The organism is Amycolatopsis sp. TRM77291, from assembly GCF_054166285.1.
Genome location: NZ_JBSZHF010000001.1, coordinates 5,456,770 through 5,514,440 on the forward strand (window position 1 = coordinate 5,456,770; position 57,671 = coordinate 5,514,440).

42 protein-coding genes and 3 pseudogenes (1 of these 45 running past the window's edge) are annotated in these 57,671 nt (G+C 63.1%); 21 read left to right on the forward strand and 24 right to left on the reverse strand.

What is annotated here, in order from left to right; all coding sequences use genetic code 11:
• Together ACXIZN_RS25225 and ACXIZN_RS25230 are read left to right on the forward strand one after the other, a co-directional pair.
• Positions 1-588, forward strand: partial view of a quinone oxidoreductase family protein gene (locus ACXIZN_RS25225; RefSeq protein WP_457957217.1) — the 3' portion only. 357 nt of this gene lie to the left of the window's left edge; 588 of the gene's 945 nt are visible here — the last part of the coding sequence; its start codon lies beyond the left edge, outside the window; the stop codon is at positions 586-588.
• 11 nt (positions 589-599) lie between these two features.
• On the forward strand, positions 600-2,321 hold the full coding sequence (locus ACXIZN_RS25230; protein ID WP_457957218.1) for an amidohydrolase: 1,722 nt from the start codon (positions 600-602) through the stop codon (positions 2,319-2,321).
• A gap of 78 nt (positions 2,322-2,399) precedes the next feature.
• Here the strand turns inward: ACXIZN_RS25230 and ACXIZN_RS25235 are convergent, their stop codons facing one another.
• A complete protein-coding gene (locus ACXIZN_RS25235) occupies positions 2,400-3,635 on the reverse strand; it encodes an NAD(P)/FAD-dependent oxidoreductase (RefSeq protein ID WP_457957219.1) in 1,236 nt (411 codons plus the stop codon).
• Positions 3,636-3,814: 179 nt separating this feature from the next.
• Between ACXIZN_RS25235 and ACXIZN_RS25240 the strand changes: the two genes are divergently transcribed.
• The 3 genes from ACXIZN_RS25240 (at position 3,815) to ACXIZN_RS25250 (ending at position 5,768) form a co-directional block, all read left to right on the forward strand.
• Complete coding sequence (locus ACXIZN_RS25240) at positions 3,815-4,942, forward strand: LLM class flavin-dependent oxidoreductase (RefSeq protein WP_457957220.1); 1,128 nt, start codon at positions 3,815-3,817, stop codon at positions 4,940-4,942.
• Complete coding sequence (locus ACXIZN_RS25245) at positions 4,942-5,253, forward strand: hypothetical protein (protein WP_457957221.1); 312 nt, start codon at positions 4,942-4,944, stop codon at positions 5,251-5,253. Before ACXIZN_RS25240 ends, ACXIZN_RS25245 begins: the two co-directional genes overlap by 1 nt.
• Positions 5,254-5,411: 158 nt before the next feature.
• On the forward strand, positions 5,412-5,768 hold the full coding sequence (locus ACXIZN_RS25250; protein ID WP_457957222.1) for a hypothetical protein: 357 nt from the start codon (positions 5,412-5,414) through the stop codon (positions 5,766-5,768).
• Positions 5,769-6,012: 244 nt separating this feature from the next.
• On the opposite strand, the gene ACXIZN_RS25255 is transcribed toward ACXIZN_RS25250, so the two are convergent.
• Positions 6,013-7,473 (reverse strand): APC family permease, encoded by a 1,461-nt coding sequence (locus ACXIZN_RS25255; protein ID WP_457957223.1) that lies wholly within the window; start codon positions 7,471-7,473, stop codon positions 6,013-6,015.
• Between the two features lie 690 nt (positions 7,474-8,163).
• On the opposite strand from ACXIZN_RS25255, the gene ACXIZN_RS25260 reads away from it, so the two are divergent.
• Complete coding sequence (locus ACXIZN_RS25260; RefSeq protein WP_457957224.1) at positions 8,164-9,240, forward strand: 3,4-dihydroxy-2-butanone-4-phosphate synthase; 1,077 nt, start codon at positions 8,164-8,166, stop codon at positions 9,238-9,240.
• Between the two features lie 71 nt (positions 9,241-9,311).
• On the opposite strand, the gene ACXIZN_RS25265 is transcribed toward ACXIZN_RS25260, so the two are convergent.
• From ACXIZN_RS25265 to ACXIZN_RS25295, 7 genes are all read right to left on the reverse strand, one after another.
• Entirely contained in the window at positions 9,312-10,928 is a 1,617-nt protein-coding gene (locus ACXIZN_RS25265; RefSeq protein ID WP_457957225.1) for an ATP-dependent acyl-CoA ligase, read from the reverse strand.
• Between the two features lie 325 nt (positions 10,929-11,253).
• On the reverse strand, positions 11,254-12,390 hold the full coding sequence (locus tag ACXIZN_RS25270; RefSeq protein WP_457957226.1) for a thiolase family protein: 1,137 nt from the start codon (positions 12,388-12,390) through the stop codon (positions 11,254-11,256).
• A gap of 112 nt (positions 12,391-12,502) precedes the next feature.
• Positions 12,503-12,949, reverse strand: a complete 447-nt coding sequence (locus ACXIZN_RS25275; RefSeq protein WP_457957227.1) for an OsmC family peroxiredoxin — start codon at positions 12,947-12,949, stop codon at positions 12,503-12,505.
• Positions 12,949-13,755: an aspartate/glutamate racemase family protein gene (locus ACXIZN_RS25280; RefSeq protein ID WP_457957228.1), complete on the reverse strand. Its 807-nt coding sequence runs from the start codon at positions 13,753-13,755 to the stop codon at positions 12,949-12,951. The genes ACXIZN_RS25275 and ACXIZN_RS25280 overlap by 1 nt, the downstream gene beginning before the upstream one ends.
• Positions 13,756-14,492: 737 nt before the next feature.
• Entirely contained in the window at positions 14,493-15,677 is a 1,185-nt protein-coding gene (locus ACXIZN_RS25285) for a flavin reductase (RefSeq protein ID WP_457957229.1), read from the reverse strand.
• A 218-nt stretch (positions 15,678-15,895) separates the two neighbouring features.
• Positions 15,896-17,104, reverse strand: coding sequence for a cytochrome P450 (locus ACXIZN_RS25290; protein WP_457957230.1), 1,209 nt, complete (start codon positions 17,102-17,104; stop codon positions 15,896-15,898).
• A gap of 180 nt (positions 17,105-17,284) precedes the next feature.
• Positions 17,285-18,244 carry a PDR/VanB family oxidoreductase gene (locus tag ACXIZN_RS25295; protein WP_457957231.1) on the reverse strand — a complete coding sequence of 320 codons (960 nt, stop codon included), beginning with the start codon at positions 18,242-18,244 and terminating at the stop codon, positions 17,285-17,287.
• 186 nt (positions 18,245-18,430) lie between these two features.
• Here ACXIZN_RS25295 and ACXIZN_RS25300 point away from each other — a divergent pair, with 186 nt between their 5' ends.
• Complete coding sequence (locus ACXIZN_RS25300) at positions 18,431-18,913, forward strand: hypothetical protein (RefSeq protein ID WP_457957232.1); 483 nt, start codon at positions 18,431-18,433, stop codon at positions 18,911-18,913.
• A gap of 395 nt (positions 18,914-19,308) precedes the next feature.
• Positions 19,309-19,872 (forward strand): TetR/AcrR family transcriptional regulator, encoded by a 564-nt coding sequence (locus ACXIZN_RS25305; protein WP_457957233.1) that lies wholly within the window; start codon positions 19,309-19,311, stop codon positions 19,870-19,872.
• Here the strand turns inward: ACXIZN_RS25305 and ACXIZN_RS25310 are convergent.
• Positions 19,772-20,689, reverse strand: coding sequence for an IclR family transcriptional regulator (locus ACXIZN_RS25310; RefSeq protein WP_457957234.1), 918 nt, complete (start codon positions 20,687-20,689; stop codon positions 19,772-19,774). The two genes, ACXIZN_RS25305 and ACXIZN_RS25310, sit on opposite strands and share 101 nt — an antisense overlap.
• Before the next feature lie 260 nt (positions 20,690-20,949).
• On the opposite strand from ACXIZN_RS25310, the gene ACXIZN_RS25315 reads away from it, so the two are divergent.
• Both ACXIZN_RS25315 and ACXIZN_RS25320 read left to right on the forward strand, forming a co-directional pair.
• A complete protein-coding gene (locus ACXIZN_RS25315; RefSeq protein ID WP_457957235.1) occupies positions 20,950-22,038 on the forward strand; it encodes an S-(hydroxymethyl)mycothiol dehydrogenase in 1,089 nt (362 codons plus the stop codon).
• Positions 22,035-22,661 carry an MBL fold metallo-hydrolase gene (locus tag ACXIZN_RS25320; protein ID WP_457957236.1) on the forward strand — a complete coding sequence of 209 codons (627 nt, stop codon included), beginning with the start codon at positions 22,035-22,037 and terminating at the stop codon, positions 22,659-22,661. The genes ACXIZN_RS25315 and ACXIZN_RS25320 overlap by 4 nt, the downstream gene beginning before the upstream one ends.
• A gap of 388 nt (positions 22,662-23,049) precedes the next feature.
• Here the strand turns inward: ACXIZN_RS25320 and ACXIZN_RS25325 are convergent, their stop codons facing one another.
• Positions 23,050-23,313 carry an Lrp/AsnC ligand binding domain-containing protein gene (locus ACXIZN_RS25325; RefSeq protein WP_457957237.1) on the reverse strand — a complete coding sequence of 88 codons (264 nt, stop codon included), beginning with the start codon at positions 23,311-23,313 and terminating at the stop codon, positions 23,050-23,052.
• Between the two features lie 1,698 nt (positions 23,314-25,011).
• On the opposite strand from ACXIZN_RS25325, the gene ACXIZN_RS25330 reads away from it, so the two are divergent.
• The 3 genes from ACXIZN_RS25330 (at position 25,012) to ACXIZN_RS25340 (ending at position 28,188) form a co-directional block, all read left to right on the forward strand.
• On the forward strand, positions 25,012-25,614 hold the full coding sequence (locus ACXIZN_RS25330) for a GPP34 family phosphoprotein (protein ID WP_457957238.1): 603 nt from the start codon (positions 25,012-25,014) through the stop codon (positions 25,612-25,614).
• Positions 25,615-25,676: 62 nt separating this feature from the next.
• Positions 25,677-27,284: an APC family permease gene (locus ACXIZN_RS25335; RefSeq protein ID WP_457957239.1), complete on the forward strand. Its 1,608-nt coding sequence runs from the start codon at positions 25,677-25,679 to the stop codon at positions 27,282-27,284.
• 271 nt (positions 27,285-27,555) lie between these two features.
• Positions 27,556-28,188, forward strand: a complete 633-nt coding sequence (locus ACXIZN_RS25340; protein WP_457957240.1) for a response regulator transcription factor — start codon at positions 27,556-27,558, stop codon at positions 28,186-28,188.
• A gap of 55 nt (positions 28,189-28,243) precedes the next feature.
• On the opposite strand, the gene ACXIZN_RS25345 is transcribed toward ACXIZN_RS25340, so the two are convergent.
• Together ACXIZN_RS25345 and ACXIZN_RS25350 are read right to left on the reverse strand one after the other, a co-directional pair.
• Positions 28,244-28,519, reverse strand: coding sequence for an integrase core domain-containing protein (locus ACXIZN_RS25345; protein ID WP_457960595.1), 276 nt, complete (start codon positions 28,517-28,519; stop codon positions 28,244-28,246).
• Positions 28,509-28,862 (reverse strand): annotated as a pseudogene (locus ACXIZN_RS25350) (DDE-type integrase/transposase/recombinase); the annotation flags it as partial. The pseudogene ACXIZN_RS25350 and the gene ACXIZN_RS25345, both read right to left, overlap by 11 nt.
• A 926-nt stretch (positions 28,863-29,788) precedes the next feature.
• Between ACXIZN_RS25350 and ACXIZN_RS25355 the strand changes: the two are divergent.
• Positions 29,789-30,598: a VOC family protein gene (locus tag ACXIZN_RS25355; RefSeq protein ID WP_457957241.1), complete on the forward strand. Its 810-nt coding sequence runs from the start codon at positions 29,789-29,791 to the stop codon at positions 30,596-30,598.
• 283 nt (positions 30,599-30,881) lie between these two features.
• Here the strand turns inward: ACXIZN_RS25355 and ACXIZN_RS25360 are convergent, their stop codons facing one another.
• Positions 30,882-31,649, reverse strand: coding sequence for a hypothetical protein (locus ACXIZN_RS25360; RefSeq protein ID WP_457957242.1), 768 nt, complete (start codon positions 31,647-31,649; stop codon positions 30,882-30,884).
• Between the two features lie 50 nt (positions 31,650-31,699).
• Here ACXIZN_RS25360 and ACXIZN_RS25365 point away from each other — a divergent pair, with 50 nt between their 5' ends.
• The gene (locus ACXIZN_RS25365; protein WP_457957243.1) at positions 31,700-31,918 is read left to right on the forward strand and encodes a hypothetical protein; all 219 of its coding nucleotides are present in this window, start codon (positions 31,700-31,702) and stop codon (positions 31,916-31,918) included.
• 80 nt (positions 31,919-31,998) lie between these two features.
• Positions 31,999-32,757, forward strand: a pseudogene (locus tag ACXIZN_RS25370) (IS256 family transposase).
• Positions 32,758-32,905: 148 nt separating this feature from the next.
• On the opposite strand, the gene ACXIZN_RS25375 reads toward ACXIZN_RS25370, so the two are convergent.
• The gene (locus tag ACXIZN_RS25375) at positions 32,906-34,369 is read right to left on the reverse strand and encodes an LCP family protein (protein WP_457957244.1); all 1,464 of its coding nucleotides are present in this window, start codon (positions 34,367-34,369) and stop codon (positions 32,906-32,908) included.
• A gap of 438 nt (positions 34,370-34,807) precedes the next feature.
• Between ACXIZN_RS25375 and ACXIZN_RS25380 the strand changes: the two genes are divergently transcribed.
• Positions 34,808-35,080, forward strand: coding sequence for a hypothetical protein (locus ACXIZN_RS25380; protein WP_457957245.1), 273 nt, complete (start codon positions 34,808-34,810; stop codon positions 35,078-35,080).
• 342 nt (positions 35,081-35,422) lie between these two features.
• Here ACXIZN_RS25380 and ACXIZN_RS25385 read toward each other — a convergent pair whose 3' ends face one another.
• Positions 35,423-36,598 (reverse strand): cation:proton antiporter, encoded by a 1,176-nt coding sequence (locus ACXIZN_RS25385; RefSeq protein WP_457957246.1) that lies wholly within the window; start codon positions 36,596-36,598, stop codon positions 35,423-35,425.
• 298 nt (positions 36,599-36,896) lie between these two features.
• On the reverse strand, positions 36,897-38,108 hold the full coding sequence (locus tag ACXIZN_RS25390; protein WP_457957247.1) for a multidrug effflux MFS transporter: 1,212 nt from the start codon (positions 38,106-38,108) through the stop codon (positions 36,897-36,899).
• 1,110 nt (positions 38,109-39,218) lie between these two features.
• Here ACXIZN_RS25390 and ACXIZN_RS25395 point away from each other — a divergent pair.
• Positions 39,219-41,126: a primary-amine oxidase gene (locus ACXIZN_RS25395; protein WP_457957248.1), complete on the forward strand. Its 1,908-nt coding sequence runs from the start codon at positions 39,219-39,221 to the stop codon at positions 41,124-41,126.
• Between the two features lie 1,089 nt (positions 41,127-42,215).
• Entirely contained in the window at positions 42,216-44,999 is a 2,784-nt protein-coding gene (locus ACXIZN_RS25400) for a beta-L-arabinofuranosidase domain-containing protein (RefSeq protein WP_457957249.1), read from the forward strand.
• Between the two features lie 172 nt (positions 45,000-45,171).
• Here ACXIZN_RS25400 and ACXIZN_RS25405 read toward each other — a convergent pair whose 3' ends face one another.
• Positions 45,172-45,702, reverse strand: coding sequence for a TetR/AcrR family transcriptional regulator (locus ACXIZN_RS25405; protein WP_457957250.1), 531 nt, complete (start codon positions 45,700-45,702; stop codon positions 45,172-45,174).
• Positions 45,703-46,344: 642 nt separating this feature from the next.
• Between ACXIZN_RS25405 and uvrA the strand changes: the two genes are divergently transcribed.
• Positions 46,345-49,203, forward strand: coding sequence for an excinuclease ABC subunit UvrA (uvrA, locus tag ACXIZN_RS25410; protein WP_457957251.1), 2,859 nt, complete (start codon positions 46,345-46,347; stop codon positions 49,201-49,203).
• Between the two features lie 299 nt (positions 49,204-49,502).
• Positions 49,503-50,411 (forward strand): GntR family transcriptional regulator, encoded by a 909-nt coding sequence (locus ACXIZN_RS25415; protein WP_457957252.1) that lies wholly within the window; start codon positions 49,503-49,505, stop codon positions 50,409-50,411.
• Here the strand turns inward: ACXIZN_RS25415 and ACXIZN_RS25420 are convergent.
• The 6 genes and pseudogenes from ACXIZN_RS25420 to ACXIZN_RS25445 form a co-directional block, all read right to left on the reverse strand.
• Positions 50,373-51,510, reverse strand: a pseudogene (locus ACXIZN_RS25420) (lactonase family protein). The gene ACXIZN_RS25415 and the pseudogene ACXIZN_RS25420 sit on opposite strands and share 39 nt — an antisense overlap.
• A complete protein-coding gene (locus tag ACXIZN_RS25425) occupies positions 51,453-51,575 on the reverse strand; it encodes a hypothetical protein (protein WP_457960745.1) in 123 nt (40 codons plus the stop codon). Before ACXIZN_RS25425 ends, ACXIZN_RS25420 begins: the two are co-directional and overlap by 58 nt.
• Complete coding sequence (locus ACXIZN_RS25430; protein WP_457957253.1) at positions 51,565-52,761, reverse strand: MFS transporter; 1,197 nt, start codon at positions 52,759-52,761, stop codon at positions 51,565-51,567. Before ACXIZN_RS25430 ends, ACXIZN_RS25425 begins: the two co-directional genes overlap by 11 nt.
• Before the next feature lie 415 nt (positions 52,762-53,176).
• Positions 53,177-53,896: a MerR family transcriptional regulator gene (locus ACXIZN_RS25435; RefSeq protein ID WP_457957254.1), complete on the reverse strand. Its 720-nt coding sequence runs from the start codon at positions 53,894-53,896 to the stop codon at positions 53,177-53,179.
• 245 nt (positions 53,897-54,141) lie between these two features.
• Positions 54,142-54,864 carry a CPBP family intramembrane glutamic endopeptidase gene (locus ACXIZN_RS25440; protein ID WP_457957255.1) on the reverse strand — a complete coding sequence of 241 codons (723 nt, stop codon included), beginning with the start codon at positions 54,862-54,864 and terminating at the stop codon, positions 54,142-54,144.
• A gap of 146 nt (positions 54,865-55,010) precedes the next feature.
• A complete protein-coding gene (locus tag ACXIZN_RS25445) occupies positions 55,011-56,546 on the reverse strand; it encodes an alpha/beta hydrolase (protein ID WP_457957256.1) in 1,536 nt (511 codons plus the stop codon).
• Positions 56,547-57,671: the final 1,125 nt, after the last annotated feature.

Genomic DNA, 57,671 nt, shown 5'->3' on the forward strand with positions numbered 1-57,671 from the left:
TTCTTCATCCCAGTGACGACCGCGTACATCGCGCTCTTCGACATCGGCAGTCTTCAACCGGGGCAGACCGTCCTGATCAGTGGTGCTACCGGTGCCGTGGGTTCGGTCGCTGTTCAGCTGGCGAAGTCGGCCGGCTGCGACGTCATCGCCTTGGTCTCCCGTAAATCCCGTCTGCAGCTGTTGCCAGACGACGTGCACGGGATTGCTCTCGATGACGAATCTGCCCTCGCCGAACTGCGCGAGACCCGACCGGCTGACCTGCATCTCGACACCATCGGTGGCCCAGGACTCGGAGACCGAATCTCGTGGGTCAAATTCGGTGGCCGAGTGGCCTGCGTCGGCTACACGGCCGGTGCGACGTTCACCCTCGACCTTCCCAACTGGTTCTTCTCGGACGTCGCGATCCTCCCCGTCAATCTGCTGAGTAGGGAGGCCCGAGCCCAGGAAGTGGCTCGCGATCTCCTGCCGCAGGTCGCCAGTGGTGCGATCGGGTTCGACATCCAAGAGTTCCCGATCGAGCAAGTGGCCGAGGCATGGGAAAAGCTGAACAGCCGCAAAGTAACCGGCCGCGCAGTCCTTCGATTCTGAGGAGCCATCGCATGAGCATCACCACACGGCGGGCCGACACCGTCCTGCGGGGCGGGCCAGTGCTTGACCTGTCGGACTGGGAACCGGGTGATCGGCTCACGCCCGCCTGGCTCTCCTCACGCCCCCGCGCGATAGCGATCGCAGATGGGAAGATCGTCGCAGTAGGCGATGCGGCCGACGAATGGATCACGCCTGCTACCGAGGTTATCGAACTCAAAGGGCGCCCCGTCCTTCCCGGGATCAACGACGGCCACCTGCACTTCACCGCTTACTCGGTGACCAGCCATGCGTATGTGCGCATGGGTACCGATATCTTCACCGACCTGGCCGACCTCCCGTCATTCCTCACCAAAGGTGCCATCGATGCGACAGGCTGGATTCGCGGGCATGGCTGGGACGGCGCGATCTTCGGCCGGAACCTGACAGCCAAGGACATCGACGACGCCCTGGCGAAGAACGGCATTCCCGGCACACCGGTCGTGCTGTTCGACTGGAGCGGCCACTCCCTGACGGCAAACTCCGCGGCCCTCGGTCTCGCCGGCATCACGCGGGAAACACCGGACCCGGTAGGTGGTGTGATCATCCGCGATGCCGGCGGGAACCCGGAAGGATTCCTGACGGACGCGGCGATCTCACTGTTGATCGAAAAGATTCCACCACTGTCCCGTGAGGACCTGACGGCCGCCTATCTCAAGGGGCAGGCGGACCTGCATGCCCTTGGTATCACCGCCGTAACCGAGCCGGGCCTTGGACCTGGTTACTCCAGCCTGCTCGACGGCTCAGGATCGCCGGCAGCGATCGAGACGCTTGCCGACCTTGCCGAGTCTGGCCAGCTGAGCCTCCGCGTCTCTGTGCTGGCGCTACCTAACGGCACCGGGGGCGGCAACGCAGACGACGTCAAGCGCCATCTCGACGGCGGGCTCGCGCGGACCTACTCCCAGCGTGGTATCGACCCCCGGCGCCTGCGGTTCGCCGGTGTCAAGGTGTTCGCCGACGGCACACCTCAGAACGGCACCACGTGGCACAAGGAGCCCGTGCACGAAGGCCACCACTGCGGGCACATGGTTCTGATCGGCGACGACGACGTCGACAAGGTGGAGGAACTCCGTAAGATCATCCGCGTCGTCGACGAGGCCGACCTGCAGATAGCAATTCACTGCATCGGTGACAAGACCAACGAGGTCGTGATCGACGCACTCGCAGAGCTCACGCCGCACAGCGCCAACCGGCCTTACCTTATCCACGGCACCGAGCTCTACCTAGAAGGGCTCGAGAAGATGGCCCGACATGGTATCGGGTGGACCGCCAACCCGGTCATCGTCAGCACCTTCGCCACAACCCTGCCGAAAGGCCGCCGCCGACGCACCGAGCCACTCGGCTCGGCACTGCGCGCTGGTGTCCGCCCAGGCATCACGTCCGATGCTCCGGTGGTTCCGCCGGACTGGCGCCCAGCCGTCGCCTTCACCGTGACGCGCTCGTGCTATTGGGAGGGCGAGGTACCCGAAGACGACCTGGCGGAGACCATCACGACGCTGGATGCACTCGCCCTGCTCACGCGGGAAGCCGCATACCGAGAACGCGACGAACAGTGGCGGGGCACCCTCACGATCGGCCACCACGCCGACCTGGCCGTTCTCGACGGGCCGTGGCCCGACGACGACCATGTCGGCGAGATTCTCGATCGCTCGGTGGTGTTGACCATGGTCGACGGACACATCGTCCATCGGGTCTGAGGGCCGGCCATACCAGTGGATGCGTAGTAGGGAGCGCTGCCATGTCGCGGTGCTTCCTACTACGCGTGAAGCATATCGCTACAGCCTGTCCTTGACCTTGAAGAATGCTTTCGCGCCGGCCGCCATCAACCGTTCAGGAAAGCCGAACAGGGGCCAACCCACGTGCTTGTTGGCCCGCAGAGCGTCGTAGGCCGCATACGCTGGATCAGTCGCTCTCGCCGCGATGCGACCTGCGTTCCACGATGCCAACACACCGTTGCTGGAGGTGACCACACCTCCCGGAGCGATACGGTCCAGCAGCGGTGTCTCCTCCACCGTCGATGCAATGGCACCTTCCCATGCCTTTTCGAAACCCACATCAGCGAGCTCGGGAAAAGTGTCGCGCAACTCGGTACGGATCCGCTCTTCCAGCCTCGAGCTCCCGATGGAGTCGAAGAGCGTCCCGATACCGAAAAGCAGTCGGCCGCCAGGAAGCCGACGAAAATATCGGGAGAAGGTGGCGATCTCGCTGGTGGCGGTCCAGGACGGCAGGACCGAGTCGAGCACCTGCGGGTCGATCGGTTCTGTCACCGCGATCTGTGAGTACGCCGTGAGTAACAGCTTCCTATGGGAAGGCAGGATGGCGCCAGTACCAGTGCCAGCGGCGACTACCAGCCGCCTGGCCCGGACCTCGCCCTCCGCTGTCCGGACGATCACACCGTCGCCGGCCAGTGTCTCGACTTCCGTGACTACACTGTGTTCAGCAATGACCGCACCACGTGTCTCGGCCACCGACGCGAGCCCCTCGAGCAGCTTGTGCGGGTTGAGCGCGAGATTGTCCGGCTCGTAGAGTCCTCCGGTGTAGCGCTCGGACCGAAGGTGCACGCGGAGGGCCTCGCGGTCGAGGAACTCCCGCCTTGCCCGCGCCCTTGCCGACCGCGCCAGTACCCTTGCTTGCCGTCCGGTTATAGCCAGGCGGATCGTCCCCCGGCGGAGGTCGACGTCCATCTGGTGCACTTCGCTGAGCTCGACCAACTCCCGGGCTGTGGCGTCAAGCACCTCGTCGACCGCATCCGCCCCGCTGTCAGCCAGGTGGGTGCCTTCACTGAGCAGGAGAATGCCTCCGTTCCTGCCCGACGCCCCGGCGGCCACCCGCTCACGTTCGAGAACGATCACACTGATACCGCAGGAGGCAAACTCCAACGCGGCCGAGATACCGGCGAAGCCTGCGCCCACCACGACCGCGCCGAACACGCGCGGACCCACCAATGGCGGACGGTGCGTGGCTTCGATACCAAGCGCGTAGTAAGTGCGAAAACCCGTCTCGTCGGTCACGTCGGCAGTATCCGCGCACCCGCGGGACGGGGGTCTCCGACGGTTCACTCACCGGTCCATCACATGGTGCCATGCACGCTGCAGGCAGAAACTGATACAACCACGCACACCTACTCGGCATCAAGGCTGCATGAGGGTGGCGCTAGACGATGACGTGAACGAGAACAAGGGAGTTCCACGTGAAGTTCGGGGTCATTTCCGAGGCGCAGGTAAACCAAGGCATGTCCTATGGAGTCCGGCTACGCGAGGCGGTCGACGAGCTCACGTTCGCCGAGGAGATGGGCTTCGACTTCATCGGGTTCTCCGAACAGCACTTCATGGCAGGCCAATGGTCGACTCCCGCCCCAGAACTACTCATGGCAGTGCTCGCGGAACGCACTCATTCGATCAAGCTCCGTCAGATGGCAGTGGTGAACCTCGCCCTCAACCACCCGATCCGCATCGCCGAGCGTCTGATGACCCTCGACCTCTTGACCCATGGGCGCAACAGGATCGAGATCGCCAGCGCCCGCTCGAACAACGCAAAGTACATGACCGCCTTCGGCATCGATCCGGCCAAGACCCGTGACGAGTGGCGCGAGAACATCGAGATCATGATCCGCGCCCTCATCGAGGACGAGGTCGAGTTCGATGGCGAGTACTACAAGGTCGGCCGCGTATCCGTCACCCCGAAGCTCGAAAGTAACGAGCAGATCCCCGTCTACGTCACAGCCACCAGTCCGGACAGCCACTATCAGATCGGTAAACTCGGCCTGAACCTGATGACGGCCGACACCTACGTGGGCTGGGAGTACCAGAATCTGCTCATCGAGCAATATAAGAAGGGTCTTGCCGAAGCCGAGCCGATCGGCGGCCTCTACAAGCCAAGTGGCAACATCACCGGATTCACCTTCCCCGCCTACTGCGCCGAGAGCAACGAGAAGGCTTTCGAGGATGCCGGCCCGAACGTGTTCGGCATGCTGGAGAGCGTGCGCGAACTTGCAGAGGGATTGATCGCCACGAAAGCGCCCGGTTACCAGTATTGGGAGGATTTCGCGGAGCGCCTCCGCACCCGCGGTGACGATCTTGAGTACCTCAACGACTCCACCCCCATGCTGATGGTCGGCGACCCTGACTGGTTCATCGAACGTCTCCACAAGCTTGAAGCGATGGGTATCAACGAGGTGGTACTCAAGATCGACGGTTACGGCCACACCAAGACCAAGAACGCCATCAAGATGATCGGGAAGTACGTCATCCCGCATTTCAAGTCCGGCCGCGGGTCGATTCCCGAGAACCTCAATAACGTAGGGAAGTTCGAACTCTGATGATCGTTCTCGCCACCACCGACGGCTTCACTGTCACCGACCAGGCCAACTACGCCGAATTCCATGTCGAAGTCGGCACACTCTCCCATTCCGAATTCATGGAGGCCGTCGCCTCCAGCGACGATGTCATGCCCGGCGACCGTCCACGACACCTCTGGGTGAGCACCGAATTTCTCCACCGGCAACTCGACACCGCCAACAACCCCGGGGCCCTCGCCGGCCTCGAAGGCATGCTGAGGTATGCGGTGACCAAGGGCTGGATCAACGACGTGGGCACGCACGTGTCCGCTCACGTCGTCGTACCCAAGTAAGCAGCCTCTGCGTATCCCGCGCCCGTCCCCACCGTGATCGGCCCGGCCCTAGGAAGTGGGCCGGGCCGTTCGCTTTCACCGACCAGCTCCTGCGAGAACTGCCGATCTAGCCACGACCCCGTGCTGCTATGGCGTGTGCCTGCTAGCATGATCAGGGTATGACCGACGTAACCGAGTTCCTCGCCCGTCACCACAATCATCTCGCGGCATGGCTGAGCGACTGCGATGAACGACGCCTCGACGCCTTCCTCGCGGCCCACCATGAAGACTTCTCGCTCGTCGCAACGTCTGGAGCGATCTTCGATCTTGTCGCACTTCGAGAATCACTGCGCGATGCCGGCGGCAGTCAGCCTGGGCTGACGATCGAGGTTCATGCGACTGCCAGAATCACCGAACAGGTACATCGGTTCAGCGAGCGTCACACTGTCGACGGCTCTGTGCTGGGAATACGGATCGTCACTGCCGTCGTTAGAGACAGCTTGCTGCTCGCCGTGCATGAAACAACCCTCCGCTAACCGGGACATCCCTACCGCCACAGACGCCACGCAACTGGGCACTGGCCAAGATGAACCTGGACACTGTAGCGAGGAGATCCGACATCTGGACGCCGCGGCCGGTAGTGCGCCCCGCGCACCACCGGCCAAACAGTGATCTGGTCACCTGAGCACGCCGCCCGATACACCGCTGACCGCGAGAGCCGCGGCGCCGCACCCGAGTGCGACCGAGCAGCGTTTCCATGATCGCGCTCACGGGCCAGCTTCAGAGTCGGGTCCTGCCGATCTCGGCGTACCTGTCCGTGCGCTTGGCTCGGAGCCAGAATCCGTAACCCAGGCCGACCATCACGACAGGAATGAAGAGCCACGCCAGGTTATTTACCCACCATGTTTCCACACCGGTGATGATGCCGTAATTGAGAATCGCGGCGACGTCACAGGCAGCGAGGAGAATCGCCGCTATCGCCGGCGCTGCAACCTTTGCGGCCGTGACCTCACGTCGACGATAGAAGAACATCGCGACCGAGGCTGAAGCAATGGTCAGCATTGTCAAAAGGCCGATCGTACCGAAACCGATGAGCGAGGTACCCAACTCCAGGACGGGATCCAGGTCAGCAGCACGGTAGATGATCGTGACAATCGCATACACGATGCCGACAACGATCAATGCCCTGACCGGCGTGTGACGCCTCGGATGCGTACGCCCAAGAAAGCGAGGCAGCGCCTGGTCGCGCGAAAGAGCGAAGAGGTAGCGAGCTGCCGCGTTCTGAAAAGCCATGATCCCTGCGAAAAGGCTGAGCAGGTTGAACATCACGATCATGTCCGTCCAACCGGGACCGACGTATTGATCCGAGAGCCCGAATGTGAAAATCGGCGGATTTTCGGCAATTCTCGGTACCAGTTCGTTGCCGCCGGCGCCAGCGACCATCGCCCACGAGGAGAGGACGTGGAAGAAGCCGATCAATCCGATGACCCAGTAGGTCGCCCGAGGTACTGTCCGCTCTGGCTTCTTGGCCTCTTCCGTGTAGATCGCCGTCGCCTCGAATCCCAGGAACAGGACGAACGCGTAAATACCGGCGATGCCCAATGAGCCACTGAAGACGACGGATGGCTTGAAGACATCAAAGGAAAAAGCTCCGAATCCGTTACGGAACAGGATCGCGGCGTCGAGCACCACGATCGCAATCAGCTCGATCGCGAGAATGACTAGGAGTATACGGCCTGCGAGCCTAACGCCCGCTGCGGCTAGAGCCGTTGACAGTGCAACACCGACAATGCCCGCCACCGCCCAAGGAATGTCGAGATGGAAGTAGCGGTTGATCAGGTTGTTGGCAAAGTAGCCGAAGCCGCCGATGATGGACGCACCCAGAGCGCAATAGGCAAGCAGGAGTGCGTAGGCGGACGCGAGTCCTGCGGGACGCCCGAACCCGGCCGTGATGTAGGCATAGAAAGCGCCGGTATTCTTGACGAATGGCAGAATGCGCAGGAAGCCCACCGCGAACAACGCCAGCACGACAGTAACCACCAGGATCGCGCCTGGCGTGCCGATGCCGTTACCCAAAAGGAACCCGAGAGGCAGGATGCTCACGGTGCAGGTGATGGGGGCAGCCGCAGCTACCACCATCGCGATGATATGAGGGGTACCGACGGCACCGCTCTTCAAGCCTCCCGTAGCCGGCTGAGCTGAGGTATCCGGCGCGGTGTCTGGACCGACCTTTTCGGCCATGTGTTCCTCCTGGTGATCTCCGTTGATCACGGCTAGGCCCCAGACGGCAGGGAGGGCCATGCCTTCTGCCGTCTTGTCGAGGTCGATGCGGGCACAGTGGCGGTGCCTGGGACACCATTAGCGTGCGCAGAGTCGCAGTGGAGGATGACTCGCGGAACGGACCAGTTCGGTGAGCGGACCGCTCCGACCAGAGCAGCACAAACGCTGTCCATTCGCGAGCATCGCAGTTCGAGAACTCCGCCAACCCGGCGACGGTCGACTCGTAGCGTCGAGGGGACTGTTACTTTCACGCTGCGGTCGTCTATGGAGAAGCCGACCGAATACGGGTCTGCTACGTAGAACTCGTCAGGCCCGATCCGGAACCTGCCACGACCCAGGTCCCCTTCGAATCTCATCTGGTTCGCTCAGCAGACTTTCATGTTGGTACATGCCTCCCCTTTCCGGAATGATTGGCGCGACGAACAGGTCGCGACGAAGGCGCGGTGCAGGCTAGTCCCACGAGACATGCCAGGACGCGGCATACCACCATGTGTCCATCGAGGACGTCGACGGGGATGTCCCCAGTGCCGAAAGCAGCTGGCTTCCAGCACTACTTCGTGACGTGACATCGGCAACGCCCTGATTGATCAGTTCAAGAGGCGCGTTGCGGTGGGTCAGATGTTCCTCAAGCGAAAGTAGATTGGCACCGAGATGATCGAACTGGACCAGGTTCGCGACGCCATAGCTGCCGTCGCGGCGGGCAAAGCCGTGGTGGTCGTCGACGACGAGCGGGACAAGGGCGACCTCGTCTTCGCAGCCGAATGTGCCGACCCGACACTCATGGCTTTCATGGTGCGGCATACGTCCGGCTTCGTCTGTGTGGCTTTGGACGCCGCAGATTGCGAGCGCCTGGATTTACCTTCGATGTACCACCACGGTGACCGCTACCGCGTGACTGTGGATCTGCGTGACACCGGTACAGGGATTTCAGCTGCAGCCCGGGCGCGGACCGCCGCAGCCCTGGCGGACGCTACCTCCTCGTCGGAGGACTTCTCACGGCCAGGGCACGTGGTGCCACTGCGGGCTTCCCCCCGCGGAGTAATGGACCGGGCGGACCAGCCGGAGGCGGCGGTCGACCTCGCTCAGCTCGCAGGTTTGCGGCCGGCGGCGGTGATGTGCACGATCGTGTCGGAGACGCACCCGGGTGAGCTGGCTCGTCGCGAAGAACTGGCGTCTTTTGCCGAACTCCACAAGCTCGCAACGGTTTCGATCGCCGACCTGGTCACTTACCGACGTCGCACCGAACCATTGGTGATTCGCATTGCGCTGTCCAAGCTCTCCACCACGCATGGAGAACTGTCCGTCGGCAGGTTCACCGGCATACTCGACGGGACCGAGCACCTTGCTCTCTTCGCTGGCGCCCCGGGACCGGCTGTCCCTGTGTACGTACAAAACGAGTGCCTCAGTGGGAATGTGGTCGGACCGATCGCCTGCACTTGTGCGGCCTCCTTCCATGAGTGCCTCGCGAGCTTCGCGGAAGCGGGCTGCGGCATCGCCGTCTACACTCGCCTGACCGGTCATCGGCTCCACTGTGACGGGTTCACAGAGAGTGACCGGACCAAGGCCCATGAGGTCGCTGCGGCTATCCTGTCCGACCTTGGCGCAACGTCGCTTCGCCTGCTCAACGACGATGCTGGTCTCCGTGAGGTCCTGTATTCCCGCGGGCTACGCCTCGTAGGACACGAAGGCCTGCGTCAGCACACACCGGTATCTGTGGTCGCGCAATAGCGCGAGCACAGGTACCGGTGTGCACATCAAGAACGACTCCAGACTGCTGACCTCGCCCGGTGATCGCCTCATCAACCAGATCGGGCGGATCGATTCACGATGAGGCCGGCTTCTTGCCGGTCCCAGAGGCCGTCCGTGCCTCGCTGACGCAGGGCTTCCTTGCGTACCTTGCCATTGGCTGTAGTCGGAAGCTCTTCGACAAAGCCGATGAACCGAGGGATTGCGAAGTACGCAAGCCGCGGTTCACACCACCGAATCAGGTCTCCGGGCTCGACCGTGCTGCCCCGGGCAAGGACCACGGCAGCCGCGACCTCGTCCTCCCCGAGTTCGGACGGCAGCGCGTAGGCGGCCACGACGTCGACACCGTCGTGAGCCAGCAGTACTTGTTCGACCTCGAAGGACGAGATGTTCTCTCCTCGCCGCCTGATCGCGTCCTTGAGGCGGTCCACGAACCGGAACCAGCCGTCTTCCGATCGGACCACGGCATCGCCGGTGTGGAACCAGAGGTTGCGCCAGGCCTCCACGGTCTTCGCCGGCTCCGCGTGATACCCGGAAGCGAACGCGAACGGCTCGTCCGCGCGCAACAGCAGTTCGCCTGGAGTTCCGTCTGAAACCGGGACGTCGAACTCGTCGACCACTCGCGCCGAGAAGCCGGTTCGTACCAGTCCCATCCATCCTGGACGCTGTTCTCCTGGAGGTGCACCGATACAGCCGTTGGTCTCCGTGGATCCATACCCCTCAACCAAGGTGAAACCGAATCGGCTTCGGAACTTCTCCAGCAGGGGCGCGGGTACCCCCGGAGCCAGCGCGATCCGCACTCGGTGCGCTGTCTCAGCCGCGTTAGCCGGTGTCGCGCACAGGATGTTCACAATCGCACCGAGCAGGTAGGTCACCGTAGCCCGTGATTCCACGAGTCGTTCCCAGTGCTTGGACGCGGAGAATCTTGGGCCGACGTACAGGGTGGCACCGCTGATCATGGCCTGCATAAACGCCGCCAGGGCGTTGGTGTGGAATAGAGGAAGGCACGTGTACAAGATGTCCCGCTCATTGATCTCGAGACTCTCCGACACGAGAACGCCCCACCAGTAGAACTGCGCCTGAGGGCACTCGACTCCCTTGGCCGGACCTGTCGTACCCGAGGTGTACAGGATGACGCTCGTGGTGTCAGGCCGTACCTGTGCCGCCGGGATCGGGTCGTCCAGTGGCGGCGGCACAACCACCTTATACGCGGAAGGCGCATCTACCGGAATCCCGTCGAGCGCCCACACTTCGTGCAGCTCGGGCGGCGGGGGCACATCTGCGAGTACACCGACCAACGCCGAGTCCATGATGAGCAGTTTGCTGCCCGAGTTCGTCAACTGGTGGCTCAGGGCCGGGCCGCGCAGTGCGGTATTCAGCGGCACCGCCACTGCGCCAAGCCACGCACAGGCGAGCGTGACGTCGAGAATCTCAAGACGGTTCTCACACATCAGGGCTACCCGGTCCCCTGCTCCGACACCTGCCGTGAGCAAAGTGCCAGCGGTCGCGGCGACGACCTCCGCCATCTCGATGTAAGAACGCTCAACGTCATCGGTTCGGACGAGCGTCTTGTCTCCAAAACGCGCGGCCTGGCGCTGCAACAGAGCAGGCAGCGTCTGCTCTGTAACCGGCAGGCCCCGTAGACCCGCCGCGGGCATACCGTCGATCACTGTAGTTCCCTTCGTCATGCGTGATCCGAATCGGGAAGGTAGAGCGCTCCCGGTACGCCGTCACACCTACTCAGCGACACCCAGTCGCCGCGGGCCATCCCTTCGTCGGCACGCGCGACAAGCACCAAGTCCTCTCCGGTGCGCACTGTCGCCAGCCGGACACCCGTGGAGGGAGCAGTCGTGATCTCTTCGATTCGCCCGTGCGTCGCTTTGACAGGACGGAACTCGGTGCTTCCACATACTGGGCAGATCAGGGGCTGGGGGAACGAGGCGTGGTCGCGGTCGCATCGCCAGACCGTGACGCCGTAGTCGACAGGGTTGGTCATCAGGCCGCCTCCAGAACGACCGCGTTCGCGCATGCACCGTAGCGGTAGAGCACCATTCCGTAACCGGTTACCAGCGCATGCCGGGCACCACCTACCTGCCGCTCGCCTGCACCATCCTGAAGTTGGGTCACAGCCTCGACGAGGAAGTGCAGTCCTCCCCCGGCGCCGGCCTGCCCAGCCGACAATTGCCCGCCCGAGGTATTCAGCGGCCAGCGGTCGACCGCGAGTCGGTGGTGGAGAAACCGATGCAAATCGCCGTCGGGAATACACCCGAGATCGGCCAGCTGGGCGAGCACCATCACCGGATAGTCGTCGTAGACCATGGCAAGATCCAGATCTTCCGGCCCGAACCCAGCACCGTTCCAGAGCCGGTCTCTGATCTCGGCGTGGCCAGTGTGTAGTCCATCACCGTTCTGCTGGTCCGCGTTGTGCGCGGACTCCAGAGCCAATACTCGCACCGGCGGAAGATCTTGCGTACTTTCAGCGCGCATGACGACGAGTGCATCAGCACCGGTTACCACCGGTACGCAGTCGTAGCGGCACAACGGATCGAACACGACCGGAGCGTGCCGGTGGTCTTCCACAGTCAGCGGAGTGCGATACACCGCCTTCGGGTTGAGCGAAGCCCATTGTCTCTGAGCCACCGCGATCTGGGCGTAATCCTCGATCTTCAGGCCAGTCGCCCGCATGTGCCGCTGGGTGAGCATGGCAAACAACGCGTTGGGGCCGCCGAAACGAAGGGGGGCCAGGTGGTCACGCATTGCGCGGTTGTAGTTGTCGGTTAGCGCCGCGAAATCCGACGGTCCGAAGTGGTCACCGGCGACGAGGACAATACAGTCTGCGTCGCCGTGCTCGACTGCGCGCAGCGCGTGTTGCAGCATGTTCACTCCGCTGGCCCCGCCGTGGGGGTCCTGCATCAGCCACCGCGGCCGCAAACCCATCCGCCAGGCCAGGTCGATCGTGTGGTCCGGTTGGAGCAGAAAGCTGCTCACCCCGATACCGTCGACCGCATCTAGCGGGACACCCACCGCGTCGATAGCCCCGAGCACCGCTTGCGCCAGCACCTTCGACGTACTCGTTTCGGTGGCGTGCCGCCGGTATGGCACCTCATAACCGCCTGCAATCACTGCTGTCATGAGTGAGCCTCTCGAACCTTGCTGTGGTTCATCCGTCCTTGCTCGCGAACGATCTTGTGAAAGGCCGCGCCGCGCGCAAGACGCCGCAACCAGTGCGGCGCGGTGGGCTGGTTCATACCACGATCGCCTTGGTGACCACGACCTCGCCTTCCGCCTTGATCAATGCCGAAAATGGGCATCGCTGATCAGCACTTTCGACCAGTTCGTCGAACCGCGCCTGTTCAATAGGCTCGTCGAAACTGCCCGCGATCGTCAGCTCGCTTTTCGTGATGCGGCGTCCACGACTGGTCAGCGCCAGCGTCACCGTCGCACGCACGTCAAGGCTCGCCGGAGGTGATCCGGCCGAGGTCAGCTCACTAGACAGCGCCATCGCGAAACATCCGGCGTGTGCGGAGGCGAGCAACTCCTCGGGATCGGTCAATGAAGACGTAGCGGCGGTCCTGCCGGCAAACGTGTAACGGAGATCGAGAAAAGCCCCACTGTCGCCTGAGATCGTTCCCTCCCCGGTGCTGACCGGGCCACTCCACTGCGCCAACGCGGAACGCTTGATACCAGCCATTACGATGTACCTTTCTTCAGAACCGACTCGGTGGAGCCCAACGGCCGCACCGAGTCGATGATCTCTTTGAGCACTCCCGGCTCCGGGAGCGCGAAGCTGCCTGAACGGCCAGGGCGAAGGCCGCTGTCCTTGCCCAGGCGACACCACATTTCCGCCTGCAGCACTGCCACGCCGACCGGGTCGAGCAATGTCGCGTCGCCCAGATCCAGGTGCGCAACGCCCTGCAGCAACAGGGCTGGAAGCCCGCCGGCCGGGATGATGACGTCAGCTCCGCGGTCGATTAGGCGCTGAGCACGGTCCCGGAACTGCGACACCACCAGCTCGCGAGTCTCGCTGTCGCCCTGGAAGGCGGCGAAATAGGTCTCGGCCGAGGTGTCCATGGCCTCGACACCGGCGAACTTCCCGTCCAAGCGATACGCTCGCACCTGATCGCGGTGCCATGCAGCAAACCCTCGGTTGATCGTCACCAGGCCAAACGTGTCACCCAGCATCATGGCCTGATGCATGGCAGCCTCGCCGAGGCCAACGACCGGGATCTCACAAGCCGCACGCAGCTCGTGCACCCCGCCGTCTTGGAAATGCCCCACCACGATCGCGTCGTAGCCATGCTCAACGACCTCCAGGGTCTGAGCGAGAACTTGGTACGCGCAGCGCAGTTCGGACAGCCTGTGCACGTAGCGGTCGGGAGGAAACAGCCCACCCATCTCGATCGTGGTGTCAGGACCAGCCACTTGTTGCAGCCGTGACAACATCGCCGCGTGATACTCGGTCCCAGGCGCGGTGTAGCTCTGCCAGAGAATCCGCACTTCTCCTCCTACCGATAGGGTCGATGGGGCTGGTTAGCGGGCCAGGTTCACTCACGTACGTGGCACCGACGACCTCGTCGGGCGCACAGGAACCCTCGTGCACACCGTCTCGTCGATCCGACCACCAAGGGCAGTCACCGGAGTGCGCACAGACCACTCAGCTCTCGCCGCGCAGTGGACGCACCCTTCGAGACTGTCGCTCACTCGCCCACGATCGGCAGCTCATCGGTATACGCCATCCCTGTTCCTCCATCGCCGCGCATACAACGCGAACATTTACAAGATCGATGACCGTGCCCCACAGGACAAACGACGGGACCGGTCAGCGGACCAGGTTGGCAACCGTTCAACGGACCACAGGGGGCTACCTGATGGTTGAGCAACCGCACTCCAGCTGCTCTGCCTTTATCGCTGACGCACCAGTGACAATAGCCATGTCCGGCGTCCTGACAGGGTTCGGTGATCAGAACACTAGACTGTCAGCGCAGGACCCTTGCACAAATAGCGGAAAATAGACTCGCAGGTCTACCTGGCTGACTGGCGCCCTATTCCCGTCACAGCTCGACTCCGGCGCCGGCCAGCCCAACCGGCCATCTGATGGACTGGCCATTCATAACCTAGCTAGCTCCCTACCTACTAGCAAGCCTCATTGACGAGACCAATAGTGGCCCTGATTGTTATCAATTGACAGTGCCCACCTCGATAGCCGTGACCGCGTACGACGCAAGGGTTCTCCGCTACGGAATCCGGGGATAATACTCCTTCGGAGGGACGCCGCCCATCATACGTGTAAGTTCAGCACTGCAGTTCAATGTCTCGCGAAGGATTCGCCGATAACGTTCCGCCCCGGCTTTCGGGCCGAAGCCGCTGACGACTAGTTCCAGCTCAATTGTTCCGTCAACACCAAAGACCGGAGCTTGAATGACCGTCGCGTCGTTCTCCGGCTGATCGCTGTGCATAAACTTGCGGTACTCGTCTACCAGGGATCCCCACAAGGTAGCGAACGCGTCGCGGTCAGCGTCGGGTGCACCCACGACAGCGTCGAAGTGATCGCTCATGACTTGTCCGAATGACACTCCATAGCCTTGCCGTCGGACAATACCAAGGGTCTCGTTGAGCAGGCTTTCGTCCACCGCCCCCGACAAGTCCCGCGCGTTCTCCATCCACAGCGAACGCCGTTCCTCACCGGACCAGGCACAGAAACCTGGAGCCATCGGGGCAGCGAAGGGAAAGGACATTCCCAATTGCGGCGACCTAACGTTCGCCGCGGTCAGCACAACGACGGAGTCGCCCGCCAGACTAGCGAGAACACACTCGACGTCGAGACTTTCGGCCAGTTCTTCAACGGCATGACTTAGCCCGGCAGCCAGTCTTAGCCGGCCACCGACCTGCCCGACATTGAATTCCAATCGGGGAATCGTGAAGGAACCATATCCCCCGCGGAGGAAGATGAGCGGCATACCAGTTCCGCTCCCACCGATGCCTAGGTTATCGACCTCGCCCATCACGAAGCGATGGTCCCCAGCTGGGGAAACATGCGAAATAGTGGCGTCAAACCAGGCGACGGCGTCGCGCAGCACTGGGATACCTCGTTCGTCGTAGTCCCAGTCCCCTTCGGCGAAACGCTCTGCACCGGACGAGGAAAAAAATCGTCGGCAAAGGTCTTCATGGGAAGCGCCGAGTACCGAAGCACGAAATCGCCCCGCTTGCTGGATGTGCGGGAAGGTCGTCGAACTGAGCGCGGGGAAAAAGCCGACCAACGGAGGGTCCTGCGACACCGAGGTGAAGGTCCCGACCACCATGCCGACCGGACCACCAGACTCGTTGACCGAGGTCACGATAGTAACGCCCGTCGGGTATTGGCCGAAAGCAACACGCCACCGCGACTTACCTTCCTCGCGCCGCTTCTCGATCACAGTCATTGCCCATTCCTTTCAGCGATTACGAGGAGAGCAATCCAGTCCTGGTCTCCCATATCACAGTCGGGCGAGCCGACGACCACAAAACCGCCTGCCTGGCCCACCTGATCCGCCTAGTGCAACTACCCAACGGCGTGTCGGCGTACGCGTAGTGGACGGTGTCATCTGACACGAGACTTGAAGGACGAACTCTCATACCGACAGGGTGATACGCGCGTGGGTCACGCGTCCCAGAGCACAGGGAGGTCCCGCAGGCCTCGCAACATGAAACCCGTCGCGACCGGCTCTCGGTCCGGGTCGAGACGTAATCCGGGAAGATTGTCGATAACTTCCCGAAGTACGATGGCATTCAAGTGGCGCGCCAGCGCGTGGCCTGAGCAATGATGCAGTCCGTAACCAAAGCTAGCATTGTCCTTCTTTGCCCTGAAGATGTCGAATTTCTCCGGGTTTTCGAAACGGGATTCATCGTAGTTCGCTGACGCTATCAGCAAAAGAAACTCCGTTCCAGGCGGAAAGGTCATCCCCCGAATTGTGATCTCCTTGGTAGCCACCTTTTCAGACTGAGCGAGTGGAGCCAACCAGCGCAGTCCCTCCTGAATCGCGGCGGGGAGCAGCTTGTCGGGTTCGGCTTTGACCGCTTCGAACTGGTCTAGGTTGAGCAAGAGACCATAGAGCGACGCGGCCATCGCATGCCCCGGTTCCTGAAAGCCTCCCGTGATCAGGACCCGGAGTGTGCCGATGAGATCGTCAAAAGCACGGGGTGAGCGTCCTTCGAGTCCACCGTGGATCATGTGGGACAGCAGGCTGTCGTCGGGTTCGGCCGTCAGTTCGGAGATCCTGGCCCGGAAGAACCCGTCACTGTCCGCTATGGTCAACCGCGCTTTCCGCTTCCACTCCTCATCATCGAAGACGTCACCGAGGGAACCCGCCAGCGCGTGAAACCAGTCCTGACGACGGTCATCGTCAACGCCTTCCAACCCCATGACGTCACCGACGATGGCAACACTGACCTTTTCGAGAAGGTCCTGCACCGCGTTCGCCTTGCCAAGCGGCTTCAGCTTGTCGATATACCGGCGTACCGCCGGGCGGATGATCCCGTCGGTGTAGTTGGATACCATTCGGGGTCGCAGCGGCGGATCGACAGCACGGTGCAAGTCTTTGTGCGCGTCACCGTGCAATGATAAGATGCTGGGCCCGAAATGGGGCTCGGTGATTTTCGACGGCAACATGCTCGTGTCGTTTCCGAGTGTGAAGCAGTCATCCCACAGCGCCACGAACCACTGGTCGTACGGCTCAAAGTATGCGATCGGACACTCTTCACGCATGCGCTTGAGGAAAGGATAGGGATCGCGGTCCATTTGCTCGAAGGTGAGATCCGCCAGGAACGTTCGGGGGTCGACCTGAGTCCCAGCGTCTTTGTTGAGAATCATCTTCTGCTCCTGCTCACTATTTCGTGCTCGAGAACCGGACTTTTGACTGGCGGTCTCGTCGACGGCGGTGATGCTGGCGGGGTACTGGTCTGGACATCCGCCGCAGCAATGTGTATGCGCTGATTAATCGTGCGCGCGTTCGGCTGAGCTTGATTTCCATCGCCTACGCGTGTCGGTAATTCAGTACAGCTCGATCACGAGCTTTTCCGAAAGTGCACGCGAGACGCAGATTGCGATCTCCTTGCCGGATTCTCGGTCTGCGGCAGAAAGGCAGGTGTCGCGGTGGTCAGCGACCCCCTCGACTATCCCCGATACGCAGGAACCGCAGAGACCTTGCTGGCAAGACTTGAAGACCTCGATGCCGTTCTCCTCGAGCACGGACAAAATGGAACGATCAGGTGGGATCTCGAAGACTTCTCCCGTTTTGAGTTCTACTGTGAACGCCTCGTCGCGGGAGGTGTCAATCTCCTCGGGTGTGAAGTGCTCGACGTGGATGTGGCCGGGATCCACGACGGTCGTGAACACACTAGACACTTGGTCCATAAACCCAGTGGGACCACACGTGTAGACGTGGCTGTCGGTAGTAAGTGTGGACGCCAGCGGGGTGAGGACCGCCGCGTGCTCGGTGCGTGGCTTGCCAATGTGGAGCCTGACACGGTCGCGGAACTCTGCCCGGTTCTCCAGCAGGTCCGCGAACGCAAGCTCGTCGCGCGACCGCACGAAGTAGTGTAATTCGAATTCCGCGCCGCAGCTGTGTAGTTCATAGGCCATGCTCAGCAACGGCGTTACGCCGATACCACCAGCCACCAGCAGATGTCTGTCAGCCTCTTCGGCGACCGTGAACTGGTTGCGCGGCGTGCCGATCCTCAGGTGCTCACCAACCCCGATTTCGTGCAGCGCGGCCGAACCGCCGCGTGACGACGTATCGCGCTTGACCGCGATGACAAGAGACGACGGATCAGTGGGATCGCTGGCAAGCGAGTACTGCCGCAGGACTCCCGTCGGACCCGTGACGTCGATATGAGCCCCCGCACGAAATGGCGGGAACGGAGCACCGTCGAGTTGGCGCAACCGAAGAGAGCGGATATCGAACGCCTCATCGACGATGTCAGCCACCTCAACAACGAATGTGTCGTTCATAGCCGGCACCCGGCGGCTGATACCACGTTGACCTTGTCGGTTGAGGAAGCCAGACCAGGCCAGTTGGCGTCGTCGAGACCCGCCTCCCGGTCACGACACCGGTGGGTACGCACTTCCGCTTCGTGGCAGTCCAGCTCGATAGCGGGGGCTATGACAGATTCGGCGATCGGGAAGATCTCAACGCCCGTGACCACATCAGACAACACTCATCATCTCCTTCCAATTGACCTGCGCCACATGCATGCCAAGAGCTTGTCCGCGCTCGTGGCGACAACCCCCGCCATCCACGTCGTGTACCCGTCGATTCGGCCGACCCTCGGGGCCAATGCGACGAAGTCGTGCGGCGACATGCCGTCACCACCGGGCGGCATGTCTCACAGTGGCGGCGTCCTCGATGGCCTTCGAGACAACGGCAGTACTGAGGTCTTCGGTCATGTGGTCCTCCTGGTGATCTGGCTGGATCACTGGACGTGGCACCAGAAAATCGGTGTGCGTCCCCCAGTCGTCGATGCGGGCCCGCCAGTGGCATCTTCAGATGCCCTGATCCAGCGAGAATCGCAGAGGCGGATGGATCGCGGAACGCCGCGGTTCGTTGAGCGGACCCCCGCGACGAAGCGGCTGGCTCTGCGGTTTCTGAGTGATTATCACACCGCCGCAGGCGGTCAGTAACCTAGACGCCGCCTCTAGGTAGGTGGTGATCCCACGCCGGATGGTCCCGACCAGGGCGCGGTTAGGTCGACTACGCAGCCCCGCGCGAACAGGCCCCTCTGCAGACACATTCGCAACCGCGCAAGCCCGCTGGGATCATCTCAAATGAGGCGCACGCGTGGATTTTGACCTGCCAGTATGGGATTGGCCGGGTAAAGAGCATATCCGTTTAGGCTCCCCGCCAGAAGACGGAACCAACATGTTGTCCGGCGCCTTCCCGGAGAAGGCCTGCTGTTAGCGGATTGCCGAGCTACGTGTGTTTCGGTCAGCAGACCAGTTGGCCATCCTTGGTCCCTTCCCTGTGCTTGCCAGCTATGCTTCAGTGGGACGTGTTGCTTGACAACAAAGGGGGACGGGTGAACACACCTCAGCCAGACCAAATGTCGACCCGTGAGCGTCTACTTCAGGCGGTGATCGAAATTGCCGGGCGCGAGGGCCAGCATATGGTCACCTACCGATCTGTCGCTGCCCGGGCGAAGGTCGCCCACGGCCTCGTCCGACACTATTTCGGTACCCGCGACGCAATGCTCGCCGAAGCGTTGCGTCAGGCGGCGAATCAAGATATCAGCGCGGCCAATCTCGCTGTCGCCACCGTTGACGACTTTGCCAGGGGCACCGTTGAAGCCCTAGGCTCGGACATGACGCTGCAACTGTTGCAGTACGACTTGATACTCAACGCCATCCGCGGCGGGGACAAGCAAGCGGCGTTCGACATTTATGGCAGGTACATCAGCGAAGTCGCTCGCACACTCCGCAATGTCGGAATTGATGACCCCGGCGGCGAGTGGGCCACACTAATTCTCTCTGTGCTCGATAGCCTCATCCTGCAGCACGCGTTGTACGACTCGCCGGAGCGTACGGAGGCGATCCTGGCGCGGCTGCGGGAGCTGCTCGGCCTGCTCGCGAACCGATCCATGTAGTATCCGGGCTCCCGGCAACCGCCGAACCGGTAAGCACTTCTCGACCGACAGCACGCGCGATGGCCGCGGCGGTAGCGCGCAGTTCCGGCAGTAGATGGCGCACACTCAGCCGCCGCACGGACTCGGTCGCCGACACTGCGGCGTAAACCACTCCATCCACGCTGGCCACGGGGACTGCAAGGCTGCTAAACCCGGGCCTCGTCTCCTCGACCTCGAGAGCGTATCCGCGTGCCCGGATAGTGCACAACTGCTGATCGAGCTCTTCAAGAGAAGCCACCGTCCGGGTGGTGAAACGGGTCAGCGGGGTCTTGGCCAATCGTGTTCGTTGAGCGTCCCCCTCAGGACTCGTCGCGAGAAGCACCTTTCCCGTCGCTGTACAGGTAGCTGGCAGCCTCCCGCCAACCCAGGAGTGTCCATGGATGCTGGCTTCACCGGCGATCTTCTCCAGGTACAGCACATGACCGCCGTCCAGTACCGCAAGGTGGATCGTTGCCCGGGTAGCAGTAAACAGGTCGGTGAGCACCGGACGGGCGATTCCCCGCAGCACCGCCGAGGCAGGCACCCGCTGGCCGAGTTCGAAGATCCGCAGGCCGAGTTGATACGCGTCACCGCACCGGTCCAGCAGGCCCCACTGCACCATCTCCTGCGCGAGGCGGTACACCGAGGCTTTCGACACTCCGGAACGTCGGCTGAGCTCGGTCAGCTTCAGCTGGTAAGCGCCGGATTCGAAGGCGTTCAGGAGGAGCTGCACCTTACCGAGAACCGAACTAGGACTGGCCGCTTCCTCATGCTGCCCCACTGTCATCTGCGACGCCATCGAGCCTCCTCACAACGGTGTGAACCAGACCACTGATTATCCACTTGGATAATCAGTATGTCCAGTTCAAGGTAGCGCAGTTCACCCAGCGGACCGGCTGCTTCCTCTCGTTCCGGTTGCGGTGCATCGTCGATGCCGATCCGCTGATCCCGACGTGCCGGTGACCTGTGGGCATGCCTCGGTGACGTCCGGGTCTGGGCGGGCGGGCGCGATCTCCGGCTGATTCAGGCGGTCCGGACTACATGTACAGGAGAGGCACCATGTCGCAGAAGGTGCGCGGAGTCGTCGCATCGGCCAAGGGTAAGCCGGTCAGCGTCGAGACCATCGTCATCCCGGACCCGGGGCCAGGAGAGGCCGTGGTGCGGATTCAGGCATGCGGGGTGTGCCACACCGATCTGCACTATCGGGAGGGCGGGATCAACAGCGAGTTCCCGTTCCTCCTCGGGCACGAGGCTGCGGGGATCGTAGAGTCTGTTGGTGACGGGGTCAGCGACGTGGAGCCGGGTGACTACGTCATCCTCAACTGGCGGGCGGTGTGCGGACACTGCCGCGCCTGCCGCAAGGGCAAGCCGCAATACTGCTTCGACACCCACAATGCCACCCAGAAGATGACGTTGCTTTCGGGAGAGGAGTTGAGCCCAGCGCTGGGCATCGGCGCCTTCGCCGAGAAGACGCTGGTCGCCGCAGGGCAGTGCACCAAGGTCGATCGCCGGGCCCGGCCGCAGGTCGCCGGGTTACTCGGGTGCGGGGTGATGGCTGGGATCGGAGCCGCAGTCAACACCGGTCAGGTCAGTCGCGGGGACACGGTCGCGGTCATCGGCTGCGGAGGCGTCGGCGCGGCAGCGATCGCCGGCGCACGGCTGGCGGGGGCGAGCACCATCGTCGCCGTAGACCGTGACTGGCGCCAGCTCAAGAAGGTCAAGGAGTTCGGCGCCACGCATGTCGTAGACGCACGCGAGCTAGACCCAGTCGAAGCTATCCGGCGCTACACCGGCGGTTACGGCGCCGACGTGGTGATCGACGCGGTCGGCCGCCCGGAGACCTGGAAGCAGGCATTCCGTGCCCGCGATCTGGCCGGCACCGTGGTTCTGGTCGGCGTGCCAACGCCCGAGATGACAGCACCGGACCTGCCGTTCCACGAGTACTTCTCCCGCGGCGGAGCGCTGAAGTCCTCCTGGTACGGCGATTGCCTACCCTCGCGCGACTTCCCTGCCCTGATCGACCTCTACCTGCGGGGCTTACTGCCACTGGATCGGTTCGTCACGGAGGAGGTCGCGCTCGATGACGTCGAAGCCGCCTTCGCCAGGATGCGCGCCGGGGGCGTGCTGCGGTCGGTGGTGGTCCTGTGAGCCCGATCGAGCAACTGCTCACTGCCGGCACCTTCTCGTTGGACGGCGGAACCTGGGAGGTGGAGAACAACGTTTGGCTCGTGGGCGACGAACGCGAGGTACTGCTCATCGATCCCGCGCACGACGCCGCGGCGGTCGCCAAGCAGGTCGCAGACCGCCGAGTGGTGGCGATTGTCTGCACACATGCGCACGATGACCACATCAACCAAGCGCCGGCGCTCGCGGACACTTTCGGTGCTCCGATCCTGGTCCACCCCGACGAAGCCCCGCTTTGGAAACTGACCCACCCAGATCGCCTGCCGGACCGCGAACTTCACCACCGAGACGTGCTTTCTGCGGGTGGCGTCGACCTGCGAGTGCTGGTCACACCGGGACATTCGCCCGGCTCGGTCTGCCTGCACGCTCCCGAACTCAGGACCGTGTTTTCGGGCGACACTCTCTTCCACGGAGGGCCCGGGGCCACCGGACGGTCCTATTCGGACTTCGGCGTTATCATCGAATCGATCCGGAGCGGCCTGCTCGTATTGCCGCCCGAGACCACCGTCTGCACCGGGCATGGCGAACAGACCTCGATCGGGAGAGAGGCGCCGGATCTCCACAACTGGATCAGCCGGGGCTTCTGAGCCGTTCCGACCAGGGTGTATTCCAAGGTCACACATCGAGACACCGTCATCGCCGCCGCTGCCGGACCACGGTCAGGCAGCGGCGGCCACCGTTGTCATCGCGTTCCCGCCGTCAGGCGAGAGACGTGCGGGGACCCGTCGACCGACGGGCGCGAGCTGGGCCGGGACGACGAGCCCGGCGTGGGCGAGCGAATGGGCGGTGTTCTGGTCACAGCAGGGATTCCGTCGACGAGCAATGGACGTCGCCGACAGTGTCGAACGTGCCAGTGCGCCGGCACCCGGCACGTTCCGAGCGGGAGCACGGCGGCCTACGGCGGGGTGGCCACGACCGCGAACCCGCCGCTGCCGGCGACGCGATGCCGCGGACGGCTCCGATTCAGTCTGGAGGTTATCGAGCGGCGTGAAGCTCCTGAGCCAGTACACCGCTGCGTTTCATAGCGGTGATCACGAGCGTGGTGTCAACCGCGGTCGCTTTGAGAAGAGCCTGCGACCGGGTGACGAATTCGTGTAGCCCTGTCCTGCTCGAGACGATCACATCGGCGATGAGCTGGTACTCGCCCATGATGGCGACGGCGTATCGCACGCTGGAGTGACAGATGAGCGATTCACCGATCTCGTCGACGTTGCCAGGAGAAGCCTTGATCCAGAGCACGGCTTCGCCCGGAAGCCGACGTGCTGAGGGTCGATGACAGCCCGGATGGTCAACTTGCCTTCGCGACGCAGCGTCTCGACACGTCGTCAGGCGGTCATCTCCGAAACGCCGATCGTTCTACTCGTTCGGAGGCTGGATGCATCTCTGATCGGCGAAACCCATGCCTACGGATCTGACGGGATGCACTCCTTCACTCGCACCAAGACCATCACCAGCCGCTGACCTCGGCTTCCCCCAAACTGAGCGACCAAGACACGGATCGTGGACGTCCAGTCGACCGAAACCACCACCCACCGAACCAACCGCAACGTACCCCGGACCAACGACGGAATCGCCCGTTGCGCCTCAACTGGATCGGCGTCACCGTGTCGTACACGTTCTGCAAGCATTAGCACCATCGACTTGCCGGGCAGCGTGGGCGGTGCGACCAAGCATGCAACAGTAGGATCCCAGAATCTGCGTGCCGATGCTGCACTCGGTGGTGCGGTCACCGTAAACGACCGCACCACCGAGGGATCAGGAATTTACTCGCTTGGCGATCAACGCCAGCTCGCCATCTCCAGTAGCGGCGCAGTGAACGAGACCTTTGTCCGTAGCTTGATGAATACAAGAGCGAATACGACGCGGACAACCAAGACTGCCGCCTACTCCGCCAGCATCCCAGCCGTCACGGCACCGCGATCGCGGCACCAGCGCCGAGCACGTACTGAGCGGCACCCCTTGACCGCGGCCGCAGTTCCTGCTCCTTCGTCCACAGCGTTCATCCACATGCTCATCAATGCCGGTCGCATGCTAGTGCGAACACGATCATCCCGGTGACTACAGCCCCAACGGCGGTCCAAGCCAGATTGCCGCGAACACCAGTGCTCGCCCGACGATCATCGCAGTAAATCCTGTCACAACCAGCGCTGTCGAGGTCAGTCCAGTGGCTGCAGGTTGGCCACGAGCGCCGCCGATGAACGCTCCGATAGCGACGTGCCATCGTGGCCGTGGTACCCACCTTTGACGGCGGTGGGCCGCACCGTAGCTGACGAGACTGTGGTAATGCTCAAATGAACCCTCAGAAAAACCCCTATCCATATAGGGAAATTTCTGATTACCTTTCGGACAAGGCCGCACCTACTCTCGGCGGGCAACCAGACAAGGAGGTCCGCCAGTTGTTGATCCGTTCGACGAGGCGGCCTCTGGTAGGCCCCAGCCCTGCGGAAGAAGCGGGCCTTGATGCGATATCAACACGCCATGCTGCCGCAGCGGGGTCGGTTCGTGCGCAGTAACGTCGCAGGGCACATCGCAGCGGAGAAGGCCTTTGTGCGGAGTGGCACCCAGCCCGGCACCGACACAGTATTCGTGGTCAACGACTCCACGGCGACCAGCTCGAGATCTCAGCTCAGGCCGTGCCCGGCAATCAAGGGTTCGTTTCCGAAGGTGCGATCCGACATCGTGCGAGCACCGGCAGACACGTAGCGACACAGTCGCCGCACACCCGTACGCAAAGAATTCCCCGCGAAGGACGATCCGATGACCCCGGCCCCAGACCCGACGACCGGCAGAGCCCGAAGCACTCTCCCACCGCTGGTACGACGTCCCTATGTCGCCCCCTCCCCCCCACCACCTGCAGCACCCGGGACGCGGACGTCCTTGCGTGCCCAGTCACGACAATCCCTGGCGCGCCATGCCACCTCGCAGAACCTGGCGGATATGGTTCTCACCGCCACCTACTGCCGGGACATGTTCCGGTCAGCCGTCCATGACCCGGGCCGGATCGCCCGCGTGCTCAGCTGCATGTTGCTTGCCGAACTGGTCGAGGCAGAGCAACTCCGGATCACGCCAGATGGACTTGTCTACCCTCGTGGCCATACTCCCGGCCGCGACACGGCTGTGAATGAGATTCTCCTGGACATGCGACGGGAACCAGTTCCGCATCCGGCGGACAAATGGCTGGACTACCTGGCTTTGCAGGGGCGCGCGACCGCGCTCGTGTGGCAGCGGCTGGTCGCCGCCGGCGACGCCCACACCGAAAAGGCCCGCTGGCCGCGACGAGCACCCACCGTCACCTTGACCGGAATGCAACCCACCGACTGGGCCCGCCGGTTTCTGATCACGGCGTCCACAATGGATTCAACACTACCATTGGCCGCGGCGCTTCTATGGCGCGCTCTGGAAGCGCTGGTCTTGGAAGAGGAGATCGGGCTTCCCACCACTGCTATCGACCGCCTGGCCGCCACGCTGTTGCCCACAGACATGACGGCTTTGTTCGCCGCACTCGACCGGTCCCTGACTCGGCTGTCCACCCAGCTCTGACTCGTCTGTCCGGCTGCGATACGGCTGAGACACCGCGCCTCATCTTTGTCCCGGAGCACGTCATGCACAGCAGGCCGCACCTTTCCCCGGCTGCTCCCGCCAAGTCCCGAGTGGACACGGCGCTGGCAGCAGCCAAATTATCCGACTGGTCCATTACCACCCGGGCCATTGCCGCCACAACGCCGATGGCCATAGTCGGCGGAGTCATCCCGTCGGGGATCGCCGCGACCGGCGGTAATGCCTTCCCTATCCTCTTTGTGGCGATCGCATTCGTGTTCGGTTTGTTTTCGGTCAGTTACCTCGCGGCATCCCGGCGGCTCCCGCCGGCGGACGCCAGCGGCGGGTTCTACAGCCTTGTCAGCCGCGGCCTCGGTCGCCCGGCAGGCGTCGGAGCGGGATGGATCGCAATCGTCACCTACACGGCGCTGACGATCGGTCTATACGGAGTGATCGGCAGCATCGTAACCCCACTACTATCGGACCTGTTCGCTGTTGAAATCCCGTGGCAACTGATCGCCGTCGTCACCGTCCTTCTCGTCGGCGCTTCAGGGCTCGCGAATATCGCGGCCAGCACACGTGTGGTCGTGATTCTCGTGTCATGCGAACTCCTGGTGATCATCGCCGTTACTATCGCCAACTGGTTCAATCCCACGCCTGGTCACCAGGAACTCAGCTCTCTGGACCCACGGCTACTAATGGGCGCGGTCGCGGTCACCATCGCTCGTCTCGCGCTCGGAATGCTCGGTTACGTCGGAGCCGAACTGACTGTCGTGCACACGCAGGATGCCCGATGGGGATATCACGGTGTCGCCCGTGCCACCCTCTCCGTCATCACGATCCTCACCCTGCTCTACGTATTCTGCTCCGCAGGCCTTACTATCACTCTTGGCCCAGAGGGTGTGACCGACGCCGCGAGATCAGACCCGAGCGGGCTATTCGTTGCTACCGCACAGAGCAACCTCGGAACCATCCCCGCAATCATCGTACAGATCATCTATGCCACCAGCCTTTTGGCCGGGGCGATACCATTCCACGGCGCGACATCTCGATACGCATACTTCCTCGGCCGCAACCGCACCGCTCCTGCCGCCCTCGGCAAGCAAAGTCGCGGCTACGGCACCCCGATCGTCGCTTCCGTGTCCCAAACTGTTCTAGCACTCGTCGCCATCACGGTCGTATCCGCGTTCAGTGCTGACCCTGTACAGGTTCTTTTCTACATCGGCGGCAGCGCTGGCGCCGTCGGAATCCTTCTCCTGCTAGCGATGTCCGCGCTGTCCACGGTGATCATTTTTCTTCGACCCAGCGATCATGAAGCCTCATCGAGTGGTTGGATCGTCGCTGCGGCTCTAGCCTCTACTGTCCTGCTCGGAGGGCTGGTCAGCACGGTTCTGGCCAACCTCGGCATTCTGTTGGGTGTCCCCGAGGAGTCGGGCGTTCCGAACATCGTGCGCATCAGCTACCTCGTGGTATTCGCCCTGGGAGCCGCGAGGGCCTTGTGGCTGCGTCAGCGCCGACCCGACGCCTACGTGGTCATCGGCACGGCCAAACCCGTACGCCATGCCACGTCCCACACCGTCCCGACAAACTCCGCGATGGATGGCGGGACCGCTGAGCGGACCGACTCGTGGCGCCGAATCGGTCGTATCCACGATCGTCGGGATCGGCCCTAGGTGCTGCAGACGAGGAGGACTGCCAGGATGAGCGATCGCCGGGCACCGGGGGATGACTTCGTTGTGGTCGGGCAGCCCCTGGGCCGCGCGGCACGCGAGGCTGTCGGCACGCTCAACTGTTCACACTTCGTTGTCGGCGCCCGCGAGCAGGCCTCAGGCTCCGATGCCAATGGCTCTGCAAGGTTCCTTCGCCGTAAGGTTCCGCCCATCCCTGTTTCAATGAAGTCGTAACTCCACTAGCTGTGCCCGGACCCGATGTCGAGAAACAGCCATGAACAGACACGTCCCACCCGCATCGAACGCCGTCGTCCACATCATCGACGATGACGAGGACGTGCTGCGGTCGCTCGTGTTGCTTCTGCGCAGCGTTGGGCTTATCGCGTTGACCTATCCAGACGCTATGAGCTTTCTCACCGAGTTCGACCCCGCCGAGCCGGCGGTCGTGATCGTCGACGTACGCATACCTGGGCTCAGCGGTTTCCAGCTCCAGGAGCGATTGTTGGAGCGTGAGTACCCCGCCCCGATCATTTTCTGCTCTGCGCACGGGAACGTTCCGATGTCAGTGCGCGCAATGCGAGCCGGCGCAGTGGACTTCTTGGAGAAGCCGTACGACCCGCAAGGCATGCTGGAGGTCGTCCAAGCACAGATCGCCGCGGCGCCGCAGATCTTCGCCTCGTGCGTCAAGCGCAGACTTGTACGGGAACAATTGAGCTCCCTGACCGCACGGGAGCGTGAAGTTCTCCGGCTCATCATCGATGGGCTCCCGCGCCAACGAATCGCGCGATGCCTCGGCACGAGCGTCAAGACCGTCGATGTTCATCGAGATAGGATCAGGACCAAGACTGAGACCGAAAACCTTGGGACCCTCGTCCGTGACATCTTGTCTTACCAAATCACCTTCTAGCATGAGATGGCTCCGGGCACCCTGAACCGTCACGGCTAAGGGAGCGGCTTTGGTGTCAGACCAACGCCGGGCGGCGTGGCGGTTGTTGAACGTAGTGGGTGTTCTTGTATTCGACCAGGGCGAGATAGTCCAGGTGGGAATGTAGGCGGTCGTTGTTGTACCAGTCGGCCCATCCCATCACCGCGTACTCGGCCTCGGGCAGGGTGGTGAACGGGCCGTGCCGGTTGACCAGTTCGGTCTTGAACAATCCGATGATCGACTCCGCAGTGCGTTGTCGTGCGCGTCGCCAATTGATCCGATGGACACCGAAAGCCCTTGGAGTGCAAGGGATTCAGTGATGACAACTGGGTGTACTGGCTTCCGGCATCTCTGTGGTGGATCAACCCTGGCTCGACGGGATGTCCGTGGTGATCGCGCCGCCAGGGCGCCATGTTCAGCGCCTTGGACACCAGAGCGGTCGTCTTCGTGGTGGCCGCAGTCCATCCGACGATGGCGCGGGAGTAGACATCGAGTACAAACGCGGCATAAGCCCATCCGGTGTGTGTCGGCACGTAAGTGAAGTCCGCCACCCACGCCAGGTTCGGGCCATCGGCGTTGAAGTCCCGGTTGAGCCGGTCACCAGCTCGCACACCCTCTTTGGCGCGGATCATGGTCGCGGTGGACGGCCCCCGCATCACGCCACATAGGCTCAGATCTCGCACGTTGCGATCGACGGTGCAGAACGCCACCTCGTGGCCTTGGCGGCGCCAGCCAGCGGGTTATTTTCCGTCGACCGTAGACCGCCTCGGGCGTGTCCTGCGTATCCTGCAGGGCGTCGGTCAGGTAAGCGTCGGCGATAGCCCGCTCCGACGGCGGTCGGCGGCGAGCCTTTGCGATAGGTTCTGGGTTCGATCTGGTTCCCGCGCAGAGCACACGGCAGATCGACTCGACACCGTAGACCTGGCGATACTCGTCGATGAATCCGACGATCAGGGGTATGGTGGGCCGAGTTCCCGCGCGAAAAGCCGACGCCAGTTTCAGGATTTCGTTGGCCTACTACAGTTCTTTGTTCCCCTAACGCAGCCAGCCCACCTGCCGCCGCGACGGGTGGCGTGTCCTGCTCGGCCTTGACGCTCCACACGCGCAATGTTTCCGGATGCATGTCAACCATCGGCCCGATGGCGTGCGCAGTGGCGGAGGCGGGTCCGTACTCGTCCAGGCGATCCAGGGCCAGACGGACAGCCTTCTCCCGAACCTCGGGCGGGTAGCGCTTAGGCATAGTGGCCATCATCCTCACACAAGGAAGCGGCCCCCAATCCATGCCGGTTCAACGAGCGTAGGCCCGAGGGTGCCGTGCCATCAACGAGGGGAGGGACCCTCGGTCCAGAAACCCGGGTCCCTTTTGCAGCGTCGGCGAATCGCCGAATCCAGCCAGTAGGCGGGGTGACAACCGCCAGTTCGGGGGTAGCACCGACTATCCCCGAAGACCACATTGGGCAGCAGACCGACACACCACAGTGGAGGGCTGCCGCCACTTGCCGGCGCCATAGGACTGGGAGCGCAGGGTCTTCTGCCTCGACCGACACCTGCCTGGGAACGCCTAGAGAGGTTGCGACTACCAATGCGAACACCTTTTCCGCTGGGAACTCCGTGTTGGGTCGAGATTTCGACGAGCGACCTGACGGCCACAATGCGGTTCTATCACGCGATATTCGGTTGGCAGTACAAACTTCACTACGACAACTACAGCGCAGAATACGTGACAGCAATAGCCAACGGCGTTCCCGTCGCCGGACTACGCCGCCACCCAGCCCTTGCCATCCACTGGAACGTATACTTCTCGACGCCGGACATGACTTCAACTCTCACCACGGCCGGCCAACTCGGCGCACAGATCACTGAAAGAGAGCATATAGTCCCAGGCGTCGGCAGCAAGTCACTAGTCGATGCACCTAACGCCGCGTCAGTGGGTGTTTGCGAGCCGAGTACCGACTGGGATTTCCAGGCCGGTGAACCGTCTTCCTTGCTGTGGGCGGAGTACGTCACACGCCAGCCACATCACGCGAACCGGTTCCTCGGCAGCCTCTTCGAGTTCACACAGAAGCAGTTCGACTACGGCAACCAAATCAAGTACCGTGTTTTCTACGCCTCAGAAAACTCGGTTTTCGCGACCGTAGGAATGGAACCAAACACACCACGACAGGTCCGGCCTCGCTGGATCACGCATTTCGGCATCCCGTCAGACCGCACCTTCACTGAAACCATCCGAGTCGCGCGCTCTCACGGAGGTCGTCTTCGGTTCAGGCCGTACGGCTCTCCCCTAGGCCGCGTCGCCGTTCTCTCAGACCCCCTTGGAACAAGGTTTGCCATCATGGATCCCGTCGCAGCCATGGACACACGGGAGGACGAGGGCGGGGACGTGGACGACTGACTGCGCAACCTCGGCTGGTCCTCCACCACGTAGGCTCAACGTGGCGAACCTATTGATCCTCGACGGACCGCCCATGACGGCTCGCTGTCCGCGCATGCGACCCGAAAGAAGACCGCGACCGTAGGCGCGTGAGACTCGACCGATGTCGCCGGGATCCGGGACCGGCTCGGCGCGGTCAAGCCACGACACGGCCTCCGAGTCATCCACGCGACCGGAGATTCGACGCTTGCTCACCGAACTCATACTGCGTGTCACCGACACCGCCGTACACATCTGGGCCTGGTCACTCTTCCGTCATCGACAACACCAGGCTCGAGGCTACCCACTCTCCGAACTGCCATTCTAGCACAAGGCGCACTCCCCTTGTCTCACTCTTGCACAGGATGTCCAATAAGGACCGATCCTCGGTGTCGGGCTTTGTGCTGCGGGTGAAAGCCTCATGGTCGTCGCCTTCCATCGTGCCTGCCCTGCACCGGTCCAGCATGACAGCAACGACATGACGGAAGGGAGAACGGACGTGTTCGGCATCAGTCTGGAGCACCTGTTCATCTTGTTGGTCGCCGGACTGTTCATCCTCGGTCCCGAACGACTGCCTGAAGCCGTACGAAGGCTGCCCCAGGCTGTCCACAAGGCACGACAGTTGGCCGCCGACGCTCAGGACACAATGCGAGCCGAGCTCGAACCCGAACTCCAGAAGCTTCGCGAACCGCTGCAGGACCTGCGCTCCCTCGATCCGACAACTGCGGTCGGCCGGTATCTGCTCGATGATCAGCGTGCTGAGCCGTACGTACCCGCTAGTTCGGCCACGGCTGCGTCCGGCATGGCCCGCGCACGTGGCATCGAGGCACCGCTCGCTCCGGGGGAACGACTGTCGTTCGACCCGGATGCCACTGAGGCGAACTGGGACTGTGAAACGCTCGGTGTAGCTCCCGATCATGGAAGTGCACCTGATGGCCGACATGATGTCCGGCGTGAAGAACGCTGAGGACTCAAAGTCCAGACGGGTGTGGATGGCCTGGACGACCAGCTCGTCGAGCAGTTTGTACGCCACGCCAAGGTTGGTGGTTTGAAGCTGACTGGCGAGGCGATGTGTTGCTGCAGATGACCAACCGGTTGCTGGAGTCCACGCTGGACGGCGAGATCATTGATCACTTGGGCTGCGACAAGCACGACCCAGCCGGCCGCGGGACCGGCAGCTTGTGCCACGGCACCCGCTCCAAGACTGTGCTGACCGACGTGGGCCCGGTGCAGGTCGACGTGCCCATGACCGGGACGCAAGCTTTGAGCCGAAGATGGTCGCGAAGCGGCAGAAACGTCTGACCGGGTCGATGAGATGGCGTTTTCTCTGGCTGCCAAGGGATTGACGACCGGTGAGATCTCCGTGCACCTGGCGGAGATTCATGGTGTCGCGGCAGACGATCTCCACCATTACTGACAGGGTCGTCGAGGGCACGGTCGAGTCGCCGAACCGGCCACTGGACTCGGTGTATCCGGTGATCTTCATTGACGCGATCCACGTGAAGATCCGCGACGGGCAGGTCGCCAACCGGCCGATCTACGTCGCGTTGGCGATGACCTGCGAGGGCTGCCGCGACATTCTCGGGTTGTGGGCGGGCGACGGAGGCGAGGGTGCCAAGTACTGGCTGCATGTGCTCACCGAGTTGAAGAACCGGAGCGTGGCCGACGTGCTCATGCTCGTCTGCGACGGTCTTACCGGACTGCCGGATGCGATCACCACGGTTCGGCCGCAGGCGATCACCCAGACCTATGTTGTTCACCTGCTGCGCAACAGTTTCCGCTATGCCGGGTGCCTGGCACTGGACGCGATCGCCGAGGCCCCCAAGCCGGTCTACACCCGCGCCAACCGAGACCGCCGCGCGCGAGCCGTTCGCTGAGTTCGCAAAGACGTGGTGCGCCAGCTATACCCGGCCATCGTTCGGTTGTGGGACAACGCCTGGGCCGAGTTCGTGTCTTTCCTCGCGTTCGATCCGGAGTTCCGCCGGGTGATCTGCTCTACCATGGCCCTCGAGAGCCTCAACGCCCGCATCCGCCGTGCCGTGAAGGCCCGCGGCCACTTCCCGAACGAGCAAGCTGCGCTCAAGTGCGTCTACATGGCGATCATGAGCCTCGACCCGACCGGCACCGGCCGCAAACGTTAGACCATGCGCTGGAAACCCGCCTTGAACGCGTTCGAGATCGCCTTCGACGGCCGCCTCGCCGCCGAAGGCAATAAATTTCCTTCAACCCCGAGTTACACCGTTCGGTTGACAGACCCGAGGAACCCGGTATTCGGCCGGACGCCATTGGTCAGTTCACGCAGGGGATGCCGCCGCCGTCGATGACACCTACCTGAGGGCTGGGCGCGGGCGGGGTAGGTGCGAACGACCGTGCAGGGGCCGCGGGTGTGCCAGGTGGGGTGTCGGCGCCGTGGGGACCGAGTGAGGGTGGAAGGGTAAATCCGGTGCCCAGGGTGACCTGGACGTTTCCCTTCGGAACGCGAGGGTCGGCCGTGACCGGCACATTGCCCAGTAGCTCGGAAGCCGCGGCGGCGGCGGCGGCCTTCGCGCCGGGCCCGTAGGCGATCGAGGAAGCGGACGCAGTGGTAACGCCGAGTTCGCCGGTGCGGAATCCATAGGGTGCCAGCGCCTGCGCTACTGTCGCGGCCAGCCGGTTGGTGCCGGTGGCGTTGCGGACATCGAGGGTGGCCGACGCCTGGATTCGCGAGGGTTCCCGTGGCGGGGGCGCGAAATCGAACGCGGTCCGCACAGCAGCCCGGACCTGCTCGACGTCGACCTTGTTGACCTCCTGGCCGTTGACCTTCTGATATCCGGCGATCGGCAGGGTGGTGAAGTCCATGTTTCCGCCGGTGAGAGCCTGCGCCCGTTGCGCGAACGACAGGATGTCCCAGCCGGACGAGATCACGACGTCCTTCTTCGCCGTATCGATCAGGTCTTGGAGCCTGCTTAGGTCGGTGAAGGTTCCCGCGCTGCGCAGCTTGTGCCCGGCCGACGCGATGAACGCCTGTTGGCGGCGGGTCCGATCGAGATCGCCGTTGTCCAGACCATGCCGTTGCCGGACGAACGCCAGCGCCTGCGACCCGTTAAGAGTCTGTCGCCCGGCGGGGAAGTCCGCACCTGAGTAGCTGTCCTTCACCGGATGGTTCAGGCACACCTCGACTCCACCGAGCGCGGTGGCCAGGTCGTAGAAGCCTGCCAGATTGATCTCTGCGAACCGGTCGATGGGTACCTGCAGGAAGTTCCGCACTGTCTCGATGGTCTTCTTTCGCCCAGCCTCCCGGCCGCGGTGCTCCAGCTCGGCCTTGGCGGTGACGCCCTTCCCGGCCAGATCCCGCTCGGCGTAGAATTTCGCGAGCCCGTAAGCTTCCTTGATCTTCGCGTGGGTGTACCCGGGAATGCCCGACACCGCAACGTAGTCGTCGCGCGGAATCGACACCGCCGACACCTTGCCGCCATCGCCAGGTAGGTGCATCAGGATCAGTGTGTTGGTGTTGTAGCCGCCTTGGGTACCGTCCCCGGCGTGCAACTGGTCCAGGATTTCCTTCGGTAGCTGGTTGCCATCCTGGTCCTTGCGTGAGTCCAGCCCGATGAGCAGCACGTTCATACTCCCACCCGGCGAACGTGGCGCGTCGGCGCTGAGCGCGTCGGAAGTATTCAGTCCGTCAAACAGACCGTGCATCATCGTCGAGGCAATCCCCGTACCGACCAGCACGAGCGCGGACACCACGCCCACGACCACCCGCCGGGCGAGCACACCCGGATGGCTGCGGCGAGCCCGACGCACCGGCGCTATCCGCGATCGATGAGAATGTGATGCCACTGGTCGCGCCGGGCGACGGATCGGCCGAGACCTACGCCCGTGCTCCACGGAACCTCCCGTCGTCCAGCCGAGCATAGAGTCCGGCACAAAACGTAATCACACTATGGACGGATCATCCGCGCCGGGAGTTGTCCACACAATGCCGTGAGAGCGATCACAGTTCGCACTGAGGAAATACAGCGACGCCTCAACCTGCGCGGACTACCAGTATCATGCAGCGCCAGCCGGCCAGGCCATCGCGGCTCACGATGACCACGAGGTACGGCCGCAGCTCGTCGCGCGGCCCGCCACCGTCGCGGGACCGCGGCGAGAACCCGCGCGAACGCCAAGGACCGCTTCGGCCCCTTCGCGCCAGAGGTGTACCAGACTCCGATGGCCTACCCGTACCGCTGGCCGGCGGGGCCACAGAACTGCGCCGCCGAGGCGAGCGATGCCGCTCGTCGGCCTGATCGACCGTCAGGTCAGCGCTACCAACGTCACAGCGGCGCCGAATCGCTCCGACGCTGCCATGACAACGGCCTGCTCGTGCTCGTAACGAGCAGCTTCGGAAACGTGATTCGCTTCGTGCCTCCCCTGTCGATCTCCGACGACCTGATCCGAGAAGGGCTCGGAGTCCTCGGCGACGCCATCGCTGATGAATCCTGATCCACCCGGTGCTACAAGTCCGGCGTCCCCCTCGGCGTCGCGTCGATGTCCGATGTGGTTGTGACTCGCCGAACGCCGCGCGGTCGCGGGTGCCTTACTCCGCCGACTGACAATCAACACGCGTAGCGCATGAAAGTATTACATTATGCCTCGGGGTACTGCGATCGGCAAGGGTAGACCTAGAATTCCATCTCGCCGATTTGCGAAGAGCAGCAGTAGCGCGCCGAATCACCTATTCGGACGGAATCATGTTCAGTCTGTCATCGGCCCGACGACCAAACATTGTGGCGGAACATTCGATCGACCTGCCAGAATGATCTGCTAGCTGACAAGCTAAATCCGTCAGTTGCGATTGAGGAGGATGGAGGACCCAGCACCATGGATGATGACACTGGCTAGCACTGTAACGACCATGACGCTCAACGCTGTGTCGGCTGAATTTCCATCGAGGGAGTTGAAGGCGAGGAGACCAAAGACGATGGAGGCGGCGCCACGCGGGGCAAGCAAACTGAGCGTGAGGCGGTCTCGCCGTGGTAAGTCGGTCCGCACTAACGTCAACAGGACCGGAATCAACCGGGCGACGGTCAATGCGACGGCGCTGACGACGATCACGCCCCAATCGACGCCGAAGTCGAGCAAGAGCACCGCGGCGCTGCCGAACACGAACCACATCGTCAGGCCACACAACATGCTGACGTCCTCGGCAAGGCCGAGTTCGTCACCGGCGGGATGTCGCGCGGCCTTGTAGGCGATTCCACAGAGAAATGCCGCGACGAAACCATTGCCTCCGACGGCGACCGCTGTCCCGTAGGTCAGCAGCGGCACGACGATTGTCGCGACGCGGAGCGAATGAGCGGTGGACCAACCGTGGCGGCCCGCAATGTTCATCGCCATCGCGGCCAGCACGCCGACGACCAACCCGACCGCAACGGCCAGGAGCGCGGCCGGGACTGCACTCTTCAGCGCATCGATAGGTGTCTTCGCTTGATCGTGGCTCCCGGCGAGTATGAGCGCGAAGGCGAATATCGGCGCTACGATCCCATCATTGTATCCGCTCTCCACGTTGAGGACATGCCGGACACGTTCCGGAACCCGGACATCGCGTATAACCGAAGTGGCTGGAGCAAAATCAGTCGGCACAATGATACACGCGATGACTAGCACCGCCGCCCATCCTAGTCCTGGCAGCACAAGCTGGCCGACACCCATCGTGAACACGATGGTCAACGGCAGCGCGATGAAAAGAAGTCGGATAACAGTCCGACGGTCGTGCCCCAGGGGTCCACCCTTGACCGCAGTTGCGTCGACGAACAGCAGCAACGCGAGGATGAGCTCTGCGACATGCTGGGCGATCTCAGTATTGAGACTGGTCCCGAGCACATTGCGGGTACTGAATCCGATAGCCAGTCCCGCGACGACCATCGCCATCGGCGCACTGATCTGCCACCTCTCCAGCCGTGCCGCTGCCATCGCCCACAGCAGCACGACCAGCGCGGCGGCGATCACACTCTGGATCATCCCTCATCCCCGTCTCTCACTGCATCGCGAACCCAACCGTCCTAGCGTAGGGAATGAGCCGCGTGGACACCGTCCGAACCGCCGGCAGAGGGCCAGACGAACGATCGGATGCCCCGCCTGACAGGAAGCAGCATGGTTGGCTCATGCTCGAAGGTGCGATCACGCACGAATCTAGACTTACTTCCCTGAATTAAGATGAGGCGTCGCCTGACTATACACATAGACGTGGAATAGCGGCCTGGCTGCTAGAATACAGCCAGGCCCGCTGAGCAGATCAGTAATCTTCCCCTGCGATCAGTCAGCTCGCCGCTTCCGGCGCCGCCGCACTGGGTAAGCGCCCTTCTTGACCTGCCTTGTTGGCAAGTATGGCAAACGTGAGAGCGACTACTGCGCAGGTGAACAAGATTACCGCCCACCCTGCTGGCGTCGCAGCCGCCACAACTCCGGCAATAGCGGAGGCAGCAGCACCGAGTACGTGCTGAGCTGCGCCTATGACTGCAGCTGCACTTCCCGTGCCTTCGCCGACTGCGCTCATGCACATACTCATCAACGCCGGTTCACATGCGCCAAGCCCGAACAGGATCAGTGCCATTCCAACGACAACGACCCACAATGACAATGTTAGTTTGATCGCTGCGAATGCCAGGGCTCCCCCGGCGACCATCGCGATGATTCCTGCCCAAGCCAGCGTGGCCGACGCCAGCCCCAGCGGTTGCCTGCTGGCAACGAAAGCTCCAATGATGAGCGCCAGGCCGGTCGCGCCGAAAACCATGCCGAACACCGCGGCGTTCAGCCCATAGACATTCTGATAGACATAAGAGGCACCCCCAATATATGCAAACAGCACCATGAATACCGCAGACAAGGCCGCCAGCGGAGCAAGAAAGGCACGAGTACGCCCGAGTTCCACGTAGCCCGCCATGACATCCGCAACAGCGAATGGTACGCGCTTAGCGACTGGCAGCGACTCAGGCAGGAGGAATAGGGCACACAAAAGCACCAGCACGCCCAGAACAGCGAGCACTATGAACACGGTGCGCCAACCGAAGTGCAGTTCGACGACCCCGCCCACAGCCGGCGCGATCACTGGCGCCAATGCCATAACGGTGAGCAAGACCGCATACAGACGGGTCGCCTCCTCCCCTCGCGCTCGGTCACGGACTGAACTGTTGGCCACCACTACGGCTATCGCACCACCCAAGCCCTGCAGCAAGCGTGCTGCGACGAGTACCTCAATCGTCGGTGCCACAGCTGCTAACAGCGCACCCATGACAAACAGAGTCAACCCCGCGATCAGTGGACCACGACGCCCCACGGAATCGGTGATAGGTCCCGCGACAAGCTGCCCCACACCCAGCACCAACAGGTAGCCCGTGAGAGTCAGCTGGTTCACCCAGACCGGCGCAGCAAATTCCTGACTGATCGCCGGCAGGGAGGATAGATACATGTCGACAGCGAACGGCGCCAACCCTACGATGGCAGCCAGCGCAAATACGGCGGATCGCCGCACTGAAATAGACATTAGAGACTACAGCTTTCACAGAAATGAAAGACGCCCCAGACAGGGGATAGCAAGGTCAACCCTAACATTTCTGGTACGTGCGTACAAGTTCTGAGCGGGTGGCCTGCATAACACAGCCGGTCCCAGGTCAGACCGAACACACCCTCGAGCAGCAGACTAGCCGTCCCGCTCACCGTCAGCATCAGTGCAGTAACCCATCGTGTCAGACACCCTGCGGCACCACATCGGCGACAGCACCACAACCACTCGTCCACCTAGGTCGCACCACGGTTTACTGCACTGCCTGGACCCGCCTCAGGCAGCACAGGCTCTCACCCCACGCCACCGCCCTTGTCACTGTTGCCGTCGACGACACCAGCACCGTTCCCTTCTGGAATCACCGTCTCAGCCCCGCAGCCCTGCGTAGCTTCCCAAGCCCTCCTGCACACCCCCGCCCCCACACCGCCGTTTGGACCACCTCGCCCCACCGTCACACGAACCACCGTTGAACACCGGCACAACTGTGATTCTTGCCAACTCCACAGGACCGCAGCAGAGTGATTCGGAGGTGCCGGAACCGATGTCCCCAAGTTGACGAGTCGCCCAGGATCCAGCCGACGCCGACGCCAGAGCAACCTCACCCGAGCCTCTTGTGAGGAGCACCGCGCCCTTCGTGGTTCAGTCACCGGACCGTTCAGGTGTTCTTGACCGTCGTTCGTGGGATATTCCGGCGAGAGCTTCCGCGGCGGGAGGTCTCGCAGCATGGAGGGACGATGCAGACAACTCCGTTGACCGGCAATCAAGGACGCGGCGCATCTGGCGACGCGATGGGCACGTCCATCAATGCTTTCACAGCACGGTGAGGGACATGTTGGTCGAAGAAGGCGCCGCTGACATCGCAGGCTCCCGACTGATTGATCCGGGATCTCCGTCGGGTTCAGGCTGAGCTGATGGGAAGAGAGCCAGGCTCGCACTCCATCGACGTGGCCCTAAGCCACGGTACATCTTAGTCAATCTGGGCTGCTCACAGCCCGAGTCACAACCCGAGACGGTGAACTGCGAGCCGCGATGGAGCGGAACGACGTGTCGTAGCCGGATCGCGCTAGAAAGGAATTAAATATGTACGGCCATCTTTTCGACGCGCTCACGGCCGACGAAATCTCCACAGTCGCCGAGACAATCCGTGCGGTGGGAATCGGCGGCAAGCGGCCCGGCTTTGCAGCCATTTTCACCGACGAGCCCGACAAGGCGCTGTTGCGAGCAGGGAAAACTGTGTCCCGACGGGCACGCGCAATGGTGCTCGACCGGACCTCAGCGGCCACATACGACATCGTAGTCGACCTCGAGACCAAATCGGTTGCCTGGACGGCCCAGATCGCCGACGGCAGTGCACCTATGCTGGCTGAGGAGCTTGAGTTAGCCGCCGAACTCGCCAAGGCGGACCCTCGATACATCAAAGCCCTTGCCAAGCGAGGTATCAGCGATCTGAGCCTGGTTCAACTCGACCCACTAGGGGCTGGGAACCGGAGCGACCTCGACTTCGACGGTCGTCGGCTGTGGTGCTGCTTGTCCTACTACCGGCACTTCCCCGACGACAACGGATACGCGCACGTGATCGAGGGCGTCATCGCGATCGTCGACACCGTGCGGCGGGAGGTTGTCGCGATCGAAGATTACGGCGTCAAGCCTATGAATTCTACGTGCGACAACTACACGCCCGAACACAACCAGCCGTTGCGTGCCGACATCAAGCCACTAGAGATCACGCAGCCTCAGGGCGTAGGCTTCACGCTGGACGGCCCGGAGATGAGCTGGCAGAAGTGGCGCTTCCGGATCAACATGCATCCGCTCGAGGGCCTGGTGCTGCACGGAGTCGAGTATCGGGATGGCGATGAGTACCGCTCGGTCATACATCGCGGCTCGCTGTCTGAGATGCTGGTTCCCTACGGCGACCCGAACGGCGCGCACTACTGGCGCAGCGCCTTCGACGCCGGGGAATTCGGTCTTGGCAAGCTGGCCAACTCGCTCCTACTCGGGTGCGATTGTCTCGGCGAGATCGTCTATCTCGACGCCATCATGGCCGATGACGACGGGAACCCCACCGCCATCGAGAACGCAATCTGTATCCACGAGGAGGACGCCGGCATCCTGTGGAAGCACACCGACTGGGTCACCGGCAAGGTCGACGTCCGCCGCTCTCGCAAACTTGTGGTCAGTTTTATCGCCACCATTGGTAACTACCATTACGGATTCTACTGGAACTTTTTCCAAGACGGCCACATCGAGGTCGACACCAAGCTCCTCGGCGTGGTTCAGACCCGCTCGATCGAGGCCGGTGAGATCCCTGCGCACGCGACCCCGATCGCCGAGAATCTGGCAGCCACCTACCACCAGCATCTGTTCTCCTTCCGCCTCGACATGGAGGTGGACGGCTGGCAGAACTCCGTATACCAGAACGACGTTAGCGCGCCTCCGGTCAGCCCGTCCAACCCGAACGGCAACGCCATCGGACTCACCAAGACGCTGATCGCTCGCGAGCAGGACGGAGACGGGCTCACCAACCCCCAGACCGCCCGCAACTGGACAGTGGTCAACCCCAACAAAAGGAACAAATGGGGGATGCCGGTCGGCTACAAACTCCTGCCCGGTTGGGCTTCGGATACCCTCATCGCCCAAGAGCCATCCCTGATGGTGAAGCGGGCTGGATTCGCGACGAAGAACGTCTGGGTGACGCCATACTCCCCCACTGAGGTCCGCTCCGCCGGTGAACATCCCAATGCAGACCTGTCCGGGGCCGGCCTACCAGCTTGGACCGCGGCGAACCGCTCAGTCGAGAACACCGATATCGTGCTCTGGCACACAGTCGGCGTCACCCACATTCCCCGTTCGGAGGACTGGCCTGTCATGCCGACCGAGGTCGCCAGTTTCATGCTGGTCCCCACCAACTTCTTCGACCGCAATCCCGCACTCGACGTCCCCGCCAGCGAGCCGAGTCACGGTGCCGATTGCTCCACCTGCTCCCACTGATATGGGTGGTCGCCAAGGAAACAACCAGCCACACGACGTCGCATCCCCTCTGCCACACTCGTGCACCCGTTCCGGTTAGGTCGTGAGCAATCCCGTACCGCATCGATCTGCCAGCACCGTCCGGCCCGGGCAGGCTGTCGTCGCTTCACCGTGCACCGCGATCTCCCAGACCCCGACGCACTGATCAACGCGGCTGCGATGGCCCCGGTTCGGGCAATCGAGGACGCTGTGGTCGAGGCACCGATCGACCAGAGACCACCGGCGGAAGCCATGCGTGGAACATCTCTATGTCGACAACCGACTGATGTTCCTATTCAACGATCCACACTTCATGCATGACCACGGGGAGGGGGCGAGAAACCATAGAGCCACTGCTCGCTGGTGGGGAAGGCTTCCAGTAAGCACCCACCAGCGAGCAGTGGCTCTGCCGCGAGCGGCAGCCCTTGCTGGTGGACGCGATCTACGAGGTACGTTTCGACGAATCTCGGGTGTCTCAGATGAAGCAGGGGGCCTTGGTCCGCCGTGAGGTGTTTCCATGCCGTTAGTTCTGCCGAACAGGTCCTTGTTCTAAGAAACTGGTCTCGGGAAGCGCGGATGACTTCTGTCTGGTCGTCGGCAGAACTGGAGATTCGCCCGGTCGCTGACACGGATGGCCCCGGGACGCTGCGGTTTCCGCACCGAACTGGGGCTCGTGAAGCCGCTGTCATGCTGGCCGAAATCGCCGGAGTGTCGCCACATCTGGGCGGGATCAGGAGTCGCGTCTCCAGCGAAGCTGAGCCTCACAGGTCGGCCCGTGACCTGCCACGCGTGGCCCTCAGCGACAGTGCCGCCGTCATGCAAGTGATCCACCCGACGCGCTCGGCGAGACCGGACAGCGCGCAGGCACTCCCTGTGCGCTCAAAGTCGACTAGATGGCCGGAGCTAGCCGTGATCATCGATGACCCCAGTGCTCACCTGTCCGCGACAGGGGCCGTTCGGGTCTTGACGCAGTTGTCACGATAGCCAACACTGACGCGACTTCCCCAAATACGTACGCACCACCGGTTCCCAAAGTGTTAGCGTTAACAGCAGCAGACAGTGAGGCCTCGTATGGAACCCATCGTCAGCCGCCGAACCCTGCTGCGCGCGGCGGCACTCACCGCGGCCGTACCCGCCGTCTGTGCCTCGGCGCCGCCCGCGACCGCGGCGAGAGCAAGCAGCGTGCCGGTACCGGCACGCTGGACCGTACAGCCGTTCCAGCTCTCGGCCGTGACCTTGCAGCAAGGTCTCTTCGCCTCGAAACAAGAGTTGATGCTGGCTTACGGCCGCGGATACGACGTCAACCGGCTGTTGCAGGTTTTCCGGGCCAACGCGGGACTTGCCACTCTCGGCGTGGTCGCGCCCGGCGGTTGGGAAGGCCTCGACGGAGAGGCGAACGGCAACCTCCGCGGCCACTACACGGGCCACTTCCTGTCGATGCTTTCCCAGGCCTATGGCAGCACCGGCGAGGCCGTGTTCGCCGACAAGATCCGCACCATGATCGGCGCGCTGACCGAAGTCCGCGCGGCGCTGCGGAAGGACCCGGTCGGTCTCACGACGCAAGGACCGTTCGGCCCCGCGATCGAGAACGTCCGCGGTTCGTCGCAGTACATCGAACTTCCGCCGGGCATGCTGGGCACCGCGCCCGAAATCACCATCTCGGTTTGGGTCCGGCCGTCCCACGAGTCGGTGTGGGCCAGGGTGTTCGATTTCGGCGACGACACGAATCGCTACCTCTACCTTGCTGCCCGGAATGCGACGGGAGTCCCGCGGTTCGCCATCACCGACGGCGGCGCCGGGCGGGAACAGGCCATCAACGGCACAGCCGCTCTGCCGCTGAACACGTGGACACATCTCGCGATCACCATCGCGGGGACTACGGGGACCCTGTACGTCAACGGCTTCGAGGCGGGCCGAAACACCGCGATGACTCTGAATCCCGCCGCGCTGGGCACCTTGCGCAACCACTGGCTCGGCCGCTCCATGTACCCGGACCCGGCTTTCGCGGGCGCGTTCGCTGAGACGAACCTGTGGTCACGAGCGCTCAGCGCCGACGAGATCGCGGGACTCCAGCACAGCTCGGCCACCGGCGATCTCGCGTCATACACGTTCGCGGAGACCACGGGCTCCTTCGTCGACCGGTCCGGCCACGCGGGCACTGCGAAATTGCGCCGGACGTGGGGCGGCCCGAGCCATCCCGGATTCCTCGCCGCCTACCCGGAAACGCAGTTCATCACACTTGAGTCCATGACCGGCAGCGATTACACGAAGGTCTGGGCGCCCTACTACACCGCGCACAAGATCCTCCGCGGCCTGCTCGACGCCCATGCCAACACCGGCGACGAACGCGCCCTCGACCTCGCTTCCGGCATGGGCGACTGGATGTATTCGCGGCTGTCTAAACTGCCGAAGAGCACGCTCCAGAGGATGTGGGGACTGTTCTCCAGCGGCGAGTTCGGCGGCATCGTCGAAGCGATCTGCGACCTGCACGCCGTGACCGGAAACCCCGACCACCTCGCGCTCGCCCGGCTCTTCGACCTCGAACGGCTGATCGACTCCTGCGTCGCGGGCACCGACATCCTCACCGGCCTGCACGCCAACCAGCACATCCCGATCCTCACCGGACTGGTCCGGCTCCACGACGAAACCGGCGAAGCCCACTACCTCGACGCGGCACGGAACTTCTGGGGCATGGTCGTCCCCGGCCGGATGTACTCCATCGGCGGGACGAGCACCGCCGAGTTCTGGAAGGCGCCGGGGCTAATCGCCGGCACCCTCACCGACGTGACCGCGGAAACCTGCTGCGCGTACAACCTGCTCAAACTCGGCCGGATGCTGTTCTGCCACGAACAGGATCCTCGGTACATGGACTACTACGAGCGCGCCCTCTACAACCAGGTCCTCGGGTCCAAACAGGACAAGGCCGACGCGGAAAAGCCTTTGGTCACCTACTTCATCGGGCTCGTGCCCGGCCACGTCCGGGACTACACCCCGAAGGCGGGAACGACCTGCTGCGAGGGCACCGGGATGGAGAGTGCGACCAAATACCAGGACACCGTGTACCTGAAGGGCGCCGACGGCAACTCCCTCTACGTCAACCTCTACAGCCCGTCGACGCTGTCCTGGCGGGAAAAGGGGATCACCCTCGTGCAGCGGACCGGGTTCCCGTACGAGCAGGGATCGATGATCACCATGCGGGGCAGGGGTTCCTTCACCCTCCGCCTGCGGGTGCCGGCGTGGTGCACGACCGGTTTCGAGGTCCTGGTCAACGGCCGCGCGGTACACCAGGCCGCCGTCCCCGGCAGCTACTTCCCGATCTCCCGGACCTGGCGCGACGGAGACACCGTCCAGATCCGCACGCCCTTCCGGCTGCAGGTCGAACGAGCAGCCGACGCCCCCGCGACCCAGACGTTGTTCTACGGCCCGGTCAACCTCGTCGCCCGCGATCCCCGCACGACGTTCCTGCGTTTCGGCCTGTACCGCAACGCCGGGCTTTCGGGCGATCTGCTGTCCACGCTGAAACCGGTCACGGGCAAGCCACTGCACTTCACCCTCGACGGCGTCGAACTGGCGCCGTTCTTCGAGGGCACCGAGGATCCGACACACGTCTACTTCCACCGCGACGAGCCCACGATCGTATTCGGCACCCTCGACTCCACCGTGCCGAATCCTGCGAAGGCCGACGGCACCACCCTGCTCGACGAGATCTGGGCGGGCGCGCCATTCACCGGCAAGGCTGAGTTGATCCGTCGTGTCCAGGCCAAGACGATGATATGGCGGGACGCGGGACTACTCAGCACCGAGGACGCCAAGAAGGTCGTGACTACCGCCCGGCGGGCTTCGTACACAAAGTGAACGTTCTTCGAGTACCGATGAGAGAAGGACGAAAAGACGAGGCTGTACCGTTGGTCGGCGTCCACACCCGCGGGTACAAGTTCGTAAGACTCCGGGCACCCCCGTCTCTCCGGCCTCGCTCCGGGACGCCGATCGGCGGGCAGCGGAACCCTGATCAACTAGTTCGCCACCATCACCGCTGCACGAGCGGAGCGTCTCCGCGACTAAGGTCTAGCAACCGGTCCCGAACGCGCTCAAACTGATCAATGTCGTAGCTTCTCTCGAAAAGTCCAGCGGCAGCTGCGCCGTCCGCGACTAGCGTGATGACCAGGGCGTGTTCCGGGTCCAACCCGTCGGCAGCAAAGGACACTTCCCAGCTGCGCTTGTGCTCGTGTATGAGTTCTCGCACGCCTGGTACTGCGCTCAGCGCCAAGACCAACGCGAGATACTCGTGGGGCGTTGAGTCGTCACAGAGGGCATCGAAGGTGGCGTTAACATAGCCACGGACCAGACGGCCCTGAACGTGGTCATCCGTGTCGACTGCGGCATGAACCGCCTCTGCAAACCGCGTCATCTGATCTTCCGCTACCGCAAGCAGAAGCAAGTCGCGGTAGCGGTAGTGATGCAGCAAGCCACCTTTTGATACGCCTGCGAGCGCCGCGATCTCATCGAGGCTCACACCAGCGCCGTGAGTCACGATGGCTTGCGCGGCGGCGTCGAGCACCGTTCGGCGAGTCCTGTCAGTGTCGCGTTCCCGAGTCCTCACCGACCACTCTTTCAATGCGAAGTGCGAACGTCATCAGACCGCCCGATGACACACTCCACTATAGCTGACTAAACTGTCGGCCCAGCCAACCACGTAGTCGCATGCCAAACTCTTTTGGGATGCCAGCCGTCAATGCCATCAGCTCCTAGCCGCAGTCCAACTTGCCGAGCCGGAAATGGCCATTTAGCCGCGTTGACACCTTGTTGTGCTCATGCGCTCTGCGCTACGTGCCCGGTTACTGGCTTGTGCCGCTGCTGACCACCGATCGCACCTCAACTTCGATGAAGGCGCTGCGGATGAGTCGTTAATCACTCCCTTGCCTCTGTTCACATGCTGGGTCTGAACCGACAAGCGAACGACGTTATCGTGCAGCACTGCTCGGCCATGATCACGAACAACGACTCCGGCTAGCGTCCTGATGCATATCAGCCAGCTGCCTTCGATCTCGTTTGAGTTGACTTATTGCCAATCGCGGCACAGTGAGGCGTCGGCCACATAAACTTGACTTTCCGCCAGTGCCCTGAGCCCCATATAACGAGAGTATCTCGAAAGCGTGAATATTTGATAACACCGGAGCGTGGGCGGCGGTATGGTTTCGTTGTGAACGACCGTCTACTCATCAAGGGCGCACGCCAGAACAACCTCCGCGACGTCGATATCGAGCTGCCCAGAGATGCGCTGGTCGTTTTCACGGGTGTCTCCGGTTCCGGCAAGTCGAGCCTGGCCTTCGACACCATTTTCGCGGAGGGGCAGCGGCGTTACGTCGAATCCCTTTCGGCATACGCTCGCCAGTTCCTCGGTCAACTGGAAAGGCCCGATGTGGACGTCATCGAGGGCCTGTCTCCCGCTGTCGCGATCGACCAGAAGACCTCCAGTCACAACCCACGTTCGACGGTCGGCACCATCACCGAGATCTACGACTATCTCCGCCTCCTGTACGCCCGGATAGGCAGGCCGCACTGCCCGGTCTGCGGTGAACCGGTCAGCCGCCAGACCACCCAGGAGATCGTCGACTGCTTGCTGACCATGCCGGAAGGCACTCGCTTCCAGGTGCTCGCCCCGGTCGTCCGTGATCGTAAAGGCGGCCACGACGAGGTCTTCCGCCGACTAGCGGCCGACGGCTTCAGTCGGATACGAATCGACGGTGAAGTCCACTCTCTGGCGGAACCGCCAACCCTGGACAAACGACGGAAGCACTCCATCGATGTCGTCGTGGACAGGCTGGCGATCAAACTAGGCGTGACACAACGACTGACTGATTCCGTCGAAACCGCCTTGGCCCTCTCTGGTGGCGTCACCGTCGTCGACTTCGTCGGTCTCGCCACTGCGGATCCACGGCGGGAGGTTCGGTTCTCGGAGAAAATGGCATGCCCTCGCAGTCACGACATCGACCTCGTCGAACTGGAACCCCGCCAGTTCTCGTTCAATGCGCCATGGGGCGCCTGCCCAGAGTGCGCCGGCCTCGGTACGCGAATGGAAGTCGACACTGACCTGATCATCCCGGACGAGGAGAAGACACTCGCTGAGGGAGCGATCGCCCCATGGACTTCGACCAGCGGCGCCGAGTACTACATGCGGCTGCTCGAGGCGGTTGCCGAGAAAGCGGGTTTCAGCATGTTGACCCCATGGCGGCGGTTGCCCGCCACGATGAAGGCCACCCTGCTATACGGAACTCCGGAGCAGGTCCACATCACCCATCGCAGCAGGTGGGGCCGCGAACGGTCCTACTTCACCAGATTCGAAGGTGTAGTCCCGCATATCAAGCGGCGCTTCACCGAGGCGACCACCGACGGAACACAGAACCGGTTCGGCGGGTACATGCGTGAAGTACCCTGCGCCACGTGTGCGGGTACCAGGCTCAAACCGAGCACGCTCGCGGTCACCGTCGGCGAACGGAACATCGCCGAGCTGACCGCGATGCCGATCGACGAAACCTTGGCCTTCCTCCAGGAGTTGCCACTTACTGACAGAGAGCGTCGTGTCGCTGAAGGCGTGCTTGCGGAGATCGGTGAACGTCTGCGCTTCCTGCTCGACGTGGGCCTGGACTACCTGTCGTTGAACCGGCCCGCCGCCAGTCTTTCCGGTGGCGAGGCGCAGCGGATTCGGCTGGCCACGCAGATCGGCTCGGGGCTCGTAGGTGCCTTATATGTCCTGGATGAGCCGAGCATCGGCCTACACCAGCGGGACAATCAACGACTAATCGAGACTCTGGAGCGGCTGCGCGACAGGGGCAACACCGTGATCGTCGTCGAGCACGACGAGGACACCATCAAGGTCGCTGACTGGGTGGTGGACATCGGGCCGGGAGCGGGCGACCGCGGTGGGCAGGTCATCCATTCCGGAACCACACAGGAACTGCTCGATCACCCGACTTCAGTGACCGGGGCGTACCTTTCCGGCCGTCGCGAGATCCCGGTTCCGACCGTCCGCCGGGCAGGCGCCAAGGACCGCGAGATCACCGTCCACGACGCGGCGGAACACAATTTGCGGAACGTGACGGTGTCGTTCCCGCTCGGCAGGCTGGTCGCGGTCACTGGCGTCTCGGGCTCAGGTAAGTCCACTTTGGTGAACGATATTTTGTACACCGCTCTGGCGAAACGTCTGTACCGGGCTCACGGTGTTCCAGGCAGGCATCGCAGCATCACCGGTGCGGAGGAGATCGACAAGGTCGTCCGCGTCGACCAGTCTCCCATCGGCCGCAACCCTCGGTCGAACCCGGCGACGTACACAGGTGTCTTCGATCTTCTCCGCCGGCTGTTCGCCCAGACCCCGGAAGCCAAGGTACGCGGCTACCAGCCGGGACGGTTCTCGTTCAACCTGAAGGGCGGCCGGTGCGAGAGCTGCTACGGGAACGGGACCATCAAGGTCGAGATGACCTTCCTCCCCGACGTCTACGTGCCCTGCGAAGTCTGCCACGGCGCCCAGTACAACCGTGAGACCCTCGAGGTTCACTACAAGGACAAGTCCATCGCCGATGTCCTTTCCATGCGACTGGAAGAGAGCCTGGATTTCTTCGCTGAGCACTCAATCATCTCGCGGCATCTCCGGGCGCTTAACGACGTCGGGCTAGGCTACGTGAAGCTCGGTCAGTCCGCCACGACGTTGTCCGGAGGTGAGGCGCAGCGGGTCAAGCTCGCTGCGGAACTCCAGAAACGGACCAGGGGCCGAACTCTGTACGTTCTCGACGAGCCCACCACAGGACTGCACTTCGAAGACGTGCGGAAGCTCTTGGTCGTGCTCCATAGACTTGTCGACGCCGGCAATACGGTTGTCGTGATCGAACACAACCTCGATGTGATCAAAGCGTCCGACTGGCTGATCGATCTGGGGCCCGAAGGTGGCAAGCGGGGCGGCGCAGTACTTGCCCAGGGCACCCCGGAACAAGTCGCAGCGTGCCCTGAGTCACACACCGGCCGATTCCTAAGCCCCTTACTGAACGGTCACCTCGTCGTGAGTTGACCTCAACGGCGGTCAAGGCGACGACCTCGAACAACACTGAGGCCACATTGTGTCTGCAGTTGCCTCGAAGCCCCCCTGCACCGCGCCGTTCTCGCCGAAGCCGGACCGCTCGCCACCCCGGTCGTCGCTGCGGCCAAGGGGGCGGTGGCCCATGTGACTCGCTCTGTACGGCGACGACTCGCTCAGTCACCTGGCCGCTCAGCCCGAGAGCCTGCTCGCGACGACAATCGACTGCTGAGGATCCATTCGCTGGCCGACGAATACGATGGTCGGGCGGGAGATGTTCGAAAGGAGCTTCGATGCCGGTGACGTCATTGGCGATGCAGGTGGTGGATCTGCTGCGTCGGTCCGACCTGCCCGAAGACGCACACGTGCCCGAGCAATGGCTCGCGGACTCTTTGAGTGTGTCGCGGTCTCCGGTGCGCCGTGCGTTGAGCCTGCTGGCGGAGCTGGGCCTGGTCCGTCAGGAACCCAACCGCGGGTACTTCCTGAACCGGGCTGCTACGGAACTTCGGCATGCGGATCTTTCAGCGGGAGCAGACCCGGAAGAACAGGTGTACTTCCAGATCGGCGACGACCACCTGAGCGGCCGGTTCACAGGAGAGTTCACCTCGGCGGAGGTGTCGCGCCGGTACGGGCTGACCACCCAACAGGCGAATCGTGTCCTGACCCGGATGGAACGGGAGGACCTTATCCGCCGCCGGAGAGGGCGGGGTTGGGAGTTCCAGCGGCTGCTGTCGACTGCGGAAGCCCATGACCAGAGCTACCGGTTCCGGATGATTGTGGAGCCCGCCGCCATGCTGGAGGAGAGCTTCAGACCGGACCGGGACGCGTTCGCGGTGCACCGCCAGCAACAGGAGGCACTGTTGCACGGCGACATCGTCCTGCTACCCAGCGACGAGTTGTTCCGGATCAACTCCGGCTTTCACGAGATGCTGGTGTCCTGTGCAGGGAACGCCTACCTCCTCGACGCGGTTCGGCGGGTCAACCGCGTCCGGCGGCTAATCGAGTACCGGCACCACACCGATCGCACCCGCCTCGTGCGTCAGGCCCGCGAACACCTCCAGCTCCTCGACCTCGTGGAAGCCGGGGAGTTGGCGAAGGCGTCCGAGTTCCTGCGCGAACATCTGGACGTGGTGCGGGAGATCAAGACCGGCCGGGCTTCGACGTCACGAGGTATGCGGCGCGAACACGAGGCAGACGGGTGACCCGGTTGCCACGGTCTCCCCAGTCGCGGCCAGTCGACCGTCGCTCTCAATGCGGAATCCGACAATCGAGTCGCTGCGTTCATTCGCCGCGTAGAGAGTCCTGCCACCAAGGCCCACACCTGCGAACCGGGGTCTGATACCGAAAGTGGACTGCCAGCCGGCAGGCTCCAGCAGCCCAGTGCCGCCAACGACCCGGAAGATGGCGACGGTGTCCGGATCGGGGCCTCCAGGAGCAGAGTCCCCCGGCTCCGCTGCGGTTAGTCGCGTAGACGAAGCGCCCACGTGGCTCGACGACGACTTCGCCACCGCGGCTGTCGCCCGTCAACGTAGGCGGGGTCGACGGCAGAATCTGTAGCGGAGTCAGCCGTCCACCTTCCCAGCGGTACGTCGTGACCGTGGAGCGTAGTTCGTCGATGCCATAGGCGACGGGCAGGCGCGGGTGAAACGCGAGGTGCCGCGGGCCGGCCATTTCCCGCGTGGGGACGGATCCGGCTTTTTCGAGCTGGCCGGTTTCTGGATCGAGCCGCGCGATGAAGATCCGATCGAGCCCCTTGTCGGGGATGGCCACGAACCTCCCCGACGGGTCGAACACGGCTTGGTGAGGTTTCGAACTCATCTGCTCGGTGCGGTGCGGGCCGGGCGTGCCGATCAGCTCGAGTTTGGCACTGACGGGGCCGAGCGTGCCACCAGGGTGGATGGGCAGGGTAACCACCGATCCGCTGGAGTGGTTGCTGACGAGAACGAACCGGTTGCCAGGGGCGACGCTGATGTGGGCCAGGTTCTTACCACTGGTTTCCTGGGCACCACGTGACGTGAGCGTTCCGTCCACAGCGGATACGGCGTACGCACTGACTGTGGTGGAGTCCCCGTGCACAGCGTAAAGGAACCGCCGGGTGCGCTCCAGAGCGAGAAAGGTGGGGTTGACCGTTTCGATGAGCTGGATGAGCGACCAGTGACCGGTCTTAGGGTCGACGTGGTAGATAGACAGGCCTTTGCCGTGTCCTGCGCGTTCGGTAGTGGTACGGGATCCGACATAAGCGATCACGGTGTTTCCTTGGGTGAGCAGGCGTGACGGGTGGCGATGTTCCCAGCGAGCCACAGCGCCGGTTTGGCCCCCGCCGCGGTCAGGAACGGCGTCGTGGCCAGGGCATACTCACGCGTCACCGGTCGAGCCGACCGATACGACCTCCGTCGCGATGTCGTCCTTGCGGAGCTTGATCAGCAGCGCCATGACGAAGGCGACCAGCATCAGAACGGACAGGAAGATCAAGCCGCCTTTGCTGCTGCCCGTGACGTCCTTGGCCAGACCGATGGCGTAGGGACCGACGAACCCGCCCAGGTTACCGATGGAGTTGATGGCGGCGATGGCGATCGCGGCCGTGCCGCGGTTAAGGAACAGCGTCGGTACCGCCCAAAACGGCGCCTTGAACGCGTAGAGCCCAGCCAGGGAGAGGCTGATCATCAGCACAGCGACTACGGGCGACCCACTGAACGCGGCGGAGAACATCGTCACCGCGGCCACCCCCAACGGCAGGTAGGTGTGCCTCTTGCGCTCGCCCGTCCGGTCGGAGCGACGGGACCACCAAATCATCGCGACTGTGGCGACGACGTACGGGATCATGCCGATCAGCCCGATCTGGGTATTGGACAGAGTTTTCGAGAACCCCTTGACGATCTGCGGCATCCAGTATCCGACTCCGAGTGAACCAGCCTGGTAGACGAAGTAGATTACCGCCAAGTACAGGACTTTGCGGTTAGAGATCGCTTTCCAGGTACCGAGCCGCTCGCGGTTCGGGCGGTCTGCGTGCTCGGCTTCCAGCTCCGCGGTTAGCCAATCCTTCTGCTCCTGTGTGAGCCACTTGGCGTCGGCCGGCCGCTCGACCAGCACGAAGTAGCAGACCACACCGAGAATCACTGCGGGCAGCGCTTCGAGCAGGAACATCCAGCGCCAGCTGGACAACCCGCCCCAGGCGACGTGGTCGAGGATCAGCGTGCTCAGAGGCGATGCGATGACGTAGGAGACCGGAAGGGCCGCAGTGAACAACGCCGTCGCCGTGGCCAGTTCCTTGGCCCGAAACCAGAAGGTCAGGTAGACGATGATTCCGGGGAAGAAGCCAGCCTCCGTGACCCCGAGAAGGAACCGAAGTATGTAGAGCTGGATGTCGTTCTGCGCGAACGCCATCAGCGCCGCGACTAGGCCCCAGCTGATCAGGATCCGTGCGATCCACTTGCGGGCGCCGAAGCGCGCGAGCGCCATGTTGCTCGGAACCTCGAACAGGAAGTACCCGATGAAGAACAGGCCCGCGGCGAGGCCGAACGCCTGACTCGTCAGTCCCAACTCCTTGTTCATCTCAAGGCTCGCGTAGCGACGTCAACACCACCGCCTTCGGCTCTGAGGGGCGGCCCCGGTCATTCTGGATAGAAATCCAGAGGCCCTTGACTGCCCACGCGGCGGACACGGTGAGTCCACTGGTGGGCTACCCGCTCGCGCTCGCACAACCTTGTCGAACTAGACAGGACAGCGGCGTCAGGGTTCGAGGTCGCACGGCACGAGCATTTTCGGACCGTCGCGGAGCGGTCGGGAGACCCAGATCCCTGGCCTCCCAAGGAGCCCTCGCCCTCGGGTGATCGAACGTCGACCCGGGAGGCGACCACTTCTGCGCCAAGGAGTTCCTGGCGTGGTCCATCTTCGGTTGGCGCACACACTAGGGCCGGTCAGCGCGATGTGATCTACGTATTACCCGCCCTGCCGACCATATGTTCAGTCAGTCGCCGATCTGCATTCGAGCGTGCGCTAGAGCGAGCGCCTTCAGTTGGGCGGCGTTGAACCGCTCGACGACAGCGGACCCGATCGCGGCCTCGACGGAGCCCCGGCCCTGCGCCCCCGCGGCGCCAGGGTCTTCCATCCATGGGAACCGCTCGTGGCTGCGCCGGATCGACTCGGCCAAACGGCTCGCGATGGCCTCGATCATCGCGTTGCCAGCGTCCTCGGGAAGGCGGTCAAATTCCTCATCGATACCACCGTCGGTTGGCTCCTCCATGAGCTGACGCAGGTCATCGAGGGCGTCGTCCGGCAAGAACCCGGAAAACACCGTCAACAGCGCCCGATCTCTCTCCGACAGCCCTTCGGCGACGCTCCCGAACCGCGCCGGGAAATCCAAGGGGGCACCGTGCTCACGCAGTGCAGCGAGCTCTTCTCGAACTCGCTGCAAGCGGTCGATTTTGGCTGCTAGTTCGGCGTCCAGCGCGCCGAGGTCATCCGGGGCACCGTCACTGTCCCCCATCGCCCGAATCTGGGTGAGTGAGAGGCCGACTTCGGTCAGTCGCTTGATCCGAAGCAGCCGGACAAGGTGAGCCACCTCATACTGCTTATAGCCGTTGAGTGCTCGGTCGGGCAGCTCCAGTAGACCGATCCGGTGATAGTGCCGCACCGTTTTGATGGTGGTACCGGCCAACTCCGCCAGCTGTCGCGTGCTCCACGCCATGCCCGCCCCCTCAGTCCTATGCCATACCGGACAGTCTAGGAACGAGCACCAGTTCACTCGAGGCAGCGGCCAATTCCCTCCCAAGACCAGGCGTCACGAGTACCGCGTCCAGCTCTTGCCACCGCAGGCGACCACTCGGGCTACCGCCGAACATGAGGCTCAATCCCAGCGTGCCTCCGAGACACGCAACGCCTGAGTGACGGAAACGGAGCGTCGCTTCCGCGTCTGGTTGGGGCGCAGCTCACTCAGCTGCCGGTGACGCCGTGGTAGAGGATGCTCGCGCTGTTGTAGACGGCGTGGACAACGACAGTAGGCCAGAGGGAACCCGAGAACCGCAGCAGCAGCCCGGTACTGAGCCCGACGACGAACGCGAGCGGCATGATGGCGTTGATGCCGTGCGCGACGGCGAAGACCGCCGCGCTGAGGAGCACGCCGACCCAGGTGCCCCAGCGGAACAGGAAGTTCGCAAGCACGCCGCGGAACAGCGCTTCCTCACCGAGGGGCGTGAGGAAGCCGCCGAGCACCACGGTGATCACGAGCGAGCGCATTCCGGCGCTCGCGGCGTCGCGGTAGCTCTGCTGGATGCCCTCGGAGCCCGGGAAGAACGGATCGAACACCGCCGAGACCGGCCAGCTCAACCCGAAGCACACGAGGCCGACCACGGCCGCGCCAAGAAGCCAGGCGGGATGCACGCGTCGCATCCCGAAGGAGCGGACATCGCGGATGCGGATAAGTACCGCGACGGCGAATGCACCCAGCGGCGCGAAACCTGAGACGAGGAAGTTCGCCTGACCGGGAGAGATTGGGGCATCGGCCGGCAACCGCAGGGCGATGATTGAACCGATCACGTACAGGACTACAGCGGTGAGGACCGCGACGCCGAGTTCGGGCCAGCCTGGTCGCCGTCGGGCCTGGTGAAGGGGAACCTCATGCATCGTGCTCATGGCGGTAGTGTCGGATGTGCCCAAAGGGCACAGTCAACCTTTAGTCATCCGTGCGTGTCGTCCGGTGTCCGGGGAGACGCTTGTAGGCCGGGTGATACGTGGGTACATGTCGGTTCTCGGCTGAGCCGGCTTACCTCATCCTTCGCCGGCTCAGCCGTTTTCCGCGTTCGTTACTCCGCAGAAGCCCCGCAGCGCTGATCTCGCGGCATGACGCCCCCGACCAGGTAACTGGTGGTCACGTTCAACGCGCAGGCGTTACCGCCCAGGACGTAGACTCCATGGCCGCTGCCCTCGACGCTGACCAGACGGGATCGCTGGGTGAACTTTTCCCGCAGCATTTCACCACCGCGATGCGGCGTGGGTACATCGTGTTGGTTCTGCAGGATCAGCACGTTCTGCGGTCCTTCGTCGTTGACCTGCACCGGTGGCCCGGTCGGCCGGTGCGGCCAGTAGGCGCAGGGGGTGATGTTCGCGGCAGACGCCCCGAACAGCGGGTACCGCTGACGGTCTCCGGCCACCGCATGCCGGTAAGTCTCGATATCGGTAGGCCATGCGACGTCGTTGCAGGTCACGGCGAGGAAGACAGTGAGGAAGTTGTCCGTGGGCAACAGTCCCGCCTTGGCGCTTGCCTGCGCGCCCGATATCGGCGGGGTATTCTGGCCCAACGCCTGCCACAGCTGCGCCAGCTTTGCATACAACGACTTGTTGAACAAGTTGCCGAACACGCTGAGCCGGAACAGGGATCCGTCGAGACCGTCAACGGGCTGCCTGTCAAGCTTTCCGGCGAGTTCGAAGTAGGTCTGGCGCACCTGCTCGGGTGTACGACCGAGACCGTATGCGTCGTGCCGTTCCGCTGCCCATTCGGCGAAGTCGGGGAACGTTTGCTCCATGCCAAGTGCGTAGCGGCGCATACCGTCGTAGTCGAGGAAAGTGTCGCCGATATTGCTGTCGAGCACAATCCGGTCCGAGCGTTCGGGGAACATCGACGCGTAGGCCGCGCCCAGGGCCGAACCGTAGGAAAGGCCGAAGAAGCTGGTCCTCGGTTCACCGAGTGCACTACGGATGCGGTCCAGGTCGCGGGCGTTGTTCGCGGTAGTCAGGTGGCGCAGCCGGTCGTCGCGGTCATTGCCAACGCACTGCTTGGCGACCTGCTTGGCCACGGCGGCCTGCTTGAAGACTGCCGCGTCGTCGATCGCGTAAGGCGGGATGTTTGCCACGTACGGCCCGGTGGTGGTGAAGGCGCAACTCACCGGGGCGGATCGGCCGACACCGCGAGTGTCAATGCCGATCAGGTCGTAGCTGTCCGACACGCTGGTGGGCAGCCCCTTGTTCAGCAGTTGCGCGGAGAGTACTAGCCCGGACCCTCCGGGGCCACCGGGATTGAGCATCAGCACCCCCCGGCGCTGGCGCGGGTTCGTGCTGGCGATCCGGGAGATCATCAGGTCGATCTTCGTGCCTCCCGGGTCGGCGTAATCCAGTGGAACTGGCACGGTGGCGCACTGCACCTGATGCGGGGCGGCGCCCGCCACCACGTCGTCGGGACAGGCCGTCCACTCCAGCCGCGGCGTCGGCTCGGCGGCCACAGCAGGCGCGGCCAGCGAGGCGCCTAAGCTGAACACGGTCGCGAAGACCCACACATGGCCGAGTCGAGTTTTCCGATGCATATTCATTCCCCGCACGTCTGATCCGGTGATTACCGAATCCATCCCAGCGCATGCCCCAGGGGCAGGGTCAACCCCAACTCTTCGAGAAAAGACCGAATCCGCACCAGTTTCGCTAAGCGCACGCGGACTTACCCGGCGACCTGTCAGGTCCGGGCGGCGAGGCACCGATCGCCAGCATGGCCCGCCAATCGAGTGGATAGCCCTCAGCAGGCTGCCGCGGTTGCAGCTTGTTCCCATTCGCGGGCAAGGCGGTGCCGACGGATTCTGGTTATCCCTCACCCGAAGATCACGCTGAAATTGTGGAACCGGACGAACTGGCCTCCGCCCCTGCAGTGTCCCGCTTGACAGCCGGTAGCTGACTTGCCGGGCGCGCAAGTTCGCAATAAGACGTTCAATGATTCGGGGATCGCGCTGGCCCTTCCCGCAGGGTGTCTCCTGTACGCGCACTTGGTGCTGGTCCCGGTGGTCTCGCGCACGTCGGATTCCGTCCGCCGTAGCCGCGTCCGGCACGCGCCTGAGCCCCAGCAGGAGTTCCAAGCCCCCGAAGTCCCGTCGTGAGCGACGACCCGCTTCGACTGCCGGAAGCGGTGTTCTCCGCCAACTGAGTCGTGACCCGCTCGGCCTTCGCCCGCCGGAACGGGATCGGGTGCTGCGACGACAGCGGGGCCGGACGACGAGCGCGTCACTGCTGCTCACAGCGCGTCAGGCGTGCGAGGTGCTGGTCCCGGCGGAATGGGGCTGGCGATCGACGTCGCGGTGGCCCCCGGCGACTCGCCGCGCTTAGGCCCAGTCGTCCGTCGTGGACGAGGCGCGCTCGCTATGTATCGATTCGCGAGCCGGTTGCCGGGTCCTGGTGGCACTGAGGCCGCGCTGCACTGGTGCGGTTGGTCCGTTATCTCCATCGAGTTATCGAAGAGAACCGTATGCACTGGAACGTCGGAGCTTGCCTGCAGATTGACGATGTCATTAATTTCCGCGGCCGGGTTAATAACCGATAACCACGACTCTGAGTTAGAATAAAATCTATTGCATAGAGCGATGACTGCCAAAGCTATCGCAATACCACTGTGGGCGGCCGAAATAAGATGAGCTGACTTATGAAGTAACCTGGAGTCGATTCTGCGCGCGATGGTCATGAGCATGTCACCAGGAAGCGGCCTAGGTAGT

What these genes read in the sequence shown, in the direction of transcription:
- ACXIZN_RS25230 (WP_457957218.1), top strand. Translation starts at nt 600, where the DNA reads ATGAGCATCACCACACGGCGGGCCGACACCGTCCTGCGGGGCGGGCCA.
- ACXIZN_RS25245 (WP_457957221.1), top strand. Translation starts at nt 4,942, where the DNA reads ATGATCGTTCTCGCCACCACCGACGGCTTCACTGTCACCGACCAGGCC.
- ACXIZN_RS25250 (WP_457957222.1), top strand. Translation starts at nt 5,412, where the DNA reads ATGACCGACGTAACCGAGTTCCTCGCCCGTCACCACAATCATCTCGCG.
- ACXIZN_RS25255 (WP_457957223.1), bottom strand. Translation starts at nt 7,473, where the DNA reads ATGGCCGAAAAGGTCGGTCCAGACACCGCGCCGGATACCTCAGCTCAG.
- ACXIZN_RS25260 (WP_457957224.1), top strand. Translation starts at nt 8,164, where the DNA reads ATGATCGAACTGGACCAGGTTCGCGACGCCATAGCTGCCGTCGCGGCG.
- ACXIZN_RS25270 (WP_457957226.1), bottom strand. Translation starts at nt 12,390, where the DNA reads ATGACAGCAGTGATTGCAGGCGGTTATGAGGTGCCATACCGGCGGCAC.
- ACXIZN_RS25275 (WP_457957227.1), bottom strand. Translation starts at nt 12,949, where the DNA reads ATGGCTGGTATCAAGCGTTCCGCGTTGGCGCAGTGGAGTGGCCCGGTC.
- ACXIZN_RS25285 (WP_457957229.1), bottom strand. Translation starts at nt 15,677, where the DNA reads ATGACTGTGATCGAGAAGCGGCGCGAGGAAGGTAAGTCGCGGTGGCGT.
- ACXIZN_RS25290 (WP_457957230.1), bottom strand. Translation starts at nt 17,104, where the DNA reads ATGATTCTCAACAAAGACGCTGGGACTCAGGTCGACCCCCGAACGTTC.
- ACXIZN_RS25295 (WP_457957231.1), bottom strand. Translation starts at nt 18,244, where the DNA reads ATGAACGACACATTCGTTGTTGAGGTGGCTGACATCGTCGATGAGGCG.
- ACXIZN_RS25310 (WP_457957234.1), bottom strand. Translation starts at nt 20,689, where the DNA reads ATGGCGTCGCAGATGACAGTGGGGCAGCATGAGGAAGCGGCCAGTCCT.
- ACXIZN_RS25315 (WP_457957235.1), top strand. Translation starts at nt 20,950, where the DNA reads ATGTCGCAGAAGGTGCGCGGAGTCGTCGCATCGGCCAAGGGTAAGCCG.
- ACXIZN_RS25330 (WP_457957238.1), top strand. Translation starts at nt 25,012, where the DNA reads ATGGTTCTCACCGCCACCTACTGCCGGGACATGTTCCGGTCAGCCGTC.
- ACXIZN_RS25335 (WP_457957239.1), top strand. Translation starts at nt 25,677, where the DNA reads ATGCACAGCAGGCCGCACCTTTCCCCGGCTGCTCCCGCCAAGTCCCGA.
- ACXIZN_RS25340 (WP_457957240.1), top strand. Translation starts at nt 27,556, where the DNA reads ATGAACAGACACGTCCCACCCGCATCGAACGCCGTCGTCCACATCATC.
- ACXIZN_RS25355 (WP_457957241.1), top strand. Translation starts at nt 29,789, where the DNA reads ATGCGAACACCTTTTCCGCTGGGAACTCCGTGTTGGGTCGAGATTTCG.
- ACXIZN_RS25365 (WP_457957243.1), top strand. Translation starts at nt 31,700, where the DNA reads ATGACCAACCGGTTGCTGGAGTCCACGCTGGACGGCGAGATCATTGAT.
- ACXIZN_RS25380 (WP_457957245.1), top strand. Translation starts at nt 34,808, where the DNA reads ATGGCCTACCCGTACCGCTGGCCGGCGGGGCCACAGAACTGCGCCGCC.
- ACXIZN_RS25385 (WP_457957246.1), bottom strand. Translation starts at nt 36,598, where the DNA reads ATGATCCAGAGTGTGATCGCCGCCGCGCTGGTCGTGCTGCTGTGGGCG.
- ACXIZN_RS25395 (WP_457957248.1), top strand. Translation starts at nt 39,219, where the DNA reads ATGTACGGCCATCTTTTCGACGCGCTCACGGCCGACGAAATCTCCACA.
- ACXIZN_RS25400 (WP_457957249.1), top strand. Translation starts at nt 42,216, where the DNA reads ATGGAACCCATCGTCAGCCGCCGAACCCTGCTGCGCGCGGCGGCACTC.
- ACXIZN_RS25415 (WP_457957252.1), top strand. Translation starts at nt 49,503, where the DNA reads ATGCCGGTGACGTCATTGGCGATGCAGGTGGTGGATCTGCTGCGTCGG.
- ACXIZN_RS25430 (WP_457957253.1), bottom strand. Translation starts at nt 52,761, where the DNA reads ATGAACAAGGAGTTGGGACTGACGAGTCAGGCGTTCGGCCTCGCCGCG.
- ACXIZN_RS25435 (WP_457957254.1), bottom strand. Translation starts at nt 53,896, where the DNA reads ATGGCGTGGAGCACGCGACAGCTGGCGGAGTTGGCCGGTACCACCATC.
- ACXIZN_RS25445 (WP_457957256.1), bottom strand. Translation starts at nt 56,546, where the DNA reads ATGGATTCGGTAATCACCGGATCAGACGTGCGGGGAATGAATATGCAT.